Raw genomic sequence first — 53,044 nt, 5'->3', positions numbered from 1 at the left:
TCAGGTCCTACGGGCCGATGCGCTCCCAACTACGCATCGGACCCAACCCCGCCGATGCCAACCGCGATACCGTCGTCCTCGCGATGATCGAGACACCTCAGGGCCTGGCCAACGTCGAAGAGATCTGTGCCGTCCCTGGTCTGGACGGCGTCTACGTAGGGCCATCGGACCTACGCCTGGCCGTCGGAGGGTCCTCGCCGAGCGACCCATCAGTGGACGAAGAATTCGATGCCGCTATCGTCCGAGTCCAGAAGGCCGCCGCGGCAGCGGGCATCACCGCCGGAATTCATACCGCATCGGGAAGCATTGCTGCGCAACGACTTGCCCAGGGCTACACGTTGGCCACCGTTGCATCCGACCTGACGCACCTCAAAGCCGTGTCGGCCGAGCACCTAGCGGCGGCGCGGGGATAGGCCCACGCTTCTTACGCGAATCGACCCGATACGCCAGATAGAGATACAGAAAGCCGGTGACGGTGCCGACGAGGCATCCTGCTGCGATATCGAGGGCGGTGGATCCTGAGTTCACCAGTAGCTGCATGAGAAGGAACCCGACGCCGACTGCAGGAGTGAGTGCCAGAGCGTTGATGTAATCGGCCCGGGTTGCGCCGCACTTCTTGCTCAACGCGCCGGTCATGACCCACTCGCGAAATGGCTTCTGCATCTCAGGCTCCTCGTATGGGTCTGATTTGTCCCGTTCGGCCAGGATACCGGAGAGTTGGTTTAGGTAGGGTTCGAGTTATGCGCGCTGTTGTCTTCCTCGCTGTGCTCGCGATCATCTACAAGTGGCCGGTGTTCGGAGACAGCCCTGGCCACTGGTCGGCCCTGAGTCAGGGAATCATGTTCGGCGCGATCATCAGCACCGTCGCTACTCCTGCGGGATGGAAGGCTATCCGCCGCATAGACGGACGGATGCGGTCTTAGGTCGATGCCCGTGGGGCGGCGTTGGTCCGGATTGCGCCGCAAACGCGAGCGCATTCGTCAGGTGCGTGCGGATTCGTCTCTGATTTCGACCGCCAGAGAGGGCCATTCGACAAAAGCGCGCGCGTTTGCGGCGGGGTTCAGTCCCGTTTCGTGACTCGGCCGGAGCAGTTCGGCGTGGGCACCCGTTGCCTCCCAATCCACCTGAATCGGGTGCAGCTAGCCGCGCTCACCAGCGCGGTCAGCTGCACCCGATTCGAGGGTGGTGAGGCCATGTGTTTGGGTGAGTCCCATGAACTGGGTCGGCAGAGAGCTGTGTGTGGCCGCCGGAAGTGGGGCAGTCACGTCTGCGGCACTCATCGCACCGGTCATCGATGGCAAGTGGTTGGATCTGACTCTCCCTGCCGTACTCGGCGCAATCGTTGGACTGCTGGTGGGATTCGCGGCGGTGGTCGGCGGCAAGTACGCACTGAAGACGGCGGTGCCGTGGCCACCGAGCGGTCGAAAACAATGGCGACACCGATTCGCCCTGTGCACTGCGGCAGTGGTGACACTGTCCGTTGCCGGGCTCTTGGCATGGGCGAGCGCTTCCTCGGCGATGGTCGCGTCGGGCAGCGCGGAGCCGCCGATACAGCTAATGGTGACAATTGCGTTGACTGCAATCAGTTACGTGTTCGCGTACTTCCTTGCGCCCGAGGTCAACTGACTCCGGCTGGAGCGGTTCAGTTCGATTCAGTGAGCGAGCCGCAGGTCAGCCTCATTTGCAGGCCTCGTGATCGTCGAACGCGCCCACGAATCTGCAGGCAACATCACGCGGAACTCTCCACTGATTGTCGTATCGCACGAATGACATCGGTCCGACGGGGTAACCCTCCATACTTCGGACCATCCCGACACCCATGGCCTCGACCGAATCGGGACCGGTCGAAGCGACGGTTGTGAACTCGATGTGTTGCGGATCCGGCTGAGCGCCCCAGGCGCGTGCGAGCCGCACGTTGTTCTCGGCCGGCCCGTCGAACAATCGAGCTCGATCTTCTTCGCGAATGGAGTAGTCCACGCTCGCCGCAAACAGAGCCGTCAACTGGGCTGCGGTAGGTAGATCATCGGTGATGGGCGGTGGCGGAGAGGCGAATTGCGTCGGGCTGATCGATGCGACCGGCGACGTCGGCACGTCCACTTCGACGGGGGAGCAGGCGCAGGCGAGCAACACCACAGCGACCGCGCTCACTCCAACAAGTTTCACCGGCCCAGTATGAACCGAAACAGCATGGTGGGTAGGTGAATCGGGTTCAGATACCCGACGTCGTCAGGCGCCGGTTGTGTTGGGCGGTGATCACCAATACCGGTATGGCGATCGGCAGGATCAAGGCCGCCGCTGGAAGAACGAGGGCAGCAGGAGCAGTCGTCAGGTTGTAGACCGCTACAGCCACTATCCATGCACCCACGGCCGCGATGGCCTGCGCACCCACTCGGAGGGCCGTCACTGTCCACGGTGAACGAACTGCGAATTTGCCTATGGTCATCGGCAGATAGTGGCCCTCGTTCACCTGTGACAGCTGCAGCGTAGCGACAGTCATCATGGCCGCGCTGATGGCGGCGATCACGAGGCCGAGAAACAACATGCTCAGTACGCTACGCAAACTTGTGGCCCTAGGCTGCTGGTATGACTGCCGCTGCGAATTCCGATGCGACCCGTCGTCGGGTGCCGTCCTGGTTACGAGAGTTGACGGTTCTGGTCGTGGTCGCACTGTTGCTGAGTGTGCTGCTGCAAACTTTTGTCGGCCGTGTCTATCTCATCCCGTCGCAGTCCATGGAGCCCACGCTGCACGGCTGTCCCGGTTGTACCGGTGATCGAATCGTGGTGGACAAGATGACGTTTCGATTCGGCGATCCGCAGCCGGGTGATGTGGTGGTGTTCAAGGCTCCGACGGAGTCGTGGAACAGGGGATACAGCTCGAGCCGATCGAGCAACGCGGGAGTGAAGGCGTTGCAGGACGCGGGATCGTGGGCCGGACTCGTCGCGCCCGACGAGAACGACCTCGTGAAACGGGTGATCGCAACAGGCGGGCAAACCGTCCAGTGTTGCGATGTGCAAGGAAGAGTCGAGGTCGACGGGCAGCCGCTCGACGAGCCCTACATCGCGTTCGACTTCCCCTACGACGCGGACACACTCAACTGCGCAACAGTTCCGCAGTCCGGTCGCTGTTTCGGGCCGGTGACCGTACCGTCCGGCAATCTGTGGATGATGGGCGACAATCGAAGCGGCTCAGCAGATTCGAGGGCACACTCCCGTGACGAACTGGGCGGAACGGTCCCCATCGAGAATGTGATCGGCAAGGCCAGATTCATCGTGCTGCCACCGTCGAGATGGGGTGTCATCGACTCGCCTGCGATACAGCGCTGATCGACTACGCATTCCCACGATCCTGTCGAGTAGCAGCGTCTTAGAACCCGAGATCGCGCTTACGACGCTCGCGTTCGATGCGTCGCTGTTCCTCGGCGCGTTCGCGGCATTGCCGGAGGAATTCGGCGTCCGCATCCGGATTCTGGGCGGCCTGACGGCCCGGCCGCGTCTCGTACTCGGGGTACGCGGAGTTGCTCGCGCGACCGTAACCGGACCCGCCGGCACCTCCCCAGATCCCGGCACCGACGGGCCGGCCCGCCACCAGCCAGGCCAACGACCCAGCGAACGGGAGGAAGACGATGAGCAGAATCCAGACGATCTTGGGCAGATAGCGGATGCCACCCTCGTCTGCGGTGATCGCGTCTATCAGACAGAACACCCACAGCAGCATGACCAGCAAACCGAAATACGGCATTGTGTCCCTCCATGTCCAAGACCGCTCGGTCCGTTGTATCGAAGATCGTAGCGCTGTCCTCGCGATTTCGACAGACGAGTCGGTTTGGAAATCTGGGTGGGGCTCGGACGCGGTCGGATGTCGCGTCAATGTCCTGGGCAGTAGATGTACAGAGATGATCGCTGCCCATCCCTGGTGAGCAGGACGGTCACCGGATCTGTCGTGCTCTTCGGCTCGGCAGAGGTGGTCATCATCTCCGACTCACACGTGAAGTCCACCCCCGCCCAGCTTCCCGGGGGCACCGTCTGGCACGCGAAAGGATGAAGCGGAGGATAAGACGGGTTGGCCGCCGACAGCGTGAGTCCGTCACCGAGTTCGTCCGGTGCATCGAATCGAGCCGACCAGGCGGGCTGACCCGAGAACTCCGTATCTGTCGCACCCTGCGCGAACTCGAAGCCATCCGGAACTGTGAACGCTATGCGTTGCAGATTGTGCGTTACTTCATCGCTGTCCATGGACCTGGGCGTGCCGATCTCGCTGGCGCACGAGGCCGTGAGGAGAACAAGAATTGCCGACGCGCAGAGGGCCTTCCGCGAATTGGTCATGGACGCAGCGAGATCGGGCGGACGCGTGTGCGCCTATTGGCGAGCATCGTCATGGCCCGCAGTGGGCCTGATCCTCGAGCCGACGAGAACAACGACAAGGGTCGCCAGAAACGCCGCGGGATAGGTGAATTGGACGGCGAACTCGAAGGCGGGGGAGCCCTCGAACATGAAGATACCGATGGCCTTGATGCCGCGGTAGTCGGTGAAGTACCAGGCAATCATCGGCGTGGTCACGGCGATCGGGGCCAGCCAACTCCACCAGGTTCGGTGTCGGTTGGCGTAGTCGAGAGCGAGGACGGTCAGCGGAATGCACCACACCCAGTGATGACCCCACGCGAAAGGCGAGACCATCGGCGTCGCCATTCCACATATCGTCAGGGCCAGCAACGTCTTTCCGGCTGCTTGTGCGCGTGCCGCCACCCACAGCGCCAGGGCGGCGACGACGAGGGCGAGCACCAGCCACACGGCGAAGGGGGGTGTGTTGCCCGGCCACAGTCGAGCCAACGCGCCATGGATCGACTGGTTGGCGGGTGAGGCCAGTGCGCCGATTCGTTCCGAGTCGATCATCGTCGACGTCCAGAATCTCCACGAATCCGCAGGAATGACGATCAGTCCGGCAAGAACAGTCACTGTGAACGCAGCGATCGCCGTGACGGCTGCTCGCCACTGTCTCTGTGCCAGTAGATGAAGCACGAAGAATGCGGGCGTCAGTTTCAGTCCTGCAGCGATGCCGACCCCCACACCGCGGAGCCGACTGCCCTCGCCGCGGGTGAGATCGAGCAGGACGAGAACCAGTAGAAGCACATTGATCTGGCCGAGCCAGATGGTCATGCGAACCGGCTCGAGCCACGTCAGTGCCACTGCCAATCCGACACTGACGAGATACATTGATGCGCTTCGATATCCGAGCGCGCGCCAGCTCGCGACCACGGCCACGTAGATCAGCAACAGATTGATCGCCTGGACCACCGTCACAGCGCTCGTGACCGAGAGGAGGGCGAGCGGGGCGAAGGCCAACGCCGCGAAGGGCGGGTAGGTGAACGGTAGGCCGATGTCGAACAATGCGAACTCGTAGAGCGGCTCGCCATGCTGAACGACGTACGCACCGTGTCGATAGACGATGGTGTCGATTCCGTTGCCGAACAGACCGAAGGGGGTTGTCCATCCCAAGAAGTAGGCGTGCGCAACGATCGCGACGCACGCGGCGAGCGCAGACGCGAGGAACCAGCGCCAACCGAGCCGGCCGACGCCCGTCGCGTGCACTTCCGGCTGCGTCTCCCGGATGGCCGTCTCCTGGTCGTTCTCTGCGTGCACGTCCGAGTCCGACCGCGCGTAGAGCGGCCGAATACTGGACGTCGTCATGGCCTACACGATAGATCGTTGTACCTGATACAGGGAACTCGACACGGACAGACCGGTACGTTTTTGTCAGCGTCTGGCTCGGACTCCTCTCCATCCTCCCGCTGTCCGTACTACTGATCTACGAACTCGCGACGCGATAGTTCGACGAAAATCCCGGGCCGCAACTCGACCCGGGATTTTCGCTGTCCCGATCGGCACCGGATAGGTTGGTGTCCATGGATATCCGGGTGGCCGACCTTCGTCGACCTGCACTCATCGTCGTCGACGTGCAGGCCGGTTTCGAAAATTCGGAATTCTGGGGTCCGCGGGACAACTCGCAGTGCGAGAGCAATATTGTCGATCTCGTTGAGTTCTGGCGGTCCAGGGCTTGGCCGGTGGTATTCGTTCAGCATGATTCCGACAATCCACAGTCGCCGTTGTCGCCGACGCAGGACGGGCATCGCTTCAAGGACATGCTCGACGGGATTCCGGATCTGCTCGTCCACAAACGCGTCAATTCGAGCTTCTACGGCACTCCCGATCTGGACGCATGGCTGCGCGGCGAGGACATCGACCAGGTGGTCATCTGCGGAATCACCACCAACCACTGCTGCGAGACCACCGCGAGGATGGCTGGGAACCTCGGCTACGACACCTACTTCGTCATTGACGCGACGCACACCTTCGATCGCGTCGCGCCCGACGGGACTGTCGTACCCGCCGCAACACTGTCGGCCATCACGGCCACCAACCTGCACGGCGAGTTCGCGACGGTGATCGAAACGAAAGACATAACTTTCCACTGACGTCGCCCAATTTGATACCGTTCGGTATGGCCGATCGGGGAGCAGTAGCAGGGCTCGCGGGACCCATTGTGCTGCTGTATCTGGGGTACTTCGCGTCGATCCCGACTCTCTCGTCGCTGGTCCACGGGGTCTTCGACCCTCGAATAGATTGGGCCGACGCGGGTTTCGGTGAAGTGTTGCTGTTCTCGTTCCTGGTCGTGGGCGGTCTCGCCGCGTGTGTTGCGGCAGTTCGCACACTGGCCGACTCACCGAAGTTCCCCGGAATCGTCGTCACACCGGGGTCGTCGATCGGGCGGAAAGTCGACGCGGTGGTGGTGACACTGATCGCGTACGCCGTCGTTGTTCTGGTGTTCGCGACCGCTACCGCATCAGCCGGATTCCTGGTGCCGCTCATTGCGGCGTGGGCTTGCTCCAACACGATTCGGAACTATCGCGAACTGAAGAGTCGACGTCGAGCGTCCGCAACATAGCCCATGAACACCGTGCTGATACTGATGCTGATGCTCTGGTTCGTCGCGTTTGCGTACGCGGCATCCGTCGGATTCCGTTGCAGGGCAACGCATCCCGACTACTACCGTGCACGAGTGTCGGACACGGTGAAATCGACACCCCGACTGCGTGCACGAGCCAATCGATCGGTCGGGATCTGGTGCACGGTCAGTTCCATGATGGCTGTGGTGCCAATCGTATGGATCGGCTCCGAGTTCCACCGTGAAAGAACGACTTGGGAGCTGGCCGGTCTGGCTGTTTACGTCGTCGTCGTCGTGGTGGTGGGGGGGTTACCCGCTGGAGAAGATCAAGAAGTCGTGACGTTCGGAAGGTCCAACAACGCGAATGCGGCCTTCAATTGTGCTCGGGCTGCGTCGACTTCGGAGGTGTTGCCCGCAAGATGGCGGAGCAAGGCGCGTTGGAAGATCCCGTCGAGCAGGATGTAGGCGGAGGGGCGGTCGAGGGCCGATTCGGTGCCGCGTAGTTCGCAGTACTTCGTCACCACGCGCCGGATCATGTCTTCTCGACGTTGCTCGATGTCCGGGACGTCGAGTGACGCTGTTCCTCGCCTCGGACCGCGCAACATGGATCACGGGCAGTCACTACATTCTGGACGGCGGCCTCTCGGCGTCCCTGGTGTAGAGCTCGGAGCTCCCCGTCAGCCGAGGGCGACGGGGAGCAGGCCGGGTCGCGTCCGAGATGCGATGTCGGCCAACGCACCCTCCAGCGTCGGGTATCGGAAGTCGAACCCACTGTCGGTCAACACCTGCGGCTCGACCCACCGACTCTTGAGGACCAGCTCGGGTTCGGTTCGGATCACCCGTGCGCCCAGCTTCAGCAGCCATGCCGGCGTCGCCAGTCCGTGATCGCGACCGAGAGCAGACCGAACCTGGTGCATCAGAACCTCGTTGGTCACCGGGAACGGTGTCGCCACGTTGACAGGTCCGGCGATGTTCGAAGTGGCGTACAGGTGGTCGAGAGTCCGAGCGACATCATCGACGTGCACCCAGCTGAACATCTGGCCACCATCGCCCATGCGGCCACCCAATCCCACTCGCGCTAGATCGATGATCGGATTGATCGCCCCACCGCCCGCGCCCAACACGATCGACAACCGCAGTGCCACTCTGCGGATCGACACATCGGCGTCGAACAGTTCGCGTTCCCACGATCTGGCCACCTCGACCGAGAAGCCCGATCCCAGTTCGCCGTCCCGTTCGCTCATCGACCTGTCGCGGGCATCGCGATAGATGGTTCCGGTGCTCGCGTTGACCCACAGCGCCGGCGGATTCTGCGCTTGTGCCAAGGCACGCCCGAGCTGGGCTGTCGTCTGAATTCGCGACGACATGATCGCGTCGGCGTTGGCCTTGTTGTAGCGACAGCTTACCGAGCGGCCGGCGAGGTTGACCACCAGATCGGACCCGTTCAGGACCTCGACGAGGCCGCGATGGTCGGACCATGGTGCATCGCTGGACGATCCGCGTCCGACCGTCCTGACGCCGATGCCGCGGTCCTCGTAATAGCTACGCAGATACCCGCCGATGTAGCCGGAGGCACCGCACAGGACGACGGTCGATGGTGAATCGGTCATCGACTCAACCCTTCTGGTGAGGTCATTCGTTTCAGGAGACCGGCGACATCGGCTACCAGGCCGCGCGCTACCGGGAGTCGGGCGAGACGAACCGCCTTGGATACGACGGGCACGAGCCCGTCGACCAGAGTGCGGGTGCGAGCCTGGTTGTCGGACGAATCGGTGACCCAGTGCAGCGTGACGCCCATGTAGATCATCCAGAGCAGCAGCGGGAGTGCATCGTTCAGCGACGCGGGTACCTTCTGCTTCGATGCATCCAACGTGGTGCGCATCAGATCGATGGCCATGGCTCTGGCGTCGGAGGATTCCTCGGAGAACGGACTGGAGCTGGACCTCGTGGGCAGCGCCAGCTGGAGGAATGCGCCGCCGAACGCGTGATACGGCGTCAGGACGTCCAAGCCGGAATGCAGAACCGCGGCCAGGTTCTCCGACAGCGACCCGCCCTGGGTGATGACCTGCTCCGCACGTACGCGGTGATCGCGCTGGATCACCACGTACAACTCGTTGACCAGTTCGTCCTTGCCCGCGAAGTAGTAGTACGCATTGCCGAGCGACACGCCGGCCTCGTCGGCTATCCGGCGCATGGTGGTGGCCTGGAACCCCTCTTCGCGAAACAGCCGAAGAGCCACTTCGACCAGCTTGTCGCGCGTCTCGGATGTGCGGGCCATGCGGTCACCTCGTTTTCTGAACGTGTTCAAAAAGGACGGTAGACCCATTTTTGAACATGTTCAAGCGCAACGGCCGGGGACCGACCTGGATACTCGACGCATGCTCAGACGAATGGGAACCTCGCTGATCGGAGGCAAGGGGGCTCAATGGGTACAAGCGCTCAACGCGAGGCATCCGTGGAGTCACAACGACTACTTCCACAGCTGGATTCTCGCCAACCTGCCGAGCCGACGACGCGAGGCACTCGACGTGGGTTGTGGCCGTGGCGGTCTCGTGCACTCTCTCGCACCGTATTTCGATCACGTCACCGGAGTCGACATCGACTCCGACATGCGCCGCCGCACAGGTCTTGCGTGCTCCGACGTCACCAATGTGACCGTCACCGAACGCCAACTCGACTCGTGGGCGGACGAATCCGTCGATCTGATCACGATGATCGCCGTTCTCCACCACCTCGGCATCGACGACACGCTTCGCCACGTCGAGCGTGTTCTCGCGCCGAACGGCCGGCTGCTCGTCGTGGGAATGGCTGCGCCACGAAGTCCCCGGGATCTGCTGTGGGACGCCGTATCCATCGTGACCAACCCGCTGATCGGCTTCGTCGGCCATCCCTGGCCGAGCCCAGCGGGAAAGCAGCCGGCACCCTTCCCGGTCAAGGACCCGGTGCTCAGTTTCGACGAAGTGAAGCGGTCGGTCGACGCGATACTGCCCGGGGCAACGATGCGACATCGCGTCGGATTCAGGCACACCATCGAATGGACGAAGCCCGGATGACCGGAAGGTTCTCTGCTCTGAGCAGAATCGCCGACCCTCCATGGAATCGAGGCTTAGGCTCCGATCATGGGCGAGGTCATACGAATCGATGAGCGCCGAGCAGCACGCGCAGTGGAACCGCTGTGGCGTGAGGTGGTCGGACGCCGGCTGCGCGAGCGCAGACACTCCCGCGGCGACACACTCGCGGACACGGCGGCGCGCGCGGGCATTGCACCGCAGTATCTTTCGGAGCTCGAACGCGGCCGCAAGGACCCGTCGAGTGAGATCCTTGCGGCCGTCGTCGGGGCACTCGGCACGTCGATGGCCGAAATTTCAGGTCTGGCGCATCACGACCTGTCCCGCGGCAATGCGACGTTGATGGCTGCCTGACGTCGTCCCTCGAGCACCTGGTCGACCAGGCCGTACCGCAGCGCCGACGGAGCCGTCAACACCAGGTCACGGTCGGTATCGTGCCGAATCTTCGCGGCATCGCGTCCGGTGTGTTTCGCCAGGATCATCTCCATCTCGGCACGCACCCGGACGATCTCGTCGGCAGCGAGAATGAGATCGGGAATGGTGCCTCGCCCCTGCCCCGCAGGCTGATGCAACACCACCCGGCTGTGCGTCAACGCCGAACGTCGACCCGGCGCACCTGCGGCGAGCAGCACCGCGCCGGCCGCCACTGCCTGCCCCACACATGTTGTGGCGACAGGGGATCCGATGAACTGCATCGTGTCGTAGATCGCCAGCATGGCCGCAGTATCGCCGCCCTCGCAGTTGATGTACATGGAGATTTCCTGATCGGGGGAGTCGGCCTCGAGATGGAGCAGCTGCGCGATCATCGCATTCGCAACACCGGCATCCAGTGCAGTACCGAGGTACACGATGCGTTCGCTGAGCAGATGCGAATACACGTCGACGACGCGTTCGCCGCGCGAATCACGGGTGACAACATTGGGAATGGTGTACGTACTCATCGGGCCATCTCCATCCCGAACGACACGCGACGCGCAGGCATGACCTGATCGAACGAACTGACGATGGCGTCGACGAACCCGTAGTCACGCGCGGCGTCTGCGGTGAACCAACGATCGTGCAAGGAGTCGTCGAATATTTGCTCTCGTGTCTGCCCGGTGTCGTCGGCGATGAGGCCGAGCACCGTATCGCGGGTATGACGAAGATCGTTGGCCTGCACCTCCACTTCGACAGCAGAACCACCGATACCGGACGAGCCCTGGTGCATCAGAATCCGCGAATGCGGTAGCGCGTAGCGCTTTCCGTGTGTTCCCGACGACAGCAGGAATTGACCGGCGCTGCAGGCCAATCCGAGTGCCAACGTCGAGACGTCGCAGGGAATCAGGTGCATCACGTCACGGATCGCGAGCATGGCAGGCACCGATCCGCCAGGGGAGTGAATCCACAGGGCGATATCGGCCGACGGATTCTCGGCCGCCATCGTCAACAGGTGGGTGGTGAGGACGGTGCCGTTGTCGTCGTCGAGTGGGCCGTCGAGCACGAGGATTCGATGACGCAGCAGTCGGTCACGCAGTTCGGGTGGGAACATTCGGGGTGTCTCGCTCATGATTCGAGTGTGATCACGAATAGCGCTGCATGCCAACGATTCTGCTGTCGGCAGCGACGCTGCTCAGAGCTGCGCGACGCTCGAGGGACAATGGAGGCATGACCACACTCGAATTCTCCGATTCCGTCGTCGTCGCCGCATCCACCGAGGATGTCTATGCCGTCGTATCGGACGTCACCCGAACAGGTGAATGGAGCCCGATCTGCCAGGCGTGCTGGTGGAACGAACCCGACGGCGGCGGTGTGGGATCGACGTTCACCGGACGCAACGTCACTCCCGACCGCACCTGGGAAACGGTCTCGGCCGTCGCTGTGGCCGAGCCCGGACGCGAATTCGCGTGGGTCGTCGGCGACAACTTCGTGCGCTGGGGATACACACTCGAAGCGGTGGACGGCGGCACCCGGCTGACCGAGAACTGGAACTTCCTGCCCGACGGCATCGCTCTCTTCCACCGCAAATTCGGAGACTCCGCGCAGGAGCAGATCGACACCCGCAGCAAGGCTGCACTCGACGGGATTCCGCGCACCCTGGCGGCGATCAAGCGCATCATCGAATCGGAGTCCTGACAGGCAGGTGCGCTGGCTGTCCACTTTTGCCGTCGTGCGCGGGATTGATTCCGCCTGCCGACGCGAATTGTGGACACTCAGCCCTGTAGTCGCGCCTATTCTGTGCCGATGACGTCCACGGTTCTTCAACTGACCACGGTCCTCGAGCCTCGCGGCCCAGCGGCTGCGATCGTGCTGACCGACGCCCAGGTCGCGTCACTCGGCAGCACCAAGACGCCGCCGGTGCGGTTCACGATCGGTGCGCAGACGGTGGCAGGACGCATCGGGCGCATGGGCGGGGAGAACCTGCTGGGCCTGAACAAGAGTGTGCGCACCTCGCTCGGAGTCGAAGCCGGCGACACCGTCGACGTGACCATCGAACTCGACGACGAACCGCGCACCGTCGAGCTACCGGCCGAGCTCGCCACTGCCCTCGACGCCGACCCCGCGGTGCGCGCCGCATTCGACGCACTGTCTCCATCGAAGAGAAAAGAACACGCACGATCGGTCGCCGACGCCAAGCGCGCCGACACCCGTGACCGTCGCATCGCGTCGATCGTCGAGGCTCTTCGGCACTGACGTACTACCCGGCTTGAGGGCGCGGGTGCCCGCGTCGATCAGACCACGGTCGCGGGCCTGTTCGATGGGACGACCTCCGTCGACCTGTCCGCCGCAGACAGGCGCGCGAGAATATCCACAGCCGAGGTGATGTCGGGAAGTGAACGAGTGAAGGGAATTCGTTGACGGTCGTCGAAGGCATATCCCGTCCCGAATCGTAGTCCGGGTGCCAGCAGCACGCCGTGCGACTGAGCTTCGGCGACAAGGACACTGGATCGAAGACCGTCGGGCAGGGAACACCACAATGCCAGCCCGCCGTCCGGAACGCGAAAGTGCCAATCAGGCAGCCGATCTCGCATCAGAGCAACGGTGTGATCACGTGCGACTCTCGATATGTCGGCGCGCACTCGGCGTACCTCGTCGTATTTGCCCATCAACTCGACCGCAGCGAGTTGATCGAGAATGGACGTCGAGAGTTGGCGTCGCGCATAGGTGGCGGCAATTCTCGCCAGTAGCCCTGCCTCGGCGCGAACCCACCCGACTCGCAGCCCACCCCACACCGTCTTGCTCGTCGACCCGATCGTTACCGTCGCTATGTCCGGCGTTGCCGCCCCGAAGGGTTCGATGTCGGGCGACCCGTCGAGGGACAGGTCCGCCGCTACTTCGTCGACGATGGTCAGTACTGCGTGGCGGTGCATCGTTGCGGACAGCTGTCGGCGGGTGACGAGGGGGAGTCGAGCTCCCGATGGATTGGAGAAGTCGGGCATGAAATAGGCCAGGGTCGGTGCGCTTTGACGTGCGGCCCGGTCTGCGGCCGGCACGAACGCCTCGGTCTCGTCCGGGTCGATGGGCACCGGGATGCATCGGCCGCCGAGTGAGTGGACGAGTTCGACGACACCCGGATACGTCGGGTGCTCGACCAACACGCGGGCGCCCGGCTCGGTGAATGTCGCCAACACCGCATGGATGGCGTCGGTGGCACCGGAGGTGACGAGGATGTTCTCGGCTGTGGTCGACACTCCGCGCCCCCGGTAGTAGGCGGCGATCGATTCGCGGAGCTCGAACAGCCCGAGTGGGGCATAGCCGCCGGACGCGAATCGACCCTGAATTCTTTCGGCCGCGGTTCTGTACGCATCGGCCAGCAGGGGAGAAGCCGACGGTGACGCGTTGACCAATTCCACTGTCGCACTGTCACGGTCGCCGGCGAGGGAACTCCACGCCGGCATCGACCCCGTCGGGGAAACATATGTGCCCGAGCCTCGTTGGGCGCTGATCCAGCCACCTTCACGGAGGTGGCGGTAGGCCGACGCCACCGTGACCCGACTGACGTCCAGACTGATCGAGAGTGCCCGCTCGGCGGGTAGCCGCGTCTGAGCCGACACCTCGCCGTTCTCGATCAACCGCCGCAACTCGTCGGCGATCTCGAGGTAGAGCGGACCACCGGATCTGTTGCGCAGCGTCGACGGGCCGATGCGTGCTGCCAACTCCGGGGCCGAGATCGCGGTGGCGTCGAACGAGTCCATGCAGTCCACTGTCGCACACTGGACTGAACTATTCACGGTAAAACCAGTCCATTGTTGTCGCATGATCGCAATCGGAGCTGTATTGGCCTTGTCATTGGTCGGCGCGGGATGGACCGTGGTGGCACTGAGGGAGGGAGGGAGAAGCGCGCCTACTGGTCCGCCGCGCAGTCGTGTGAACGTCGACTGATGTGGCTGAGCTGCAGCAAACGCGCGCGCATTCGTCAGACGCGTCCGAGTTTGCTACCGATTCGGGGCCTATTTCGCTCGCACCTGGCAAACGCGCGCGCGTTTGCGAGATCAGCGGGGGTGGTGCGAGAACTGGGGGTGGGTGCGAACTATGGGCGCTGAGGTCAGTTGCCGTCGGCGATGGAGTCGATGAACGGCGTCAGCAGCAGGGCGAGATCGTCTGCGGCAGAGGCGACATCGTCGGGCGGCTCGGGAATGTAGCTCAGGGCCAGGCGCACGATGGACTTGCTGATGACGTCGGCCTGTCGTGGACTTGCGCCCACCCATCCACGCTGAAATGTCTCCGCCAGACGCTCGCCCGCACGGTCGATCAGCACCTCACTGTCGGTGGTGATCAGGCGCAGAAGATCCTCCGGCGCGTCGCCGCTGTGCAGAGATCGGACGAGTGGATCCAGACCGCTCAGCTCGAAGAACGACGAAAAGCCCTGTCTCAGAGCGGCCGACGCATCGTTCTCGTGTTGGTACAGCGCGGTCTCGCACATCGCGACGAACGCGTCCGTCAATCTGATCGCATACCCCTGTGCAACGCCGCGTCGCGAACCGAACTCGTTGTACAGACTCTGCCTGCTCAACCCCGCGGCCTTGGCGATGTGGCTCATCGTGACGTTGCGCCAGTTGCGCTCGTGCAACAACTCGCGCAGCGCATCGAGCGCCACATCGCGCGCCAGAGTGGACGCGGCTTCACGGTATCGACCGGGAGTCGACGTCTGTTCGGCGGCGGGCATGAACACGACTCTATCGAACGACCGCATGTGGCCTGTCCAGCCAACCTTCTTCGAGACTGTTCCGATCTACGGGGTCCGCGCTCGCGATGAGGGTGCGGACCTGCCGGATGTCCTTGGGATGACCTACCCCGATTGCCCCGACGAGCCTGTTGCCGCGCACCGCGCAGACCGTGAACCGACGGCTTTCGATGGAGCCGCGAACGACGAAATACTCGTCGCGTGCATCGGTCCACCCCGCGAATTGCAGGTTGACGCCGTGCTGCATGGACCATCCCCACGGAACATCGAGAGCACCGACGTCGAGACCGAGGATGGATCGCGCCGCCCGGGTCGCCTGATCGACGGCTCCGTTCCAGTGCTCACTCCGATACGTCCCGCCGAGTACCGAGTTGGGAACTTCGGCGACGTCGCCCGCGGCGTAGACGTTCGGTCGCGACGTACGCATGCCGGCGTCCACCAGGATTCCCGACGCGGTCTCGAGGCCCAGGTCTGCCCCGAGCTCGGTGTTCGCGACCGAGCCGACGGACATCAGCACGGTGCCGGCGGACCATGAACGACCGTCCTCGGAGGTTGCGAGAACGGTGCCGTCGGCCAGCTTCTCCAGGCCGGTCACGGCGACGTCGGTGTGCATCGTGACACCGTTGTCGGCATGTAGGTCTCGGTACATCTGCGAGATCGCGGCCGGTGCGATCCGATTCAGTGGAGCCGATGCCGCCTCCAACACCGTGACCTCGGCACCGAGCGATCGTGCCGCTGCCGCCGCCTCGCACCCGATCAGGCCGCCGCCGATCACCAACAGTGATCTCGTTCGGACGATCTCGGCCTGCAGCGGGGCGACATCGGCTGCGGTGCGAAGGGTGAACACGTGCGCGGCACCCGGTAAGTCGAGTTGTCGTGCACGAGAACCCGTTGCCAGCAGCAGGGCGTCGTACGGGACCGGAGCTCCCTCGTCCAGGTGCACCTCGGAATCGGTGACGGCGGTAGCCGTGACGCCTGTGCGTACATCGACCCCGTCGATGGCTGCACCGAGCTGAACCTGATCGACCGATTTCGTACCCAGCAGCAGTTCCTTGGAGACAGTCGGTCGGCGGTACGTGGTCCCCGGTTCGCTACCGACGATCGTGATGGATCCGGTGAACCCCTCGGCGCGAAGCACTTTGGCGGCGGTGTATCCGGCGGCCCCGGTGCCGACGATCACGACGTTGCCGGGTTGGCGAGCGGTCACCCGCGCTCGACCTCGACCATCTCGAAATCGGCCTTGGCCGCACCGCAGTCGGGGCACGACCAGTCGTCGGGAATGTCGTCCCAGCGTGTGCCGGGCTCGATGCCGTCCTCGGGCCAGCCGAGCTCTTCGTCGTACTCGAATCCGCACTGCACACAGCGGTAAAGCTTCATTGCTTGCTCCTGAAGTCGATTTTCTCTCGGACGCCGCAGTCGGGGCACGGCCACTCGTCGGGTACCTCGGACCACGGAGTTCCGGCCGGGAAGCCCTCGCGCGGTGCGCCCGCGGTCTCGTCGTAGACGAACTCGCACACCGGGCACTCGTAGACAGCCATCACTTCGCTCCGTAGGCAGCGAGGATCTTCTCCCGCTTGGACGGCTGGATGTTGACGCGAGTGATGTCGCCGTCGTAGTGATCGAGAACGCGGTGATCCATCACCTTGCGCCACACGGGCGGGAAGTAGGCCAACGAGATCATGCTTGCGTAACCGCTCGGCAGGTTGGGTGCTCCGTCCATGCTGCGCAGAGTCTGGTAGCGCCGGGTGGGGTTGGCATGGTGATCACTGTGTCGCTGAAGGTGATACAGGAAGATGTTGGTCACGATGTGATCGGAGTTCCAGCTGTGCTCGGGGGTGCATCGCTCGTAACGGCCGTTGTCCTTCTTCTGGCGCTGCAGGCCGTAGTGCTCGAGGTAGTTGACCGTTTCGAGCAGCGAAAAGCCGTAGATTGCCTGAACGACCAAGAACGGCAACACGATCGGGCCGAACGCAACGGCAAGGACCGTGTAGAGGACGACGGACATCAGCCACGCGTTGAGTACGTCGTTGTGAATACTCCACGTGCTCTTGCCCAGTCGCTCCATGCGAGTCTTCTCGAGTTCCCAGGACGACCGCAGGCTTCCCCACACGCTGCGGGGGAGGAAGGCCCAGAAGCTCTCACCGAACTTGGAGCTCGCCGGATCCTCGGGAGTCGCGACGCGCACGTGGTGACCGCGGTTGTGTTCGATGTAGAAGTGGCCGTAGAACGTCTGTGCCAGTGTGATTTTCGACAGCCAGCGTTCGAGGTCGTCCTTCTTGTGACCGAGCTCGTGCGCGGTGTTGATGCCCACGCCGCCCATGACACCGATGCTGATGGCCAGGCCGATCTTCGAGAGCAGCCCCAGACCGCCGTCGATGCCGAGCCACGAGAGGTTGTCAGCGGACCAGAGGTAGCAGGCGAACACCAGGCTGGCGAGCTGGAACGGAATGTAGGCGTACGTGCAGTAGCGGTAGTACTTGTCTTCCTCGAGCGCCTTCATCACCTCGTCGGGCGGGTTGTCGCCGTCCGGCCCGAAGAACCGATCGAGGATCGGGAGCAACCCGTAGACGAGCAGCGCGCCGATCCACCACCAGACCGGCGCCACGGCGTTCCAGCCGAGCTGGTTGAAAGCCCACACCAGGCCGGTTGCCAGAAACACCGCCGTCGGCGGGATCAGGCCCATGAGCCAGAGGTATCGCTTGCGGTCGTGCCACTCGTCGACGGGCGCCTGTGCCTGATCGTCGACATTCGATGCCGTCATCGTCACTCCTCGTGTAGGGCGGATCACTGTGCTGTGGACAATACGCGCAATTTGTATCCTGCGTGTACAAATCAAGATATTTGTACATCAGGCGGATGGATTGTTGCGGCAGTCACAGCGTCACCGATTGGACGAATCGGCCTGCTACCTTCCGACTCGTTGTGATCGGTCACGAATGGTCACGGCACTCGCAGGTCCGTCTGTATCCCGTCGGGGGTACTTCACATCAGGAGTAGTTATGGACGCATTCATCGCCAAGATCATCGTCGACGTCATCCTCGGGCTCATCGGCAGCGGAAGTGCCGAGAGCGGCAGCACCGCAGTGAGCGCAATCCTCGGATCCTGACCCGAAAGGGCTGCGTCGGCGAGAATGCCGGCGCAGCCCGCGGAGCGTCAGTGGCGAAGCGGCAGGAGTGAACGCGGGGCATCGCCGCACGCGCTCGATGGCGAACGGCTAGAAGCGGCCCTCGGCGATGGCGAGTACGACGAGAGCGATCGCCGCGATAATGAGTATTGCTAAGAGTGCCAATTGGATTGGGCTGGTCGAGCCTGGCGGCCGAACGCCGTTCGGACCCCTTTTCTGGAGCATGGCACAGACTGTAGGTCACTTCTCGGGTTTGTGCACAAGTTGGATGGTACAAACCGTCCAATGTGCCGATATGATTCGCACACCTGTTCGATCGGGAGTAGAGTTCGAGTCGGTGGAGCGAGGAGGGAAGCCTTGCTCCACCGCTCCTACATATGACACCCGAGCGAGTGGACGGTGACGGCGATGGACGACGTGTTGCGCAAGGTGGCGGAGCTCAAAGCACTGGTCGCCGAGCTCGAGGCCCTCGACCGCCAACGCGTCGGGATGGGTGACCGGCTGGTCGATCTCGAACACTACTTTCGCCGAGCGGGTTGCCCTGAGTTGTCGCAGCAGGCACTCGACGCGTTCGTCGGCACCTATGCCGGCCGAGTGCTCGAATTGGCGGACGGCATGCGCGGCTGACGCCTGCTGAAGACATCTGCCGTTCGCGTACCAGGCGGTATCTTCTGTGGTTCACTGGTTCATCCAAGTCGGGACACGAGGAAAGCCGCTCGAGATACGTGAACAGTCTGCGCGAATGGTGGGCACTTCCAGTCGACTACGGATGGAACGTTGCCTTCGCGCGCTCGCAGCAGGCGCTCGAGATCACGAAGATCCTCATCGGCCTCTGGTGTTGGCTGTTCGGCGCGGCGGCGGCCATCGGGTTGGTGGTGCCGGGCCTCGCCGAAGGCACTTTGGGTACGGCTGCACTGTGGTTCACCGTCGCTACGACAATCCCGGTCGGGGTCGCCTGGTGGGTCGGTGGCTGGCCGAGCTGGCAGATGTCGATCGCCTTCGTCTTCTACGCCGACGTCGTCCTCGCGGCCGTGGTGCTCACCATCGGTGTTCCTACGACGGTTCTGCCGACCGCCGCCCTGTTCACCGTCATCGGCAGTTACGTCGTCGGGTTCCACGGTCCCAAGCTGCTCACTGCCCACTACGGTTTCGCCTTGGTCACGACCGCGGTGCTGTACGGCTCGGCCTTGGTGGCCGAACCCGAACTACGGTTACTGGCCACGGTCTACCTGGTGATCTTGATACTGGTGATGTTCTCGGCGCCGCTGATCGTGCACACGTTCATGATGATGCTGCGACGCGATGCCACCGGCGCGTTCTACGACCCCCTCACCGGATTGCAGAACAGGCGGGGATTCGACGCTGCGATCGGGAACCTACGACTACGGCCGGGATCAGCAACCGGAATGACGGCCGTGGTGATGGACATCGACAACTTCAAGGCCGTCAACGACCGAGACGGCCATCTGCAGGGAGACGCCGTGATCCGGCTGGCGGCGTCCCGCATCCTCGACGTGTTTCCGGCACCCGCCATCACCGTTCGGCTCGGCGGCGAAGAGTTCGCCATCATTGCCCTCGACGACCGTGACTCGGTTGTCGCCAGCGCTGAGGTACTACGAATCCGACTGTGCAACGCCACCGATCGCTCCCCACTGACCGCCTCGATAGGCATCGCGCATGCGGTTGTCGACACGCGAGAGATCGGCACCGCAGTGGAAGAGTTGCTGGGTCGCGCGGACCGTGCGATGTACCGGGCCAAGGGGCTCGGCGGCGACCGCGTCGCCCTGTCGGAGGGCGAGCCTCGATCGCCGCGGCCGGCCGGCGAGCCGCACTGACGAACGACGGCGTCGACCGATCCCACTTCCGGAACCGGTCGACGCCGTCAACGGAGTCGAAATATGTTGCTACGGAGCAACCTTGGCCGCGATGGCCTGCTGCGTTCCGACGTCGAAGACCGGGTTGGTCAGGTGCACGTCGAGGGTGTTGTTGGGGCCGGCGATGAGACCGTTGAGCAACGAGGTGTACGTGCCGCAGTTCTGGAACTGCGGAATCGTGTACGTGCCCTTCACATGGGTGTCGGCCTCGTTGTTCTGAATCAGATCGATCGCGTCGAGGGCACCGGTCAGATTGGCGGTGGTCTCGCTGGTGACGCAGTTGCTCCCCGGGGGAATCAGGTCGAGTGCCGCCGACCCGGACGATCCGGTGCCGCCGATGCCGAGGGGCTTGACGGAGTCGATGCGAATCTTGAAGCTCTGCGCGACATTCAGCTCCAGTTGCGGTGCCTCGGCGGGACCGCCGGCTGCAATGGTGCCGGAGACCGGAGTGGCGTCGACGATGGAGATGGTGAAGTTGGCGAGCGTCGCCGGGCCCAGCTTCAGATCGGCCGATGCCTGCGGCAAGGCAAGAGTGCCGGTCACCGTTCCGCCGACGAGGTCGACGTCGGTGGCCAGAGCGGTGGTCGGGAAGACCACCGGCTGGCCGGTCTTGGCGATCACGGTCGTGGTGTCGGCCTGGAACGTGATGGGAAGGGTGTCGGCAGCGTTGGCCGGGCCGGCGACCAAGGTCGCCAGAGCGACACTCGACGCCAAGGCCGTCGCGGTGACGACGGCTTTGTTACGGATCTTCACGTGCTCTCCTGAATATTGTTGTTGTGCTGGAAAGGAATTGGCGATCAGGACAAGGTGAATGCCGGGTTCGGCTGCACCGACAGGCTGTTCACCGTGCAGTTGCCCGACATCGGCTGGTTGCTCGACGTCAGAGTGTTGGTCATATTGTCGAACGAACCTGCAAGCGTTGCGGGCCCGCAGTTGTAGCCCAGAAGCGAGAAGCCGACGTTCGAGACCTCACCGGTGGTGGAGCTGGTGGGAGTGAGGGTCCAGGGCAGGTTCTTCAGCTGCGGCAGGCCGCAGAGGCGGTTCGATCCGCTGATCTTCGCGTCTGTGATCGACGCCGACGAGCCGTCCGCGCTGGTGGATCCGGACAGGGTGATCGAGCAGCTGACGGGAACCCCGAACGAGGCCGGTGTGGTGACGACGATCGTGCCGGGTGCGGTGAAGGCGGTATTCGCCGGTGAGATGGTGGCGGCAGCGGCACTTCCGGCACCGAGGGTGGCCCCGGCAATCGCGACTGCAGCAGCGACAGTGGTGAACGTTCGGGTACGGGACGGCAGGTTGAGCGTCATCGATCCTCCAAGTCCGAGCAGCTTCCGGCTCCCAGACGGGCATCCGGTGGCTCCGGTGCTCCGGCAGCCGAAACGAACATTAGGACGACGAAATGGATGTCGGATATGTTCTTTTGCAAGACAGTGACAAGTCACAATCCGGTCGGTATGTTTGTTGTAAGTCTTGGTATTGATTTCGGTCGGCACCTCGGAAGGTATGTGCTTCATGGGTTTTCGGCCCGTTTTTTCTGGGGGAGTCGGCATGACGGGCGCGTCGGACACCCATCTGTGGCGTTATCGAACCGTTATGGTTCGTTACCGAAACGAGACGCGCCGTATTGCTTCGGCGACACCTGAGTCGTTCAAGCTGGCGTCAGCGAGAAAAGACGACCCGAAGAGGTTTGAAACAGATAGCAACCCCTGCGTGACGGGGGTGGCTTTTTCATGTCAAACTGTGGTGTGACGTTCGCGCTGGCCGAAGTAGGTTCAACAGTCGACACGGACACGGGAGAGTTGACGGTGCAGCCGTATTTCGCCCCGGTCTGTCGACTGGACAACGGTGCGCTCGCGGCAATCGAAGTACAACTGCGCGGCCCGAAGGACGGTCCACTCGCCTCCGCCGATGCACTCAAGCGCGCCGCTCGCGCCATGGATGCCAAGCGTGAACTCGATGTTCTCGCGTGGGGAGTCGCCCGGCTCGAAAGCGCCGTTCGGCTACCGATGCTGGTCTCGATGGATGTCGACTCGCTCGCAGCACTCGACGAAGCCACCGAAGAACAGTTGCGTCGCGACATCGTCGTCGTCACCGAGGCGGCACTCGTGGACAGCCCGGCGCGCACTCTGGCCGCGATCGACAAGGCACGTCGCGACGGAAAAGTGGTTGCCGTCGACGACGTCGGTCGCCGACCGCAATCCCTGACGCTGCTGCCGCTCATCGAACCCGATGTCATCATTCTGTCTTCCTCCATGGTCTCCACCCGGCCCGATCTGGCCACCGCCCGTACGGCGCACGCGGTGTCGGCTCAGGTGGAGCGAACCGGTGCCGTGGTCGTGGCCAGCGGAGTCGACACCGCTGTGCACCGCAGCCGGGCACTCGGTCTCGGTGCCACCTACGGAGTGGGCGAGCTGTACCCGGCTGCTCAGACGACCGAAGAGTTGCCGGCCGACGCCGCGGAGATCATGCCGCCGTTCCCCACCTGGAGCACCCCCGCCACCGCGCTCGAGTCGCCGTACGCGATTGCCGCTGCAGGCAAGGTCGCGACGCGGAGCACCAAGCGTCTGTTGGTCGCCATGAGCACGTCTCTGGAGATGCAGGCGTCGGCGTCGGGCCCGGAAACATTGGTACTCGGCACCTTTCAGCGGGCCGAGCATTTCACACCGACCAGCCGTGCGCGGTGGGTGTCGATGGCGGAGCAGATCTCGTACGCCGGTGTCTACGGGGTGGGGATGGGCTACGTGCAAGAAGGCGGCATCGTGCACGCCCCGCTCGACCCGACGGACTCACTCGTCGAGGAGTGGAACGTGGTAGTTCTCGGCCCGCATTTCTGCGGAGTGCTCGCCGCCATCGACCTTCACCGGGGCGAAGCCGACGCGGATCGTGAATTCGACTATGTGATGTCGTACGACCGCGCCACCGTAGTCCGTTGCGCCCGTGCAATTCTCGCGCGCTTCTGAACCGTCGAGCCGGTGGTGTGCGTACTGGATGTTTCGGGCAGCCACGGCAGGGCATACGGCACAACAGGTGATGAAGTAGTCCGGACTGCCACATTGCTCAGACCCCGTACGTTGAAAACACAGCGTGCGGGGTCGACTTGTCGGTCAGGGCAACTCGGCCATCTCGTGCACGAACTCCAGAGCGATGTCGTGCACTTTGCGATTGGCACGTTGCGACCTCTCGACCAACAAAGCGAACGCCTCGTCGGCAGTGATGCGGTGCACCGCCATCAGGATTCCCTTTGCCTGTTCGATAGGCGCGCGACGCGCCAACGCGTCCTGGAGATCGAGCGGGCCCTCGATCCTCGTCACGTGCGCTGTGCTCATGCAGTCATTGTTGCGCACCTGACGTCCATGCAGGTCAGAGACCGAAAGACACGCGGTGAAAGCGACAGACCGTGCCGTAGCCGTTACCGGTGACGTAGCGTTCCGTAACCGCCTCGTTATCAGGCAGCCGGGTTGGCCAGAGGTCTCCCGATCAGAAGTTCGAGGGTGCGGTAGGCATCCGTTCGCCGACCGTTGCTGGCATTGTCGTGGTACGCCGCGCCGGCGACGACCACGCCGACCGGAATTCGACCCGACTCGATATCGCGAGCCGTTTGCTCGGCGCAGTTCCGCAACACCGGGCAGTCGGCGCACAGCCGCCATGCCTTCTCTGCGCGTTTGCGTCCGTGCCGAGGAAGTTGTTGCGAGTCGTATGCATCCATGTCTTCGATGCACGCACCCTTGAGGCGCCAGACCTGGTCATCCGTCATCGTCGTGATCCGTTTCGCGTCGTGCCGATCGTTCCACAACGCTTATTCCCCATCCCTGGAGACTCGAAACAACCAAATGCCTTGCGGCGCCGAACACCCGCCGTTGGGCCCAGCAGTTCTGGCCCACCGCTCAGGCAGGACGACGAGCAGCAGACCGAGATATGACGGCCGCCGCCGCGATGGTCACCAGTGCGCCGAGCACGATGGCGGGGCCTTCACCGGGTGCCAGAACGCTGCTCTGCTCCCCGAGAGTCACGGCCGAAACCGGAACGCCCAGTTGGGCGGCCGCGAGTATCCCAAGCCCGACGGGCTGGCCTGTCGCGCGCATCGCACCGTGCACCGCGATTGCACCCAGACCCAACACGAGCCCCAGCACGATCATGCTCGGGTGGCCACCCAGCGCACGCAGGTCGAGTGACGCGCCGAGCCAGACGAAGTACAGCGGACCCAGGAAACCTTCGGTGATGGCGAACAGCTGTTTCGCCAGACGTCGCGGTTCTCCGATCGCAGCGATGGCCAGTCCGAAGCCGAAGCCGGCCAGCATCACCGACGCATGAGTGTGGACCGCGAGGGCCGCGAGGCCGAACAGCAGAACCAGGTTGAGTCGCAATTCGAGAGCGAACTTACGCTGGGCAGACACATGGTGGATTCGACGGCGCAGTCCGGTGAGGTCGAAGTGTCGCAGTATGTGGCCGTCTTGCTGGATTCGACTATCGGCATGATGACCGCGGCCGAGGACGATGCCATCAACACCGCGTAGAGACCGGGGTGCGGTGGATCGAACGCAGTGGAGACGGCCCAGCCGAGTGCGGTAGCCAGCAGCCCGATGGCCACAGCCCGCGCAGCGCCCACCCGGAGGCCGACCCGCAGTCGAGGATCGCGAATCGGTACCTGTACGACCCCGCCGACGTCAGGCAGAGTTCAGCGTCGGGTGCATGTTCGGCGGCAGCGCCGACGCAACGAGATCACCAGGGTGCAGCACGCCTTGCTCGGCCATCATCAGTCTCATCAGCTGCTCGACAACACGCAGCTGCGCCGCCAGAGGGCTGCGCATGAGTTTGCGGTCGTAGTCGATGCGGGCGGACCGATATTCGGTGTCGAGATCGCTCATGTCATCGTCTCCTCGAACGGTGGATGCTCGACGGCTCTACCGCGAGGGGTGGTTTCGCGCCTGCAGGAAGTCTTTCCAGTCGCTGTCCCAACGCCGCATGCGAACTCGATCACCGGCCACGGTGGTGAGATAGACCAGGAATCCGACCACGACCGCGCCGAGAACCCACACGAACACGGCTGTAGAGGCCCCGTTGACGACGGCACCGACTTCGCTGACGGGCGCACGCGCGAGGGTTCCGTTCGCGTCGCACCAAATCGGAGTGGTCTCACCGATGTGGACGTCCGAGGGAACCTCGGTCGATTCCGAGCGAATCGACCCGTCCGGTGCACTCCATTGCACCGTTGCGACACCGGTGGCGAGCGTGGTGCTGTCGCTGCCGGTACTCGTGGACTGCACGGTGTCGATCACTCGGGCGTCGACCTGAACGTATTGTGCCCGTTGCTGACGCGACCGCGTCGACAGGTCGCTGTAGGTCACCGAACCGATCGTCGCGGCGACGGGTATCAGCAACAGAAGGACCGCGACACCGACGACGTACGCCGTTCGTTCGATCCTGTCGGGCAGTCGCATCAGCGGATTGGAACACCAAGGAGTTCGGCGCCACCACCGGTGCGCGAGTTCTGCGAGCATGCGGTCACCTACCCCTCACCGCCGTGTGTTCGGCGTCGATTACGAGTCTCCGACGCCGTGCACTCGTAAGTAAGGGCACAAGGTCCCGATACGGCGAGGGCGGTGGCCCGTGAATGCGACCGTGGGTAGCGCGCAAGCGCGTGATGTTCGGGCGTGGTTTCATCGCGAAGTGGAGAGAAGTCCTCGTGGCGGCGGACCTTGTGCCCTAGCTCCCGGATTGTTCGGCAGCCACGCTGAGCTCATGATGTCGACAACACGAGCACTCACCACGAGGGACCGACGATGGCCGTGGCTGGGCGCAGTGTGCGCCGGAATTTCCATCAACGCCTTCGGTGGCGCGATCGGGTTGGCCTCGGGTGCCATCGATCTGGGCACCGAGGCGCACGCACGCCTGCCGCTGTCGAATACGGCGCTCGCCGGCCTCGCGTTGGTTCTGGTCGTCGGAGTGCCGATGGGACTGGCGGCGGCATCGGCTCTGGCGGGTGGCGGCAAGACCGGCCCCATCGCCCACACGGCGGGCGTACTGCTCGCTGCCTGGATAGTGGTCCAACCGCTTGTGATCGGCGAAACGAGTTGGCTGCAGGGCATGTTCGGCGTACTGGGAGTTCTCGTGGCCCTCCGAGGGTGGCGGATCACGGCGTACACGAACCGCCTCGCAAGTCGCACCGCATGAGAATCCTGGTCTCGACCGCCGGACGGCACGGAGCGACGAACTCGCTCGGGCAGGAGATGGCCCGCGTGTTCCGGCACGGGGGAGCCGAGGTCGATGTCTGCGCTCCGGATTCCGTCGTCGACATCAGTGGCTACGACGCCCTGGTCATCGGAAGTGCTGTCTATTCCGATCGGTGGGTCCCCACCGCCAAGCGGCTCGTCGAGCGGGTCTCCGGGTCTGCGCACCCACCCGTGTGGCTGTTCTCCTGCGGGCCATTGCATTCGAGCGACCGACCGGTCAACGACACCGCCGACGCCGCACGCGCGGTATCGATGTTGGATGCGTCCTCGCATCGAACATTTCCCGGTCGGCTCGACGCGGAACGGCTCTCGGTGGGCGAACGTCAGATCTTCGACAACTCCGGCGCGGTTGCCGGAGACTTCCGAGACTGGGTTCGTGTGTGCAATTGGGCCCGAGAGATCCTTGCCTGTCTCACGGCTGGGACACCGGGCTCGTAACCTTCGTGAACGTGCCTGCACCGACGCGCCGAGCGGACGGGCAGACGTGCTCGTGAATCTCTGCCGCCAACTGTGCCACCGATTCGGTCAAGACGGTATTCGCTTCGATCATGTCCTGCAGCAGTGCGGTATTCGAAAGTGTATGTACGGCAACCTCACTGCTCACCGAGTCCGCGCGCTTGGCCGAGATCAGCAGAATGGCACCCTGCAGTCCTGCCATCATCGACAGGAACAGGTTGAGCAGGATGAAAGGGTACGGATCGAACCCGTCGTTCTGGTTGTACGCGGCCCACAGCGCCATCACGCCCAGGAACAGGAAGACGAACGGCCAGGAGCCCATTCCGTTTCGGACGTAATCCGCCGCACGCTCACCCGTGGTCAGTGCATCACCGGTTCGGACGCCCGGATGTCTTCTCCACAGGTTCATCGTTCGCAAGTCTTCGAATCGGAGGGTGCAGAAGTGTCCATGGTGCCTAGAGTGGCCCCTGATCGCCAGAGTCACCAGGGACGAAAGTCCATGACTGCTGTGCCTTTTGCCTCCCCACGCGCACCTCGGGAGACGTCCCGACCGGTCGATGACTTCCGGCCCTACGCGCCGACCGCCGCAGCGCCGATCATCGACGGTGTGCATTGCTCGACGGTCGAGAACGGCACCGGTTTCTGATGTTGGAGGAAGTTCACGATGAAAGCAGCTGTTGTCACCGAGTTCGGCGGGCCCCTAATAGTCAAGGACATCCCGATACCGCAGCCCGCGCCCGAACAGGTGCTGGTGAAGATGGAGACGTGCGGTGTGTGTCACACCGATATCCATGCTGCGCAGGGGGATTGGCCGGCCAAGCCGACCTTGCCCTTCGTCCCCGGGCACGAGGGCATCGGAGTGATCGAGGCGGTCGGGTCGCAGGTGTCGAAGGACAGAATCGGTGAGCGAGTCGCCATCGCGTGGCTCGGTTCGGCATGTGGCGAATGCGATCACTGTGTCTCGGGTTGGGAGACGCTGTGCGAGACGCAACAGAACAGCGGCTACTCGATCGACGGTGCGTACGCCGAATACGCTGTCGCCCATGCGAAGTATGTCGTCCATGTTCCCGACGGGATCTCCTCGTTCGACGCTGCCCCACTGACCTGTGCCGGCGTGACCACGTACAAGGCTGTCAAGGTCGGTGGCGTCACCCCGGCGCAGCGCGTGGCCATCTTCGGTGTCGGCGGGCTCGGTCATATGGCGGTGCAGTACGCCAAGATCGCCGGCGGCTTCGTCACCGCGGTCGATATCGAGGACGAAAAACTCGACCTCGCACAAGAACTCGGCGCAGACCACACCGTCAACTCGGCGACGACCGATCCGGTGGAGGCAATTCAGGCGCTCGGTGGAGCCGATGTCGCGATCGTCCTGGCCGTCATCCCGAGTGTGTTCGATCAGGCCTTCCGGTCGCTACGCCGCGGTGGACGTCTGGTGTGCGTGTCGATGCCGGCGCACGGCGTGTTCCCGATCCCGATCTTCGAGACGGTGGTCGGCGGAATCTCGGTACTCGGCTCGATCGTCGGCACCAGGACAGATCTGCGTGAAGTGTTCGCACTGCACGAGGCCGGACGAACGACGGTATCGGCGGTGTCGCGCAAACTCGACGAGGTCAACGACTGCTTCGACGACCTGATGGCCGGACGCGTCACCGCTCGTCAGGTTTTCGAGTTCTGAGGGGCTCTCCGATCTCGACGAGTGTTCCCCATGGGCTCGATTCGCCGTAGGGTTGCTCGAGGGCAGACACGCGCTGGACCAGCGCGTGTGCTCACAAGGAATCGAGCAGTGATGAATGCAGCGATTCAGGTGCAGAATGCGCGCCGCCACTGACGTCGCGTAGACCGACCAGCTTCAGTACGTCGATGATGCGTGTGACCGGGATACGTTGAGTCTGAGCCAGATACAACAAGTGGTCGTATGCGGTCCGGCCCGGGTGGACGGCCTCGGAATCCAGCAAGGTGCCGACCGTGAGTAGTGGGCGGTACAGCTGCGCGTACTCGACGCCCCCGATCAGTGCGGTGCCCGCGCTGGGGCGATCCAATCCGACGATCAATCGCATCGTGGTGGACTTACCCGATCCGTTGGGGCCGAGAAAGCCTGTGACAGTGCCGGGTTCGACGACGAACGACAGGTCGTCGATGACGAGCTTCCCGCCGTAGCTCTTGCTCAGTGCGCGTACTTCGATGGCGTAGCTCATCGTGATCGACTCCCGCGCACGAGTCGGTAGACGATCCACTCGAACCACGACAGGTTCGAGCGGTCGAACTTCCCCACCAATGTGGTCGGTGTCGTCTTCATGAGGTCCTCGGGTATCGAGCGTGTTGCGCGAACAGAGGCGTTGTTGTTCGGTCGGCTCATGGACACAGCGTGCTCGGCTCGGCTCGGCCGTCGTAGGGCATTAGGACCCTCGTAGGTCGACGAACGGCATTGTCCGGTCGGGGACAGTCACATGCTGGGCCGGTGGGTGACAGCGGCGAGGCGAGCGGGCGACGGCACGACGGTGACCGGGCAGTGCGCTCGCGTCAGCACCGACCGGCTGGTCGAGCCGAGCATCATCTCCGCGTAGCCGCCGCGTCCGTGACTACCGATCACCACCAGCTGAGCACCTTGGGCGTGATCGAGAAGTGCCTGCACCGGTTTGTCCTTGACCACCACGGACCGCACCGACACCGTCGGATGGAGTCGAGTGTGCGGCTCGAGCAGCCGCGCCAAGTGATCTGCAGCCGCGCGTCGGTTGTCCGGCCACTCCATTCCTCGAATCGGGAAGCCGATCGACAGATCCGTGTCCGACCAGGAGTGCACCGCAGTCAGTGGTGCCGATCGAACATCCGCCTCCTCGAACGCCGACGTCATTGCGGCAGCGCTCGCCTTGGTGCCGTCCACGCCCACGACCACCGGTTGGATCGCGTGGTCGAGACCGCCGTCGGTCCAGCCACGCACCACGGTGACCGGGCAGCGAGCATGAGTGGTGACGGCGAACCCGATCGAGCCCAACGACCGCTGCTCGGTGCCACCGAGCCCCCGCGTGGCAATGACCACCATGCGGGCCGTCTCGGACAGTTCGAGCAATGTGGACACCGCAGAGGCTTCGGACGAGACGGTATCGACGGTGACTGTCGCCGTCCCACGAGTCGCAGTCTCCCGGGCCTCGCTGAGAATTCGGTCGGTTTCCGATCTGGCCTGGTGCACCACGGTATCGGGGAGGACGCCCAACCCGGTCAAGACCTTGGGCAGCGACGTCGCCGAGACGACAAGCAGATCGGACAGGTGCAATCGTGCGTCGAGAACGGCCCAACGCACCGCGTCCAGAGCCGCCGCCGAACCGTCGACCCCGACGATGGTCGGAAGTGGACCCATCGATTTCCTCCTCGGTCGTGGTGTCGAAATATCCATCAGACGCCCCGCACAGACTCGGGCGCGGCAGGACAACAACACCTGGACCGAGGACTTTGGTCCTCTGTTTCGGTGACGAAAGGTCGGACCACCGCCGCCCGTCCCCCGTAGGCTCACAGGTCGAGGCGTCCGACATGGACGCAGGTAGAGGGGTGTCGACGTGGTCACGGTGTTCTTGGTGGACGATCACGAAATCGTGCGGCGCGGTCTGATCGACCTCATCGACTCCGATCCCGATCTCGAGGTCATCGGCGAGGCAGGCAGTTGCGCGCAAGCGCTGGCCCGAATTCCGGCCCTGCAGCCCGACGTCGCGGTGCTCGACGTGCGGCTACCCGACGGCAACGGCATCGAACTGTGCCGTGAGCTTCTCGATCGACTGCCGAACCTCAAGACCATGATGCTGACCTCGTTCACCGAGGACCAGGCCATGCTCGACGCGATACTCGCGGGCGCGAGCGGCTATGTCGTCAAGGACATCACCGGCATGGAACTGACCCGCGCGATCAAGGACGTCGGTTCCGGCCGGTCGCTGCTCGACAACCGTGCAGCCGCGGCGTTGATGGACAAATTGCGAGCCGGGACGGCGTCATCGGGCCCTATCGATCACCTCACGCCCCAGGAGCGCACCCTGCTGGATCTGCTGGGAGAGGGCCTGACCAACAGACAGATCGCGGCCAGGATGTTCCTGGCGGAGAAGACGGTGAAGAACTACGTGTCTCGGCTGCTCGCCAAGCTCGGGATGGAACGCCGCACCCAAGCTGCGGTGTATGCGTCGAAGCTCGCCGACGGCGATCCGCCTGCTCATCGGAAACCGGGGTCCCGGGATGGATGACCAGCACGGGGAAACCCGGTCTTCGCTACCGCAACTCCGGCTCGGGGAGCTGCTTGCCGAGGTGCAGGATCGTATCGGTCGCATCGCCGATGCGAGGATTCAAGCCGACGGTCTGCTCGACGCGATGCTCGTCATCACCTCGGGACTCGATTTGGAGGTGACGCTGCGTTCGATCGTGGAATCGGCCGTCAAGCTCGTCGACGCCCAGTACGGTGCGCTCGGCGTGCGCGGAGAAGGCCACGGATTGAGTGCGTTCATCAACTACGGCATGGACGAGGACACCCGGGTGGCCATCGGCCCGCTCCCCACCGGCCGCGGGGTACTCGGACTGTTGATCGACCAACCGAAAGTGCTACGTCTGGACGATCTGACATCGCACCCGGAATCGGTGGGTTTCCCGCCCAACCATCCCCCGATGAAAACCTTTCTCGGAGTGCCGATTCGGGTTCGCGACGAGATCTTCGGCAATCTCTATCTCACCGAGAAGAAGGGCGGCAAGCAGTTCGCCGAGGACGACGAAGTCGTCACCAAGGCGTTGGCGTCCGCCGCCGGCATCGCCATCGACAACTCGAGGCTGTACGAGGACTCGCGGGTGCGTCAGGCGTGGATGGAGGCAACGCGGGACATCGGCACCGAGCTCCTTTCCGGGACGGACATCGACGAAGTGCTGCAGATGGTGGCGCGTAAGTCGTTGCACCTGACCGGGTCCGATGCGGCGTTCATCGCGGTACCCGAGGACGCAGACCAAGCCTTCGGGGATGTCACGCAACTCGTCGTCACGGTCAGCGAGGGACTCGGGGCCGATCGAATGATCGGGGCAGTCGTTCCGATCGAGGGCTCGAGCTCGGGAGTAGCCTTTCGGCGTCGAACTGCGTTGCGGAAGGAGCGACTCGACTACGGGGTCAAGGAACTGGGCTCTGCTTTCGGACCCGCAATGATTTCACCCTTCCGCGTGGCAGAGGGCGTCAGTGGAGTCCTGGTGGTTCTGCGCGCCGCGGGGCGGGGACCGTTCGACGAGACCCAACTCGAATTGGTCTCGAACTTCGCCAACCAGGCCGCGCTGGTGATGCAGATCGCGGACGCCAGCCGGCGAATGCATCAACTCGACGTGTTGTCCGACCGGGATCGTATTGCCCGTGACCTGCACGATCACGTGATTCAGAGGATCTTCGCTGCAGGATTGGCGCTGCAGAGCACCTTGCAGCGCACCGAGTCCCCGGACCTACGGCAGCGTCTGTCCAGAACGATCGACGACCTGCAGGACACGGTGCAGGACATCAGGACGACCATTTTCGACCTGCAGAGCACATCCCACTCCGCAACACGGTTGCGGCAACGTATCAACAGCGCAGTACTCGAACTTACCGAGAACGTCGATATCCGTGCCGTCGTGCGGATGTTCGGACCACTGTCGGTCGTCGACACCAAACTCGCAGATCATGCCGTTGCCGTTGTCCGCGAGACTGTCAGCAACGTCGTTCATCACGCCCAGGGCGACACTGTGACCGTTACTCTGTCGGTGGGGAACGAGCTCGAAATCGTGGTGTCCGACAACGGAATCGGTATGCCCGACAACACCACCACCAGTGGGTTGTCCAACCTGGGGACCCGCGCGGCCGAGTGCGGCGGAACCATGACCGTCTGCCCCGGTGCCTCCGGCAGCGGCACCGATGTGACGTGGGCGGTACCGCTGCCCTGACGGCTCCAGTCGTTGGTCACCTCTTTCGATGACCTCCGGCCGTTACCGCGAGTGGCGATGAGCTCGTAGCGTTTTCGGTGACGGTGCCGATCCTGCGTCGCACCACCGAGAGGAACCCGATGAACATCTCACACACCACCGGACCCGTTCTGGTCGGAATCGACGGATCGACGGCCGCGCTCGATGCAGTGCGCTTCGCTGTGCGTGAGGCGCGAGGCCGAGGAACATCACTGCGACTGGTACATGTGATCGAACCCCAGATGCAGCGTGAAACGGTATACGGGGCACCCGACGTGGACGGTGACTATGCGCGCACCGTCTTGGACCAGGCCGCGATCATAGCGCGGACGAGCGACCCGACCGTCATCGCGGAAGCTGTTGTTCTACAGGGTGTCCCGGAAACGGTGATGCTGTCCGAAGCAGCGTCTGCGTGCCTGATCGTATTGGGTGCCAAGACCGAGAATTCGATCGCTGCACGGGTTCTCGGATCCATGGTGCGCACGGTGGTCGAATGCTCACCGAACCCCGTGGCCGTTGTGCACACCTTCGATTCCGAGCGCGACGGCGCGGTCGTCGCCGCTCTGGGAGAAGCGAAGGTTTCGGCATCGGATCTCGTTGTGGCGCAGGCATTCCACGAAGCGTCGATGCGCGGGGCCACCGTGTTGGCCGTGCACACCCAGACTGTCTCGACCATTCTGGCCAGCGCCAGCGCCATCGGTGGTCCGGTCGACCATCTGCACCCCGAGTCGGCAATGGACGTCCGGTTGGAACCCTTCAGCGCCGACTATCCTTCGGTGCGGGTCGCGTCGGTCTACGCCGAGGCCGATGCGGGATCGGAACTCGTCGCGGTGTCCGACACTGCACAGCTGCTGGTGGTGGGGCACGAGCGCGATCGCGTGCCGGGAAGCACGTTGACGAAAGTCCTGCGGCACGCCGAATGCCCCGTCCTCGTTGTGCCGCACGCATGAGTACCGTGAACGCGAGGGCGATCGTCGTCGGCGTCGACGGATCCGGTTCGTCACTCGACGCGGTCGGCTGGGCCGCACGCGAAGCCGAATTACGCGGAGCACCGTTGAAGCTGGTGTCCGCGTACCAAATCAGGGCCCTCTACACCAGTTTCGTCGCACTCCCGTCGCACCTCGGCTCCGAGGAGAATGCACGTGCGGAGTCTATTCTGACGTCGGCATCCCTCGTCGCGCGGCGGTCGGTCGAGAAACCCGACGCGCTGACGATCATGATCGAACCGATTGTCGGACCGACTGTTCAGGCGCTGATCGACGAGTCCGCCACCGCGTCGATGATGGTGGTCGGCTCACGCGGCAACGGCGAGTACTTCGCCGAGCTGCTCGGCTCTGTGAGCACGGCAGTGGCTGTGCAGGCGCGCTGTCCGGTAGTCATCGTGCCGCGCAGCGTGGAATTACATTCGGCACGGGGACCGGTCGTCCTCGGAGTCGACGCCTCGGCGCACAACCAGGAGGCCGTCCGGCTGGCCTTCGAGGAGGCCTCGCTTCGGGGCACTGGCCTCGTTGCAGTCCACGTGTCGACGGACCGACTCGTCTCGGCACCCGACGCGTCGACGTCGGACAAGTCCGAGGCGATCGTGTCCAACGGCCGAACCGTGTTGGCCGAAAACCTGTCCGGGTGGAGCGAGCTGTATCCCGACGTGGTGGTGAAGCAGACAGTGCTGCGCGGCGACGTCGTCGAACGCATCCTCGGCGCGGCGGTGCGCGCAGAGGCCGTGGTGGTCGGTTCGAGCGGACGCACGGGTTTCAGTGGCCAGCTGCTCGGATCCACCGTTCGGTCACTGGCCCACCGCGTCGACTGTCCGCTGATCATCGCTCGCGGATAGCACTCGATCCGTCACGACCACCGCCATTCGCGAATCTCGGGTAGATCCTCGAAATGTTTCCGGATGTAGGCGTCGTGCCGGGTCAGTTGGTCCCGGCAGTGCTGCCGCAGTTCCTCGGCACCGGCCGGCGCCGTGTGTGCTCGGTCGAGTGCTTCGATCGCCAGGTGGTAGCGACTGATCTTGTTGAGCACCACCATGTCGAACGGTGTTGTCGTAGTGCCTTGTTCGATGAAGCCGCGGACGTGGAATCTCTGCGCGTTCGGACGGCCGTGCAGCAGCTGGTGCACCGCCCGGGGGTAGCCGCGGAAAGCGAAGACGACATCGACCGAGTCGGTGAACAGATCGGCGAACTGATCCTCCGAGAACCCGTGTGGATGATCGGCGACGGGTAGCAGCGCCATCAGATCGATGACGTTGACCACGCGCACCTTCAGCTCGGGTGTCCAGTTACGCAACAGGTCCGCTGCAGCGAGAGTCTCCTCGGTCGGAACGTCGCCGGCGCAGGCCAGCACGATCTCAGGATCGCGCGGAGTAGCGGTGTTCTCGGTACCGGCCCAGTCCCACCGCGAGGCACCGGCTGCTGCGTGTGCGCGAGCCTCGGTGAGCGTCAGATACTGGGGATGGCTCTGTTTGTCGACCACCAGCACGTTGACGTGTCCGCGGCTGCGAAAGCAGTGGTCGGCAACGGCGAGAAGAGTATTGGAGTCCGGTGGCAGCCACACGCGCACCACATCCGGTGCCAGAGGAATCACCGCGTCGATCAGTCCGGGCCCCTGATGACTGAACCCGTTGTGGTCGTTGCGCCAGCACGTGCTGGTGAGCAGCACGTTCAACGAGGCGACGGGTGCTCGCCAGGCCAGAGTGGCCGCATGCTGCAGCCACTTGGTGTGCTGGATCAGCATCGACACGCTCACCATCGCGAACGCCTCGTAGCTCGCAAACAATCCGTGTCGGCCCGACAACAGGTACGCCTCGAGCCAGCCCTCACACAGATGCTCACTGAGCACCTCCATGACGCGGCCGTCGGCGGCCAGGTTGTCGTCGAACTCGGTGGTCGGCAGCTGCCAGCATCGGTCGGTGGCCTCGAACACGGCCTGCAGACGGTTGCTGGCGGTCTCGTCGGGGCAGAACAGGCGGAAAGTGCCACCGCCGTCGGGTCGTGCGTTGTCGAGGTAGATATCCCGCATCATCTCCCCGAGTACGGTGGTCGTCTCGTGTGAGACGCGTCCCGGGGAGTCGATCGTAAGAGCGTAGTTCTCGAGCTCACGAATGACCAAGGGCTGCAACAGCACACCGCCGTTGGCGTGGGGAGTGGCCCCGAGCCTCTTATCGCCCGTCGGAGTGAGTTCACGGATGTGCGCCGCGGGTACGCCGTTGTCGTCGAAGAGTGATCCTGGATCGTAGGAGAGCAACCACTGCTCGAGCTGCGCCAGATGCGACGGGTTCTCACGGACGCCGGACAGCGGGACCTGGTGGGCCCAGTGCGTTCCCTCGATCAGCTTGCCGTCCACCTCGTGTGGCCCGGTCCAGCCCTTCGGGGTGCGCAAGACGATTGCAGGCCATGCACTTCCGTGGTGCGACTCGCCGCCGCGGGCCGCACGCTGGATTCTCCGAATATCGTCGTGGGCGCGGGCGAGAGCGAACTGCAAGGCCGGGAACACCTCTCGCGGATCGTCGCCCTCGACGAAGATCGGTGCCCAACCCTGACCGCCGAGGTAGTCGGCAACCACTTGATCGGTGCTGCGCCCGAGCACTGTCGGGCCGGAGATCTTGGCGTCGTTGAGATGCAGAATGGGCAGCACTGCGCCGTCACGAACCGGATTCAGGAACGCCGGGATCTTCCACGAACCCGACAGCGGACCGGTTTCGGCCTCCCCGTCGCCGACGACACAGGCGACCACCAGATCGGGGTTGTCGAACGCCGCGCCCGCTGCGTGGATCAGGGCATACCCCAGCTCGCCACCCTCGTGGATACTGCCGGGGGTCTGCACGCTCACATGGCTCGGAATGCCACCGGGAGTGGAGAATTGGCGACACAGACGACGCACACCGTCGCTGTCGAGCGAGATGTCGGGATAGATCTCGCTGTACGTGCCTTCGAGATAGGTGTTCGTGACCAACGCCGGGCCACCATGACCGGGACCGGTGACATACAGCCAATCCGAACCGGTTCGGCAGATGAGGCGATTGAGCAGCGTGTAGATCATCGACAGACCGGGGCTGGTGCCCCAGTGCCCGAGCAGTCGGGGCTTGATGTGTTCCACCGTCAGTGGTTGCCGTAGCAATACATTGTCCTGCAGGTAGATCTGGGCGACCGTCAGGTAGTTCGCGGCAGCCCAGTAGCGCAGATCGGCGTCGAGTTCATCGGAGCTGTAGGTGGTCTCGGTGGTGGACGCGGTCATCGGTTCGTGGGTACGACAACGACGGGAACATCGACCGAATGCAGCACTGCGCGGGAGGTCGATCCGAGCAGCATCGAGGCGAAGCCGCCCCGGCCGCGGCTCCCGACCACGATCAGCTGCGCGCTCTCGGAGGCGCGGACCAGTTCGCGAACGGGTCTGTCCTGAACCACCACCCGGCGGATGGTGACGTCGGGGTAGTCCTCCGACCATCCGGCCAGGCTCTCGGCCAGCGAAGTCTTCTCTGCCAGTTCGGAGTCGGCCCACGGACCTTCTTCGTCGCGGGTCAGCACGCTCCCGAGCTCGAGATCGCTCCACGCGTGTACGGCAACGAGGTCGACACCTCGCATCGACGCCTCGCGCAACGCGAATCCGATGGCCGGCTGGCTGTTGGACGTGCAATCCACACCCACGACCACCGGCCCGTCGCTGACCGTGTTCGACTTGATCACTGCAACAGGGCACTTGGCGTGTGACACGACGGCGGTACTGACCGACCCGACCAATCCGCCGGTGAACTCACCGAGGCCTCTCGAACCGACGACAATCAAGGCAGGCGCGACGTCGAAGTGCGTCAGATTGCGTGCAGCCGAGCCATGTTCGAGACGAGTGTCGAGAATCAGCGAATTGCCTGCCGCGGTCTTGTGCGCAACGTCGACCGCAGCGGTCAGGACCCGCTTGGCCTCGACGTCCGGATCTGCGAACGCGCCGATCCGGAGGCTGATGGCATCGCCGTAGGTTCCCGGCGCGAACAGTGACGACGTGACCAACTCGAGCGGGGCGTGGCGTCGTATCGCCTCGCGCGTTGCCCAACGGACCGCGTCGAGCGATGTGGCAGATCCGTCGACTCCGACGACGACCCGACTCGATGCATTCATGTTGTATTCCCGTCCGTTGACTGTCGTGTTCAGGTACACCTCGAGCATGGCCGGTTCGCTGGAGCGCAGACAGAGTCGGAAGTCCCTCGGCTCGAGCCGGAATGCCCTGACCGCTACCCCTGGGGGGTATGTCTTGCTATCGTCGGTGACATGCATGCAGTGATCCGACGCCGTCGCCCGGGCTTTGCCTCGGCGACCGGATTGCTGATCGCGCTGACGATCCTCGGGGTACTGCTGATGCATTCGGTGACGCCGACCATGTCGGCACAAAGCGAGCATGCGGCCATGGCGTCGGCGACGCACCACGAGGACCCGGTTCAGGTGGCAGTCGGTGAGCACGACTGCCCGTCGGCACATCAGATGATGCATCCGTGCGTGGGAACCACCGTGTCGTGGGCTGCGCTGTCGGTCCCGGCGACGAGCGTCGATGTCGCCCACCCGATCATGTCGGAGGACGGGATCGGTGGGCGCGTCCATTCCATATCGGAGCGTGCGCCGCCGTGGACTCTGTGGGAGTTGGACAGATCGGTGACCTTGCGAGTGTGACAGGGAGCCCGGTGGACGCACGACCACCGGCGGATCGGCATACCTAGAGCCCTCTATTACACACTCGTTCAAGGAGATTCACATGCGTACAGCACTCGTCGCTTCGGTGGCTGCCGCCACCGTGAGCGCATTCCTCGTCGCCGGCTGCAGCAACGACACCACGTCGGATTCGTCGACGACGACTACCTCATCGGCTTCCGTTCAGGATTCGGCATCGGCATCGGCGGAGTTCAACGACGCCGACGTCATGTTCGCGCGGATGATGTACCCGCACCACGCGCAGGCCGTCGACATGGCTGAAATGGTTCAAGGTCGCACCGGCAATCCGGACGTCGTGGCACTGGCGTCGGCGATCCAAGCCGCGCAGCAACCGGAAATGGACCGGATGACGGCCTGGCTCGCCGAATGGGGTCAGCCCGCACCCCAGTCGGACATGGGTGAGATGAGCGGAATGGACCACAGCTCGGGTATGGGCATGATGTCCCAGCAGGACATGGACGCCCTGACCGGTCTGTCGGGCCCGGAGTTCGACCGTCAGTGGCTGACGATGATGATCGAGCATCACGAGGGCGCGATCGAGATGGCGAACAACGAGATTGCGGACGGCTCGAACCCCGACGCGCAGGAGATGGCCCGCACGATCGTGGCAACTCAGCAGCAGGAAATCGACAAAATGCGGACGTTGCTCGGCTGATCTGAATCCACACGAAGGCCGCACCCTTTCATCGGGGGTGCGGCCTTCGTCCGTGCTTCGGGACTTCGACGTCGTCGATGGTTCAGTCCACAGGTCTGCCGGTCACCGCGTCGGGGGAGAGGTCGAGTCGACGGAGTAGTTGCGCGTTGGCCGCGACGACGATCGTCGACAGTGACATCAGGACAGCACCGACCGACATGGGGAGCACGAACCCGACCGGTGCCAGCACTCCTGCCGCGAGCGGAACCGATATCAGGTTGTATCCCGCTGCCCACCAGAGGTTTTGCTTCATCTTGCGGTACGAGGCGCGGGAGAGTTCGATCACCGACAGCACGGATCGGGGATCGTCGCTGGCGAGGATCACTCCTGCTGAGGCGATCGCGACGTCGGTACCGGCTCCGATCGCGATACCGACATCGGCCTGCGCCAGGGCAGGTGCGTCGTTGACCCCGTCGCCGACCATCGCGACGGTGCGTCCCTCCTGTTGCAGGGTCGCGACGGTGTGCGACTTGTCCGCCGGCTTCACTCCGGCGAAGTATCGGTCCACACCGAGTTCGGTGGCAACGGACTTCGCGACGGCGTCGGCGTCGCCGGTGATCATCACCACCGTGATGTCTCGGGCGTGCAACGCGTCGATCGCAGTGCGTGATTCGGGTCGAATCTCGTCGGCGAGGGCGAGCGCTCCGATGACGGTGTCGCCGGTGAGGACATGCAAGATGATCGCCCCGCCTTCGCGCCATCGATCGGCGACCCCGAGTTCGGCCGCGTGTGCCTGCTCGAGCAGAGCGGGCCCGCCGACTTGGATGCGGTGCCCGTCGACCTCGCCGGACACCCCGATCGCCGGTGACGATCGAAAGTCCGTGGCCGCCGGGACGGTGAGCTTTCGGTGCCTCGCAGCGGCCACGATGGCGCGCGCCAACGGGTGCTCGGAATCAGCTTCTGCGGCAGCGGCCAGAGCGAGGACTTCGTCGGCGCTGCGGCCGGCGGTCACCTCGATGGCGGTGACAGTGGGTTCGCCCATCGTGAGGGTGCCGGTCTTGTCGAACAGCACAGTGTCCACGACCCTCATGGTTTCGAGTGCGAGCCGGTCCTTGACGAGGACACCGCCGCGGGCGGCTCGTTCGGTTGCGATGGAGACGACCAGCGGTATCGCCAAACCGAGTGCGTGCGGGCAGGCGATGACCAGCACCGTGATCGTGCGGACGATGGCGTCGTCGGGCATCCCGAACAATGTCCACACGAGTGCGGTGATGCCTGCCGATCCGAGCGCGAACCAGAACAACCACCCCGCAGCGGTGTCGGCAATGCGCTGAGCCCGCGAGGTCGAGTTCTGGGCGTCGGCAACCAACCGGCCGATTCCGGCGAGGGTGGTGTCTTCCCCGACGGCGGTCACCTGAACGCGAAGACCGGAATCGGTGGCCACTGTCCCCGCAACGACCTGATCGCCGTCGCCGCGACGGACAGTCCGTGATTCACCAGTGATCATCGATTCGTCCATGCTGGCCGATCCGGCGACGACGGTGCCGTCGGCAGGTACCCGCCCTCCGGGGCGGACGACGACGACATCGCCGAGCCGGAGCTGGTCCGGGGGTACCGGCACGACATCGTCGTTCTCGACGCGTTCAGCGGTGTCGGGTAGCAGTGCTGCCAGTGAATCCAGCGCGGATGTGGTGTGCGCGAGCGATCGCATTTCGATCCAGTGTCCGAGCAGCATGATCACGATCAGCAGGGCCAGCTCCCACCAGAAGTCGAGCTGATGATCGAGGATGCCCAGACTTGCCCCCATCGACGCGCCGAACGCTACGGTGATCGCCAGCGCGATGAGGAGCATCATGCCCGGAGCTCGCAAACGGACTTCGCTGATCGCCCCGGTGAGGAACGGAGAACCGCCCCAGACGAACATCACGGTGCCCAGCACCGGGGAGATCCAGCGGATCCAAAGCTCGTCGGGCAGTGAGTATCCGACGAGCATCGCGAACATGTCGGACGCGAGGACGACGGGGACAGCAAGCACGACCATGATGGTGAACAGGCGTCGGAACATCCCGACGTGATCGCCGTGCCCCGCATGGTCGCTGTGTCCTTGGTGGCCTTCGTGTCCCGAATGTGTCGAGTGCTCCGTGTGCGTGTGAGTCATCGTGCTGGTCCTGTCGAGTTCCGCGGTTACGAATGGTGTGAAGTGGAGAGACCCGCGATCGCCGAGTAGCCGGCCTGTCGGACCGCGGCGATGACGTCTGTCTGTTGGAGCGCCCGTGTACCGATCACGGTCAGCGTGCCCTCGGCGGCGGACGCGAACACGGACTCCACCTCGGTGAGCTCGCCGACCTCTTCGGTGATCGACGCCTCGCAGTGGCCGCAGGTCATGCCGGTGACTCGATAGATGCTGGTGAACAGTTCCATTTCTCCGCCTTTGGTTTCATACCCCCTGGGGGTATAAGGATGACAGCTCGAACATACCCCCTATGGGTATAAGTGGGAAGGGGTGAGTCGAATCGAACCCGGCTCGAGTAGGCTGAAATATCGGAGAGTCCTTCTCCACGGGTCGGTCCGAGGGAGAACGTTCACATGGCACGTCCACGGGTTTTGGTGCTCGGCGGTGGATTCGGCGGGCTTCATGCCGCGCGACGCCTCCGCAACGAGGACGTCGATGTGACCGTGCTCGAGCGCGGTACCTCCCACGTCTTTCAGCCGTTGCTCTACCAGTGCGCCACCGGTCTGGTGTCCGAGGGCTCGATCGCCAGCCCTCTACGACACCTGCTGCGCAAACAGAAGAACGTCTATGTGGCACTGGGCGAAGCGACGTCGGTCACCGCCGTCGGCGACGGCGGAGTGGTGACGGCCAGCCGATTCGACGGTTCGACCTTCGAGCTGCCCTACGACTATCTCGTCGTCGCGGTCGGAATGCAGCAGGCCTATCACGGCCACGACGAATACGTGCAGTGGGCACCGGGCATGAAGACCCTCGACGACGCCCTCGCAATCAGGCGAAAACTGATCTCGGCATTCGAGATGGCAGAGTCCCTGCCCACCCCCGAAGAGCGTCGCCCCTGGCTCACCTTCGCCGTCGCCGGTGGAGGGCCCACCGGAGTCGAATTGGCCGGGCAGATACGGGAACTCGCCACCCGGGCGCTGGCGAAGGAATTCGATTCGATCCACCCGTCCGAAGCGCGCGTTCTGCTGTTCCACGGCGGTGACCGAGTGCTCGAATCGTTCCCCGACTCCCTGACGAAGAAGGCCCAGCGCACCCTCGACACGGTCGGAGTCGAAACGCATCTCGGCGTTCACGTCACCGACGTCACGGCCACCGATGTCGAGGTGACGGCCAAGGCCGAACCGAAGACCGTCACGCGCCACGACACTCGCACCGTGCTGTGGACCGCAGGCGTCGAAGCGGTTCCGTTCGTGAAGAATCTGGCCGACGCCCTGGGCGTCGAACAGGACAGGTCCGGACGGATCGCCGTGCAGCCCGACCTGTCCGTACCGGGTCACCGCAACGTGTTCGTCGTCGGCGACATCATGGCGTTGAACGGTCTGGCCGGTGTCGCCGAAGTGGCGATGCAGGGTGGACGTGCAGCGGGCGCAGCAATCGCAGCAGATGTATCCGGTTCTGCGCGTTCGGATTTCAAGTATCGAGACCTGGGCACTGCCGCCTACATCGCCCGCGGCCACGCGCTGGTACAGGCCGGGCCGCTGAAGATGTCGGGATTCCTGGGCTGGGTGTCGTGGGGCGTCATCCACATCGCATTCCTGGCCGGTAAACGCAACCGAGCTGGAACGCTGATCAACTGGGGCGCAACACTTCTCAGTGGAACGCGACGTGAACGGGCAATCACCTACGGCGACCCGGAAACGGCGCGCAAGCCGTACAACTGACCTGAGCGCCCACTATTGTCACCCTCGTACGAAATCCCGCTTACCAGGGCGAATTGTGGACACTCAGATCAGTTGCCGGCGGTGTCGACAGGGTCAGCCGATGCCGGGGATGTAGCCGGGATAGACGAAGTGCCGTGGACCGCCGCCGGGGAGCAAGTGGCCAGTCGAACCCGGGTAGTCCATACTCAGCGGAATGAGCTTGTGCGGGTTGCCGTTCGAGTCGGCCTGCCAGCACTCCAGCAGTACGCCATGGAATCCGGTGCACACGATGCGAGTGCTGTTGCCGTACGGGGACGTCAGTCGATTCTCGCTGACGAAGGGATTCCAGTAGTCCGGGTCCTGAGGGGTGAGGAACACTCCGGTGACGTCCTGCGGAGCAGTCGGGCTCGGGTACGGCGGCGCGACGGGCCATTCGTCGGCGTCGGCGGTACCGACTCCGAGTGCGGCGGCACCTGCGACGACAGCAACCGTGACGGCGATACGACGAAACATGGCGCACTCCTGACGTTGGGTTCGCGTCGAATAGACCACACATGGCCGTCGATTGGGAAGCCCTCTACATTGAACGCGTGATTGCAGCGGATCGCGTATTGCCCGTAGTGGCCACGGCCATCGGCGGATTCGTGGCCGGATATTCGATTCGTGAATCCCTCGGCCAGGATGTGTTCCACATCGAGTCGACGGGGAAGTGGTACGGAGCGTTCGTCACCGCGCAATGGGCTGGCTCTATCACTGTTTTGATGGCGGTGCTCGTGCTCGTGGCGGTCCATCGCCGTCGCCCCCGGATATCGGCTGCCGTAGCAACCGTTCTCGGCTCGCTGCTGGTGGCGCTGCCGTCCTTCGTACCGATCGCGGCCAACCAAGCGGTGACGACCAATGCGCTCGGTGCCGGCGCTCTGGTCGGCATCTGCGGATTCATCGCCGGTGGACGCAGGCTCCCGTCGGGCGGCCTTGCAGGAGGACTGCTGGGCTCGATGTTGTTCTACAGCGCGATCTCCCGGCTACGCGGACCGCGTGAGGGTCGGTGGATGGACGGGCTGGGGCCGTATCTGGTGGAATCCACGGTCCCGCTACTCCTCCTTCTCGCAACCACTGTCGTGCTGCTCGTGGCCGTCCGGCGGGCATCCGTGGGCCGACTCGAAACCTCCGACGCAGTAGCCGCTCTCGTGCTGGGATTCGTCTGTCTCGTGGTCTACATCTATCTGGGCAATACGACGTCGACGGCGGCCACGTGGATGTTCGCCGTCGCCATCGTCGTCTTGGTGGCATACGGTGTTGCGTTCGACCTCGGTGGCCTCGACGGCCGATACGTGATGTCGGGCTTGGCGATAGCGGCATCAGGAGTCAATGCGCTCGGGTGGGGCGACGCGTCGTGGTGGGTACTCGTCGTGGCCGCGGTGTTGTTCGTCGGAGCGGTGGGAGTGGGCCTGCGACGCGATCTCACCACCGCCGCGTGTGCACTGCTGACCGTTGTGACGGCCACCGGTCTACTGCCCATCGGAGACGACTCGATCAATACCGTTGGGACTGTGTGCTATTGCGTGCTGCATCCCATCGCTGTCGGATTGCTCGTCGGATCGGCACGAGCGACGCGCACGGTGGCGTCGACCATCGGTCCGCTCGTACCGTTCGCACTGACGCTGTTCTCGGTGTCGGCACCGGTGCCGCCGCGGGTGTTCGGTTGGACGGATGGGACATCCGACGACTATGTGCCGCCCATTGTCTGGCTGTATTCGCCACTTCCCGTCGGTGTTGTCGTGGCGATGATCGTCATCCTGGTGTGTCTCGTCCTCGGTTCGAGGGTCGAGCGCGAGCATCACGATCGCGTCTCGGATTCGTCCGGTCCATAACGCTCGGGACGTTTGCTCGAGGTAACGTCACCTCATCTTCGGCCGATGTAGAAACTCGACCGGTGTAACTCGACGAAAAGGTGAAACAGCGTGCCACGATCTCGACGACACGGCTTCCAGCGATTCGGTTCGGCTGCGGCCGTCGCCCTCGCAGTGGCGATTCTTCCGACCGCGCTGATGACGCCCGTCGCGTCCGCGGACGAACTGCCCGCGGCAACGACTCAGTCGAGCAACGGCTCGCGAATCGAATCGGTGAACACCCTCGACGGCCGCCAGGTTCAGCTCCAGGTGTACTCCGCGTCGATGAACCGCACCATTCCGGTCACGGTGCAGCGTCCCGCCGACGAGAGCGTGTCGCGTCCGGTGCTGTACCTGCTCAACGGTGCAGGTGGCGGCGAGGATGCCGCATCGTGGCAGTCGCAGACCGACGCCGAGGCCTTCCTGTCGGACAAGAACGCCTACATCGTGACTCCGCAGAAGGGCAAGTGGTCTTACTACACCGACTGGCTGCAGGACGATCCGAAGCTCGGCAGCAACAAGTGGAGCACCTTCCTCGGTGAAGAACTGCCTCCGCTGATCGACGCCCAGTTCGACACCAACGGTCGCCAGTCGCTGGCAGCGTTGTCCATGACGGGCACGTCGGTTCTCAACATCGCAATCAAGTACCCCGGCAAGTTCACCGGTGTCGCGGCATACAGCGGTTGCGCGCAGACCTCGGACCCGATCGGGCAGCAGTTCGTCAAGCTCGTCGTCGAGACGTACGGCGGCGGAAACGTCGAGAACATGTGGGGCCCGCTCGACGGCCCCGTGTGGCGCGAGAACGATCCGCTGCTCAACGCCGAGAAGCTGCGCGGCACCCAGATCTACATGAGCACCGGCAGCGGACTGCCCGGCATCCCGAACGACACCTTCGCCAACCCGCGACTGAAGAACGACCCGGCGACGCTCGCCAACCAGGTCATCGTCGGCGGCGGCATCGAGCTGGCCACCAACTTCTGCACGTCCAACCTGGCCAAGCGTCTCGACCAGCTGGGAATCCCGGCAACTGTCGACTTCCGTCCGGTCGGCAACCACTCCTGGGGCTACTGGCAGGACGACCTGCACAAGTCCTGGCCGTTCCTGGCAGGATCGCTCGGCATCTGATTCATCCTGATCGAAGACGGCCACCCGCACCTCGTGTGCGGGTGGCCGTTTCTCGTTGCGGGGACAGGTATGACTGCGTCCGAATCGAACGTATGATCGAACGATGGCACGACGCGCTCAACCTCGACCCGCGTCTGCCGTGCGTCCGTTCAAGATGCTCAGACCACCACTCAAGGTGTGGATCGATCTGAACGTCCTCTACCCGCTACCGCCACATCACGCGTCGAAGTTCAATCCGGAAGGCTTCGATGTTCGACGCGTGGTCCCGGGGGATCTGGTCGAATGGTCCATCACCGTCGACGGCGATTGGTTGGGTCGCGTCACCTACGAACTGATGTCGCGAGACCGGAGCGAAACCGTCACACACTGGGTGCCCAGCCGGGCGCTGAAACCGCTGTAGAACGAGCGAAAGCCCCGCCTGAAAACGAGGCGGGGCTTTCCGGGTGATCACCTTCAGAAGCTGTGCTTACGTGCCTTCTTGGCGAGCTTGCGGGTGGTGCGCTTCGACGGAACGAACAAATGTGCGGCGCTGCGGCGACGGTTGCGTCGACGGATCAGCACGAATGCGACGGCACCGGCGGCGGCTGCGATGGCGGCGATGATCGGAGTGCCGACCTTCGCGGCCTCGGCCACATCCTCGCTGTCGATGTTGCGGACCGTGGTCTTCACGTCGTCGGCGACGGCGGAAGCCTTCTCGGCTGCCTTGTCGGCGACCTGGGAGGCCTTCTCCTTCACGTCGTCGACGTCGACGTTCTCGACCTTGTCCTGGACGGTGCTCTTGACGTCTGCGGCGGTCTCGGCTGCCTTTTCGGCTACGTCTGCAGCTGCGTGCTTGGCCTGCTTGGCAGCGCCGGCCGCGGAGTCGGCAACGCTCTCTGCGGCGTCGGAAACCTTGTCTGCAGCCTGCTGAGTGTTGGCCTTGGCCTGGTCGGTGGCCCCTTCGGCGCGAAGGCTGTCGTCACCGGTGGCCTCACCGGCCTTCTCCTTCGCAGTCCCGGCCAGTTCTTCTGCCTTGTGCTGAGCCTTGTCGATGAAGTCGGCCATCGGTATCCCTCTTTCGTGTAGGTCGTCTCCGGAAACCGGAGCGGTGACGTCGCGGACGACGCCGGTAAGTATGAGTCGAACTCGACGGTCCGAAACATACGTCCGACTACGGTGTTTCGGGTCACTACGACGAGTAGCCGTATTTGTGCTGCTCGGCGGGCTGCGACTACTTCGTCGAACGCGGCCACCACGTTCTACGGCGTGCGCGCGCCGCACGCGCTGAGTAGGCCGTCGACAACGAGCGCCGGTCGAAGTCCAGTCCCGATCCTCTCGACGTGAGCAGGATCAGCGCGATGACTCCCGCAGCCCCGACCGCCACGGGAGTCATCGGCTACTGGTTCCGGTTGCGTTGGGTGTACACCCAGCGAAGAGAGTGCGGTCCATGACAGCTCCTGTCTGTGTTGTCACGAAGGCTGCCATTGACACCGCCACCAGTCAATGGCACATTATGTGATGTTAGTCGCGGTGTCGCTGCTCGGTCGGCGTCCGGGCGATGGTGTTCGGTGAGACAGCGAGGCGCGTCGATGAATGCAGATACCTGGCCCGAGGTCGACGGTTCGACCCACGACAACTTCAGGGACGTGCTCATCATCGGTGCGGGAATCTCGGGAGTCGGAGCCGCGTATCGACTGCAGGAGATGGCACCGGAGCTCAGCTACGCGATCCTCGAAGGGCGCGAGCGAGCAGGCGGTACCTGGGACCTGTTCCGGTACCCGGGAATTCGTTCGGACAGCGATATCTTCACGTTCTCGTTTCCGCACACGCCTTGGCAGGGAAACACTCTGCTTGCCCATGGCGAAGACATTCGTAACTACATCGTCGATACCGCTCACACCAACGGCATAGACGAGCGCACGCACTTCTCTACCTCCGTCGTTGCGGCGAACTGGGATTCGTCGACCGACCTATGGACCGTCGACACGCTGTCCGACGGCGTGCCGCGGACGTATCGAAGTCGATTCGTGTTCTTGTGTACCGGCTACTTCGACTACTCGGGTGGGTACACCCCGGATCTTCCCGGGATGGAGAAGTTCACCGGGCAGGTGGTGCATCCCCAGCAGTGGCCGGAAGGTCTCGACCACACCGGTAAGCGGGTCGTTGTCATCGGAAGTGGCGCGACCGCAATCACTTTGGTGCCTTCGCTCGCGGTCGATGCTGCGTCGGTGACGATGCTGCAGCGCTCGCCGACCTACATCGCGTCGTTGCCGATGACCGATCCGTTCACCACCCTCACTCAGCGTGTGCTGCCGGACTCCCTCGCGCACAGTGCACTGCGGTGGCGCAATGCACTGTTGATGGTCGGCTCGTATCAGCTGTGTCGACGTGCGCCGAAGACGGCCCGCAGGGTGTTCCGGGCGATGACGAAGGCGCAGCTTCCGCGTGGATACGACGTCGACAAGCACTTCAAGCCGACGTATGCCCCGTGGGACCAGCGGCTGTGCGTCGTGCCGGACGGCGATCTCTTCAAGGCCATTCGCTCCGGCCGCGCGACCGTGGTGACCGACCGGATAGCCGAGATCACCGCCGACGGGATCCGGTTGGAATCTGGTGACGAGATCCCCGCCGACATCATCGTCACCGCAACCGGATTGAAGCTCCAGGCGTTCGGGGGTATCGAATTGTCTCTGGACGGTGAGCGGCTCGAGGTGCACGACAAGTTCGTCTACAAGGGTCACATGCTCGAGGACGTACCCAACGTTGCATGGTCCATCGGGTACACGAATGCATCGTGGACGCTCAAGGCCGACATGACGGCGCAGGCAGTAGCCAAACTGTTGGTGTACATGCGGTCTCACGGCTACACCCATGCGATCCCGGACCGACAGGGCAAGGCCGTGGACTCTCGTCCGGTCGTCGACCTCGCCTCCGGATACGTCACGCGTTCCTTGAACGAGCTACCCAAATCGGGGACCGAACGTCCCTGGTCGGTGCGGCAGAACTACATTCTCGACAGGATCGACGCACGATTCGACGATCTGACGGAATCGATGACGTTCGGCCGAGCGGACAACGCCCGTGTGGCGGGGGCGGACATCGCGCCCGTATACCGCATCTGGCCGAGAAAGGTCGGCACGCAGTGACTTCCGACATCGACGGTCTGACCCTCGCGCACACCATCCGGGGTGAGGGCCCTACATTGGTGCTCATTCACGGCATCGTGCACAGACAACATGCGTGGGACAGTGTCGTCGACATACTGGCGCGGCATCGACGAGTGGTGACGGTGGACCTGCCCGGCCACGGCGCGTCACCGGACTTGCCCACCGAGGAATTCGATCTGGGGCCGTGGATCGTGGCCGAGTTGGAGCGATTCCTCGAGCACGTGGCGGTGGACGGCGAGAAGCCGCACGTGGCCGGAAATTCGCTGGGCGGTTACTTTGCGCTCGAACTGGCTGCCCGCGGGTCGGTCGCCTCGGCGACCGCCCTGTCACCGGCCGGATTCTTTCGCGGACACTGGGATCAGACCCGGGCGCTCCTCGTGTTCCGACTGTTGCGAGCGTTGTCTCGAGTGATCAGCCCGATCGCACCTACCGTCATGCGTTCGGTCGTCGGCCGCACGATCGCCAACGGCGTGTTCTACGCCAAGCCGTGGCGAGTTCCCGCAGCGACGGCCACGATCGACGCACTCAGCATCACCACCAACCGTGCGATCGACGCAGCCGGAAATGCAGTGCCGCGCTTCAGCATTCCGGTCGACGAGACCGTTCCCGTCACCGTCGCGTGGGGCCGTCGTGACTTGGTTCTGCCGGTCTATCAGGCACCGCTCGTGCGTCGAACCTTTCCGCAGGCCGAAGTGACGACGTACCCGGGTCTCGGGCACGTTCCGATGTCGGACGATCCGGAGCTGGTGGCGTCGATTCTGCTGAGGGGATCACGAGCGGTACCGCAGTCGGCATGAGCGCGGTGGTCAAGGTGGACGGGCGAAGCGACCGGTGGCGCGACCACAGAATCACCCGGCGACGTGAACTGCTCGATCGAACACTGGCAGCGATTCGTGAGCATGGACACGACGTGGGTATGGATGCCATCGCCGCCGCGAACGGTGTCTCGAAAACCGTTCTGTACAAACACTTCGCGGACAAAAAGGGTCTCGCCGACGCTGCGATGGCTCGATACGTCGAGACTGCACTGGTGCCGCGGATCCAGGACGCGATGTCCGAGGACCTCGATGAGTATCACCTCACTCGCGCAGTGATTTCCGCCTACGTCACGACGGTTGCCACAGATCCCGAAATCTACATCTACGTCCATTCCAACAATGCAGTCAGCGGCAACCAGGACATCATCACCGTGTCCGAGGGACTGATCGCGGAGTTACTGTCCTCCGTCATCGCCGACCGATTCCGAGAGCGGGAGTTCTCCACGGGCGGTTCGATGCCCATCGCCTTTGCCATGATCGGCGCGGTGCGGTTGGCGTCGCACTGGTGGATGTTCGACCGGACCATGACGGTCGACGAACTCATCGACTACCTCACCATGATGGTCTGGGGCGGTATCGCGGGCATAGCGCGCGCTGCGGGATCGGCCGCTATCTTCACCTCGGAGCCGCACACGTTGACGCTCGATAGCTGAGCGCCCTCCTCGACATCAGCGGTCGAACACCGCACGAACGCTTGTGGAATCGGGCACGGACTGGCAGGCCAATCGGACACCGTGCTGCAGTTCGTACTCGTCGAGAGTTTCGTTCGCGAGCATGGTCACGGTGCCCTCGGTGAGTGTGTAAGCGCAACCGCCACATGTTCCTTCGCGGCACACGTACGGCGGGTCGAGACCCAGCTCGAGAAGTCGGTCGAGCAGCTTCGTGTCTGCATTCCAGGTGAACTCGGTCTCCATTCCGTCGATCTCGACCTGAGCGGCCACGGAGTTCGCGCCGGGTTCGTCGGAAATCGACGCGCCCCTGGCCTGAAACGGATTCGAGTCGAATGAGGAGAACACCTCGCGGTGTGTTCTGTGCGCCGTCGTACCGGTGCGAGCGAGCCACTCCTCGGCGACGTTCATGTATTGCGTCGGTCCACAGAGGAAGGCCTCGCAGTCGGACGGAGTCGTCACGTTCATCGAGGCCAGTCCGGCAGCGGTGGGTAACCCCGATTCCGAGGTGTACCAGTGGTGAACGTCGAGTCGTTCGGGGAAGCGCGACTGCAGTTCGGTCAGGTGCTCTGCGAAGATCACCGAGTCGCGGTTCTGGTTGGCGTAGACCAGGGTGATTCGATTCTTGTGCTGCAACAGAGCAGTTTTGAGGATCGACATCATCGGGGTGATGCCGCTGCCGGCGGCGATGAGGACGAAATCCACGTCCCAGCCCTCGGGTCCGAACATGCCCGACGGTTTCAGCGCTTTGAGTCGCATCCCGCGAAAAGCGTTGTCGTGCAACCAGTGTGATGCCAGTCCGTCCTGGATTCGCTTGACGGTCACGGTGGGGTATCGGTCGCGTACCGGAGAGCTGGAGAAGGAGTAGCAGCGGGCCACCGTGCCGCCGTCGGTGCACGGAATCTCGAGGGTGAGGAATTGGCCCGGCTCGTACCGAAAGTGCGCTTCCCGGTGTTCGGGGACCGCAAAGCCGAGGGAGATCGCATCCTCGGTCTCGCGGGTCACCTCGGCGATCTCCAGCTCGAAGATTCTGTCCTCGGGACCGCCGATAGACACATCGATGGCCTCCGATGGCGCGCTCCTGAACATCGTCACGTGTGCTCGCTCCCTTGCGCTTTCGGTGTCGGCCCTCACTGTTGCATACTTCGCCACCAATTAATAGGCCATTGACAAATGGCGAATAGGAGGTGAAGGTGGCGTGGTGACTTCGACCACCTACGACTACTACCTGCCTCACGGTGCATCCAAGGTGGGGTCTCAGCGAACTCGACTGGCTGCCTTGATGACCCGGCTGACTCTGCGTCCGATGACGAACCGGCTTCCGACGTCCCGGCGTGGCATCGAGTTCTCCCGACGGCTCGTCGCCACCTCGATGAACCTGTTCGGTCCCGTCCCCAAGGGCACGAGAGTGGACCTCGTAGCCGGCGGCCCGGTACGCGGTGAATGGGTGCGAGCACCCGGCCTGACGCCCGGGCCACGCGTGATCCTCTACATCCACGGCAGTGCGTACGTCATCTGCTCGGCGCGAACACATCGTGGTCTGACCGCGCGATTGTCCGCCGCGACCGGCCTGCCGGTGTTCACGGTCGACTACCGGCTGGCCCCGGAACACCCGTTTCCCGCCGCAGCTGACGACCTCGAGGCCGCGTACCGCTGGCTGCTCGGCCAGGGCTATTCCGCAGCGAACGTCGTCATCGCCGGGGACTCGGCCGGCGGTCACCTCGCTGCCGATCTGATCATCGAGAACGACCGAACCGGTACACCGCAACCGGGAGCGATGGTGCTGTTCTCGCCGCTGATCGACCTCGACTTCGAGCTGTCGGAACGGATGGAACGCACCCGCAAGGACCCGATGATCTCGGCGAAGGCAGCGCGAGGACTGGTCTCGCTGTACACCGACGGCCACGATGCGAGTCTCCCGCGTCTCCGGCTCGATCTCGGACGTGTGCGGGAGCTGCCACCGACGCTGATCCAGGTCGGGGGAGCCGAGATGCTTCGGGGCGACGCACGACACCTGCACGCCATGATCGACTCGGCCGGCGGACGAAGCGAACTCGAGATCTGGCCCGATCAGATGCACGTGTTCCACGCTCTCCCACGGCTGATCCCTGAGGCTGCCCAGGCGCTCGAGCATGCGGCCGCTTTCATTGCTGATGCGCTCGAAAGCCGAGTTGTACAGAATGATTCGAAAGAACAGGTGAGCTGATGAGAACCAAGGCCGGAAGACCCTCGTACGGGTCGAGAGCGGTAGTGACCGGTGCAGGCAGCGGCATCGGCCGGGCGTTCGCACTGGAACTGGCTCGACGTGGAGGAGCCGTCATGTGCGCCGACATCTCGTTGCCGCGAGCGCAGGAGACCGTCGCGATGGTGAACGCCCTCGGCGGCACCGGATACGCCGTCGAGT

Annotated in this window: 68 protein-coding genes (2 of these 68 only partly in view); 32 read left to right on the top strand and 36 right to left on the bottom strand. The window is 63.8% G+C overall.

From position 1 onward, the window contains the following. A protein-coding gene (locus tag CH266_RS17085; protein ID WP_032371821.1) for an HpcH/HpaI aldolase family protein crosses the window boundary here: on the top strand, positions 1 to 413 show its 3' portion. Its footprint begins 349 nt before the window's first position; 413 of the gene's 762 nt are visible here — the last part of the coding sequence; its start codon lies off the left edge, out of view; it ends in the stop codon at positions 411 to 413. Here CH266_RS17085 and CH266_RS17080 read toward each other — a convergent pair. Further along, the gene (locus CH266_RS17080) at positions 370 to 663 is read right to left on the bottom strand and encodes a hypothetical protein (RefSeq protein WP_094715774.1); all 294 of its coding nucleotides are present in this window, start codon (positions 661 to 663) and stop codon (positions 370 to 372) included. The two genes, CH266_RS17085 and CH266_RS17080, sit on opposite strands and share 44 nt — an antisense overlap. A 77-nt stretch (positions 664 to 740) precedes the next feature. On the opposite strand from CH266_RS17080, the gene CH266_RS17075 reads away from it, so the two are divergent. Then, entirely contained in the window at positions 741 to 923 is a 183-nt protein-coding gene (locus CH266_RS17075) for a hypothetical protein (RefSeq protein ID WP_032406152.1), read from the top strand. 289 nt (positions 924 to 1,212) lie between these two features. After that, positions 1,213 to 1,626: a hypothetical protein gene (locus CH266_RS17070; RefSeq protein WP_094715773.1), complete on the top strand. Its 414-nt coding sequence runs from the start codon at positions 1,213 to 1,215 to the stop codon at positions 1,624 to 1,626. Positions 1,627 to 1,677: 51 nt separating this feature from the next. On the opposite strand, the gene CH266_RS17065 is transcribed toward CH266_RS17070, so the two are convergent. After that, on the bottom strand, positions 1,678 to 2,163 hold the full coding sequence (locus CH266_RS17065) for a hypothetical protein (protein ID WP_094715772.1): 486 nt from the start codon (positions 2,161 to 2,163) through the stop codon (positions 1,678 to 1,680). A gap of 46 nt (positions 2,164 to 2,209) precedes the next feature. Next, positions 2,210 to 2,542 carry a hypothetical protein gene (locus CH266_RS17060; protein ID WP_032392217.1) on the bottom strand — a complete coding sequence of 111 codons (333 nt, stop codon included), beginning with the start codon at positions 2,540 to 2,542 and terminating at the stop codon, positions 2,210 to 2,212. 41 nt (positions 2,543 to 2,583) lie between these two features. On the opposite strand from CH266_RS17060, the gene lepB reads away from it, so the two are divergent. Further along, on the top strand, positions 2,584 to 3,324 hold the full coding sequence (lepB, locus tag CH266_RS17055; RefSeq protein ID WP_094715771.1) for a signal peptidase I: 741 nt from the start codon (positions 2,584 to 2,586) through the stop codon (positions 3,322 to 3,324). A 40-nt stretch (positions 3,325 to 3,364) separates the two neighbouring features. On the opposite strand, the gene CH266_RS17050 is transcribed toward lepB, so the two are convergent. From CH266_RS17050 to CH266_RS17040, 3 genes are all read right to left on the bottom strand, one after another. Continuing rightward, the gene (locus tag CH266_RS17050) at positions 3,365 to 3,739 is read right to left on the bottom strand and encodes a PLD nuclease N-terminal domain-containing protein (protein WP_027495537.1); all 375 of its coding nucleotides are present in this window, start codon (positions 3,737 to 3,739) and stop codon (positions 3,365 to 3,367) included. A 125-nt stretch (positions 3,740 to 3,864) separates the two neighbouring features. Next, the gene (locus tag CH266_RS17045) at positions 3,865 to 4,323 is read right to left on the bottom strand and encodes a hypothetical protein (RefSeq protein ID WP_094715770.1); all 459 of its coding nucleotides are present in this window, start codon (positions 4,321 to 4,323) and stop codon (positions 3,865 to 3,867) included. Positions 4,324 to 4,356: 33 nt separating this feature from the next. Continuing rightward, positions 4,357 to 5,685 carry a glycosyltransferase 87 family protein gene (locus tag CH266_RS17040; RefSeq protein WP_094715769.1) on the bottom strand — a complete coding sequence of 443 codons (1,329 nt, stop codon included), beginning with the start codon at positions 5,683 to 5,685 and terminating at the stop codon, positions 4,357 to 4,359. A gap of 215 nt (positions 5,686 to 5,900) precedes the next feature. Here CH266_RS17040 and CH266_RS17035 point away from each other — a divergent pair, with 215 nt between their 5' ends. Both CH266_RS17035 and CH266_RS17030 read left to right on the top strand, forming a co-directional pair. After that, complete coding sequence (locus CH266_RS17035; protein ID WP_032371826.1) at positions 5,901 to 6,470, top strand: cysteine hydrolase family protein; 570 nt, start codon at positions 5,901 to 5,903, stop codon at positions 6,468 to 6,470. 26 nt (positions 6,471 to 6,496) lie between these two features. Next, the gene (locus CH266_RS17030; RefSeq protein WP_032389767.1) at positions 6,497 to 6,940 is read left to right on the top strand and encodes a hypothetical protein; all 444 of its coding nucleotides are present in this window, start codon (positions 6,497 to 6,499) and stop codon (positions 6,938 to 6,940) included. 326 nt (positions 6,941 to 7,266) lie between these two features. Here the strand turns inward: CH266_RS17030 and CH266_RS17025 are convergent, their stop codons facing one another. The 3 genes from CH266_RS17025 to CH266_RS17015 form a co-directional block, all read right to left on the bottom strand. Then, a complete protein-coding gene (locus tag CH266_RS17025; protein ID WP_052060420.1) occupies positions 7,267 to 7,476 on the bottom strand; it encodes a hypothetical protein in 210 nt (69 codons plus the stop codon). A 141-nt stretch (positions 7,477 to 7,617) separates the two neighbouring features. Next, positions 7,618 to 8,550, bottom strand: a complete 933-nt coding sequence (locus CH266_RS17020; protein WP_032389768.1) for a TIGR01777 family oxidoreductase — start codon at positions 8,548 to 8,550, stop codon at positions 7,618 to 7,620. Next, on the bottom strand, positions 8,547 to 9,218 hold the full coding sequence (locus CH266_RS17015; protein ID WP_094715768.1) for a TetR/AcrR family transcriptional regulator: 672 nt from the start codon (positions 9,216 to 9,218) through the stop codon (positions 8,547 to 8,549). The genes CH266_RS17020 and CH266_RS17015 overlap by 4 nt, the downstream gene beginning before the upstream one ends. A gap of 100 nt (positions 9,219 to 9,318) precedes the next feature. Between CH266_RS17015 and CH266_RS17010 the strand changes: the two genes are divergently transcribed. Both CH266_RS17010 and CH266_RS17005 read left to right on the top strand, forming a co-directional pair. Further along, positions 9,319 to 9,993 carry a class I SAM-dependent methyltransferase gene (locus CH266_RS17010; protein ID WP_217901006.1) on the top strand — a complete coding sequence of 225 codons (675 nt, stop codon included), beginning with the start codon at positions 9,319 to 9,321 and terminating at the stop codon, positions 9,991 to 9,993. A gap of 66 nt (positions 9,994 to 10,059) precedes the next feature. After that, positions 10,060 to 10,362 (top strand): helix-turn-helix domain-containing protein, encoded by a 303-nt coding sequence (locus CH266_RS17005; RefSeq protein ID WP_045841141.1) that lies wholly within the window; start codon positions 10,060 to 10,062, stop codon positions 10,360 to 10,362. On the opposite strand, the gene CH266_RS17000 is transcribed toward CH266_RS17005, so the two are convergent. Then, on the bottom strand, positions 10,320 to 10,949 hold the full coding sequence (locus tag CH266_RS17000; RefSeq protein WP_032366938.1) for a ClpP family protease: 630 nt from the start codon (positions 10,947 to 10,949) through the stop codon (positions 10,320 to 10,322). The genes CH266_RS17005 and CH266_RS17000 overlap by 43 nt on opposite strands. After that, the gene (locus CH266_RS16995) at positions 10,946 to 11,554 is read right to left on the bottom strand and encodes a ClpP family protease (RefSeq protein ID WP_032383042.1); all 609 of its coding nucleotides are present in this window, start codon (positions 11,552 to 11,554) and stop codon (positions 10,946 to 10,948) included. The genes CH266_RS17000 and CH266_RS16995 overlap by 4 nt, the downstream gene beginning before the upstream one ends. Positions 11,555 to 11,652: 98 nt before the next feature. Between CH266_RS16995 and CH266_RS16990 the strand changes: the two genes are divergently transcribed. Together CH266_RS16990 and CH266_RS16985 are read left to right on the top strand one after the other, a co-directional pair. Then, a complete protein-coding gene (locus CH266_RS16990) occupies positions 11,653 to 12,120 on the top strand; it encodes an SRPBCC family protein (protein WP_094715807.1) in 468 nt (155 codons plus the stop codon). A 108-nt stretch (positions 12,121 to 12,228) separates the two neighbouring features. Then, positions 12,229 to 12,678: a YdeI/OmpD-associated family protein gene (locus CH266_RS16985; RefSeq protein ID WP_094715766.1), complete on the top strand. Its 450-nt coding sequence runs from the start codon at positions 12,229 to 12,231 to the stop codon at positions 12,676 to 12,678. A gap of 38 nt (positions 12,679 to 12,716) precedes the next feature. On the opposite strand, the gene yczR is transcribed toward CH266_RS16985, so the two are convergent. The 6 genes from yczR to CH266_RS16955 form a co-directional block, all read right to left on the bottom strand. After that, positions 12,717 to 14,180, bottom strand: coding sequence for a MocR-like transcription factor YczR (gene yczR, locus CH266_RS16980; RefSeq protein ID WP_094715765.1), 1,464 nt, complete (start codon positions 14,178 to 14,180; stop codon positions 12,717 to 12,719). Positions 14,181 to 14,530: 350 nt separating this feature from the next. After that, positions 14,531 to 15,151, bottom strand: coding sequence for a TetR/AcrR family transcriptional regulator (locus CH266_RS16975; protein ID WP_032375138.1), 621 nt, complete (start codon positions 15,149 to 15,151; stop codon positions 14,531 to 14,533). 10 nt (positions 15,152 to 15,161) lie between these two features. Continuing rightward, positions 15,162 to 16,376 (bottom strand): NAD(P)/FAD-dependent oxidoreductase, encoded by a 1,215-nt coding sequence (locus CH266_RS16970; RefSeq protein ID WP_094715764.1) that lies wholly within the window; start codon positions 16,374 to 16,376, stop codon positions 15,162 to 15,164. Then, entirely contained in the window at positions 16,373 to 16,546 is a 174-nt protein-coding gene (locus CH266_RS16965; protein WP_027495558.1) for a rubredoxin, read from the bottom strand. Before CH266_RS16965 ends, CH266_RS16970 begins: the two co-directional genes overlap by 4 nt. Beyond that, positions 16,543 to 16,707 carry a rubredoxin gene (locus CH266_RS16960; RefSeq protein WP_027495559.1) on the bottom strand — a complete coding sequence of 55 codons (165 nt, stop codon included), beginning with the start codon at positions 16,705 to 16,707 and terminating at the stop codon, positions 16,543 to 16,545. The genes CH266_RS16965 and CH266_RS16960 overlap by 4 nt, the downstream gene beginning before the upstream one ends. Beyond that, positions 16,707 to 17,930 (bottom strand): alkane 1-monooxygenase, encoded by a 1,224-nt coding sequence (locus tag CH266_RS16955; RefSeq protein WP_032375140.1) that lies wholly within the window; start codon positions 17,928 to 17,930, stop codon positions 16,707 to 16,709. Before CH266_RS16955 ends, CH266_RS16960 begins: the two co-directional genes overlap by 1 nt. 772 nt (positions 17,931 to 18,702) lie before the next feature. Here CH266_RS16955 and CH266_RS16950 point away from each other — a divergent pair. Then, entirely contained in the window at positions 18,703 to 18,921 is a 219-nt protein-coding gene (locus CH266_RS16950; protein ID WP_027495561.1) for a hypothetical protein, read from the top strand. A gap of 98 nt (positions 18,922 to 19,019) precedes the next feature. Beyond that, complete coding sequence (locus tag CH266_RS16945; protein ID WP_094715763.1) at positions 19,020 to 20,129, top strand: GGDEF domain-containing protein; 1,110 nt, start codon at positions 19,020 to 19,022, stop codon at positions 20,127 to 20,129. 69 nt (positions 20,130 to 20,198) lie between these two features. Here the strand turns inward: CH266_RS16945 and CH266_RS16940 are convergent, their stop codons facing one another. Together CH266_RS16940 and praA are read right to left on the bottom strand one after the other, a co-directional pair. Then, on the bottom strand, positions 20,199 to 20,921 hold the full coding sequence (locus CH266_RS16940; RefSeq protein WP_027495562.1) for a hypothetical protein: 723 nt from the start codon (positions 20,919 to 20,921) through the stop codon (positions 20,199 to 20,201). Positions 20,922 to 20,965: 44 nt separating this feature from the next. After that, positions 20,966 to 21,475, bottom strand: coding sequence for an alkane oxidation protein activator PraA (praA, locus tag CH266_RS16935; RefSeq protein ID WP_032366927.1), 510 nt, complete (start codon positions 21,473 to 21,475; stop codon positions 20,966 to 20,968). 423 nt (positions 21,476 to 21,898) lie between these two features. Between praA and CH266_RS16930 the strand changes: the two genes are divergently transcribed. Further along, positions 21,899 to 23,128: an EAL domain-containing protein gene (locus tag CH266_RS16930; protein ID WP_081371299.1), complete on the top strand. Its 1,230-nt coding sequence runs from the start codon at positions 21,899 to 21,901 to the stop codon at positions 23,126 to 23,128. Positions 23,129 to 23,272: 144 nt separating this feature from the next. Here the strand turns inward: CH266_RS16930 and CH266_RS25910 are convergent, their stop codons facing one another. The 5 genes from CH266_RS25910 to CH266_RS16905 all read right to left on the bottom strand — a co-directional run bounded on the left by CH266_RS25910 (position 23,273) and on the right by CH266_RS16905 (position 25,666). Further along, positions 23,273 to 23,494, bottom strand: coding sequence for an ANTAR domain-containing protein (locus CH266_RS25910; RefSeq protein WP_230593455.1), 222 nt, complete (start codon positions 23,492 to 23,494; stop codon positions 23,273 to 23,275). Positions 23,495 to 23,613: 119 nt separating this feature from the next. After that, complete coding sequence (locus CH266_RS25905; RefSeq protein ID WP_135043299.1) at positions 23,614 to 23,922, bottom strand: WhiB family transcriptional regulator; 309 nt, start codon at positions 23,920 to 23,922, stop codon at positions 23,614 to 23,616. Between the two features lie 130 nt (positions 23,923 to 24,052). Beyond that, positions 24,053 to 24,562, bottom strand: coding sequence for a cation:proton antiporter domain-containing protein (locus CH266_RS25900; RefSeq protein ID WP_094715762.1), 510 nt, complete (start codon positions 24,560 to 24,562; stop codon positions 24,053 to 24,055). 270 nt (positions 24,563 to 24,832) lie between these two features. Next, entirely contained in the window at positions 24,833 to 25,033 is a 201-nt protein-coding gene (locus CH266_RS16910) for a hypothetical protein (RefSeq protein ID WP_094715761.1), read from the bottom strand. A 36-nt stretch (positions 25,034 to 25,069) separates the two neighbouring features. Next, positions 25,070 to 25,666, bottom strand: coding sequence for an Rv1733c family protein (locus CH266_RS16905; protein ID WP_094715760.1), 597 nt, complete (start codon positions 25,664 to 25,666; stop codon positions 25,070 to 25,072). A 241-nt stretch (positions 25,667 to 25,907) separates the two neighbouring features. Between CH266_RS16905 and CH266_RS25450 the strand changes: the two genes are divergently transcribed. Both CH266_RS25450 and CH266_RS25445 read left to right on the top strand, forming a co-directional pair. After that, the gene (locus CH266_RS25450) at positions 25,908 to 26,339 is read left to right on the top strand and encodes a hypothetical protein (RefSeq protein WP_176457125.1); all 432 of its coding nucleotides are present in this window, start codon (positions 25,908 to 25,910) and stop codon (positions 26,337 to 26,339) included. Further along, the gene (locus tag CH266_RS25445; RefSeq protein WP_176457124.1) at positions 26,336 to 26,836 is read left to right on the top strand and encodes a flavodoxin domain-containing protein; all 501 of its coding nucleotides are present in this window, start codon (positions 26,336 to 26,338) and stop codon (positions 26,834 to 26,836) included. Before CH266_RS25450 ends, CH266_RS25445 begins: the two co-directional genes overlap by 4 nt. Here the strand turns inward: CH266_RS25445 and CH266_RS16895 are convergent. Continuing rightward, positions 26,811 to 27,263: a DUF1003 domain-containing protein gene (locus tag CH266_RS16895; protein ID WP_094663388.1), complete on the bottom strand. Its 453-nt coding sequence runs from the start codon at positions 27,261 to 27,263 to the stop codon at positions 26,811 to 26,813. The two genes, CH266_RS25445 and CH266_RS16895, sit on opposite strands and share 26 nt — an antisense overlap. Positions 27,264 to 27,353: 90 nt before the next feature. Here CH266_RS16895 and CH266_RS25440 point away from each other — a divergent pair, with 90 nt between their 5' ends. Together CH266_RS25440 and adhP are read left to right on the top strand one after the other, a co-directional pair. Then, the gene (locus tag CH266_RS25440; RefSeq protein WP_155289616.1) at positions 27,354 to 27,500 is read left to right on the top strand and encodes a hypothetical protein; all 147 of its coding nucleotides are present in this window, start codon (positions 27,354 to 27,356) and stop codon (positions 27,498 to 27,500) included. Between the two features lie 18 nt (positions 27,501 to 27,518). Continuing rightward, on the top strand, positions 27,519 to 28,529 hold the full coding sequence (adhP, locus tag CH266_RS16890; RefSeq protein ID WP_032371845.1) for an alcohol dehydrogenase AdhP: 1,011 nt from the start codon (positions 27,519 to 27,521) through the stop codon (positions 28,527 to 28,529). A 91-nt stretch (positions 28,530 to 28,620) separates the two neighbouring features. Here adhP and CH266_RS16885 read toward each other — a convergent pair whose 3' ends face one another. The 3 genes from CH266_RS16885 to CH266_RS16880 form a co-directional block, all read right to left on the bottom strand. Then, on the bottom strand, positions 28,621 to 29,049 hold the full coding sequence (locus CH266_RS16885; protein WP_094715759.1) for an ATP-binding cassette domain-containing protein: 429 nt from the start codon (positions 29,047 to 29,049) through the stop codon (positions 28,621 to 28,623). Next, positions 29,046 to 29,210 (bottom strand): hypothetical protein, encoded by a 165-nt coding sequence (locus tag CH266_RS25435; RefSeq protein ID WP_176457123.1) that lies wholly within the window; start codon positions 29,208 to 29,210, stop codon positions 29,046 to 29,048. Before CH266_RS25435 ends, CH266_RS16885 begins: the two co-directional genes overlap by 4 nt. Before the next feature lie 87 nt (positions 29,211 to 29,297). Then, a complete protein-coding gene (locus CH266_RS16880; RefSeq protein WP_176457122.1) occupies positions 29,298 to 30,209 on the bottom strand; it encodes a universal stress protein in 912 nt (303 codons plus the stop codon). A gap of 196 nt (positions 30,210 to 30,405) precedes the next feature. Here CH266_RS16880 and CH266_RS16875 point away from each other — a divergent pair, with 196 nt between their 5' ends. The 4 genes from CH266_RS16875 (at position 30,406) to CH266_RS16860 (ending at position 34,625) form a co-directional block, all read left to right on the top strand. After that, a complete protein-coding gene (locus CH266_RS16875) occupies positions 30,406 to 31,077 on the top strand; it encodes a response regulator (protein ID WP_027495581.1) in 672 nt (223 codons plus the stop codon). Then, entirely contained in the window at positions 31,070 to 32,776 is a 1,707-nt protein-coding gene (locus CH266_RS16870; protein ID WP_094715757.1) for a GAF domain-containing sensor histidine kinase, read from the top strand. The genes CH266_RS16875 and CH266_RS16870 overlap by 8 nt, the downstream gene beginning before the upstream one ends. A gap of 119 nt (positions 32,777 to 32,895) precedes the next feature. Then, a complete protein-coding gene (locus CH266_RS16865; RefSeq protein ID WP_141214545.1) occupies positions 32,896 to 33,744 on the top strand; it encodes a universal stress protein in 849 nt (282 codons plus the stop codon). Beyond that, the gene (locus CH266_RS16860; protein WP_176457121.1) at positions 33,741 to 34,625 is read left to right on the top strand and encodes a universal stress protein; all 885 of its coding nucleotides are present in this window, start codon (positions 33,741 to 33,743) and stop codon (positions 34,623 to 34,625) included. The genes CH266_RS16865 and CH266_RS16860 overlap by 4 nt, the downstream gene beginning before the upstream one ends. 11 nt (positions 34,626 to 34,636) lie before the next feature. On the opposite strand, the gene CH266_RS16855 is transcribed toward CH266_RS16860, so the two are convergent. Both CH266_RS16855 and CH266_RS16850 read right to left on the bottom strand, forming a co-directional pair. Further along, positions 34,637 to 37,027, bottom strand: coding sequence for a phosphoketolase family protein (locus CH266_RS16855; RefSeq protein ID WP_094715754.1), 2,391 nt, complete (start codon positions 37,025 to 37,027; stop codon positions 34,637 to 34,639). After that, positions 37,024 to 37,902: a universal stress protein gene (locus CH266_RS16850; RefSeq protein WP_027495586.1), complete on the bottom strand. Its 879-nt coding sequence runs from the start codon at positions 37,900 to 37,902 to the stop codon at positions 37,024 to 37,026. Before CH266_RS16850 ends, CH266_RS16855 begins: the two co-directional genes overlap by 4 nt. A 150-nt stretch (positions 37,903 to 38,052) precedes the next feature. Between CH266_RS16850 and CH266_RS16845 the strand changes: the two genes are divergently transcribed. After that, on the top strand, positions 38,053 to 38,448 hold the full coding sequence (locus CH266_RS16845; RefSeq protein ID WP_032381429.1) for a DUF6153 family protein: 396 nt from the start codon (positions 38,053 to 38,055) through the stop codon (positions 38,446 to 38,448). 82 nt (positions 38,449 to 38,530) lie between these two features. Then, entirely contained in the window at positions 38,531 to 39,142 is a 612-nt protein-coding gene (locus CH266_RS16840) for a DUF305 domain-containing protein (RefSeq protein ID WP_094715753.1), read from the top strand. An 82-nt stretch (positions 39,143 to 39,224) separates the two neighbouring features. On the opposite strand, the gene CH266_RS16835 is transcribed toward CH266_RS16840, so the two are convergent. Beyond that, on the bottom strand, positions 39,225 to 41,279 hold the full coding sequence (locus CH266_RS16835) for a heavy metal translocating P-type ATPase (protein WP_094715752.1): 2,055 nt from the start codon (positions 41,277 to 41,279) through the stop codon (positions 39,225 to 39,227). 26 nt (positions 41,280 to 41,305) lie between these two features. Then, positions 41,306 to 41,542 (bottom strand): heavy-metal-associated domain-containing protein, encoded by a 237-nt coding sequence (locus CH266_RS16830; protein WP_346772479.1) that lies wholly within the window; start codon positions 41,540 to 41,542, stop codon positions 41,306 to 41,308. A 165-nt stretch (positions 41,543 to 41,707) separates the two neighbouring features. Between CH266_RS16830 and CH266_RS16825 the strand changes: the two genes are divergently transcribed. Continuing rightward, positions 41,708 to 43,015 (top strand): NAD(P)/FAD-dependent oxidoreductase, encoded by a 1,308-nt coding sequence (locus CH266_RS16825; RefSeq protein WP_094715751.1) that lies wholly within the window; start codon positions 41,708 to 41,710, stop codon positions 43,013 to 43,015. Between the two features lie 93 nt (positions 43,016 to 43,108). Here CH266_RS16825 and CH266_RS16820 read toward each other — a convergent pair whose 3' ends face one another. Continuing rightward, positions 43,109 to 43,507, bottom strand: coding sequence for a hypothetical protein (locus CH266_RS16820; protein ID WP_032400384.1), 399 nt, complete (start codon positions 43,505 to 43,507; stop codon positions 43,109 to 43,111). 77 nt (positions 43,508 to 43,584) lie between these two features. Here CH266_RS16820 and CH266_RS16815 point away from each other — a divergent pair, with 77 nt between their 5' ends. The 3 genes from CH266_RS16815 (at position 43,585) to CH266_RS16805 (ending at position 46,408) form a co-directional block, all read left to right on the top strand. Then, entirely contained in the window at positions 43,585 to 44,865 is a 1,281-nt protein-coding gene (locus CH266_RS16815) for a hypothetical protein (protein WP_141214544.1), read from the top strand. A 177-nt stretch (positions 44,866 to 45,042) separates the two neighbouring features. Continuing rightward, positions 45,043 to 46,008 carry an alpha/beta hydrolase gene (locus CH266_RS16810; RefSeq protein WP_205914390.1) on the top strand — a complete coding sequence of 322 codons (966 nt, stop codon included), beginning with the start codon at positions 45,043 to 45,045 and terminating at the stop codon, positions 46,006 to 46,008. A gap of 103 nt (positions 46,009 to 46,111) precedes the next feature. Continuing rightward, positions 46,112 to 46,408, top strand: coding sequence for a hypothetical protein (locus CH266_RS16805; RefSeq protein WP_027495602.1), 297 nt, complete (start codon positions 46,112 to 46,114; stop codon positions 46,406 to 46,408). 53 nt (positions 46,409 to 46,461) lie between these two features. Here CH266_RS16805 and CH266_RS26130 read toward each other — a convergent pair whose 3' ends face one another. After that, on the bottom strand, positions 46,462 to 47,052 hold the full coding sequence (locus CH266_RS26130) for a CsbD family protein (RefSeq protein ID WP_094715749.1): 591 nt from the start codon (positions 47,050 to 47,052) through the stop codon (positions 46,462 to 46,464). A gap of 166 nt (positions 47,053 to 47,218) precedes the next feature. After that, positions 47,219 to 47,380, bottom strand: a complete 162-nt coding sequence (locus tag CH266_RS25430) for a hypothetical protein (protein WP_155288534.1) — start codon at positions 47,378 to 47,380, stop codon at positions 47,219 to 47,221. A gap of 196 nt (positions 47,381 to 47,576) precedes the next feature. On the opposite strand from CH266_RS25430, the gene CH266_RS16795 reads away from it, so the two are divergent. Genes CH266_RS16795 through CH266_RS16785 form a run of 3 tightly spaced genes read left to right on the top strand, consistent with a single transcriptional unit; the run spans position 47,577 to position 50,625 of the window. Next, positions 47,577 to 49,133 (top strand): flavin-containing monooxygenase, encoded by a 1,557-nt coding sequence (locus CH266_RS16795; protein WP_094715748.1) that lies wholly within the window; start codon positions 47,577 to 47,579, stop codon positions 49,131 to 49,133. Positions 49,134 to 49,150: 17 nt separating this feature from the next. Continuing rightward, positions 49,151 to 49,951 (top strand): alpha/beta fold hydrolase, encoded by an 801-nt coding sequence (locus tag CH266_RS16790; protein WP_027495603.1) that lies wholly within the window; start codon positions 49,151 to 49,153, stop codon positions 49,949 to 49,951. Next, entirely contained in the window at positions 49,948 to 50,625 is a 678-nt protein-coding gene (locus CH266_RS16785; protein WP_051365015.1) for a TetR/AcrR family transcriptional regulator, read from the top strand. The genes CH266_RS16790 and CH266_RS16785 overlap by 4 nt, the downstream gene beginning before the upstream one ends. Before the next feature lie 15 nt (positions 50,626 to 50,640). Here CH266_RS16785 and CH266_RS16780 read toward each other — a convergent pair whose 3' ends face one another. Then, a complete protein-coding gene (locus CH266_RS16780; RefSeq protein WP_032381533.1) occupies positions 50,641 to 51,729 on the bottom strand; it encodes a ferredoxin--NADP reductase in 1,089 nt (362 codons plus the stop codon). Between the two features lie 112 nt (positions 51,730 to 51,841). On the opposite strand from CH266_RS16780, the gene CH266_RS16775 reads away from it, so the two are divergent. Continuing rightward, positions 51,842 to 52,846 carry an alpha/beta hydrolase gene (locus CH266_RS16775; RefSeq protein WP_303396116.1) on the top strand — a complete coding sequence of 335 codons (1,005 nt, stop codon included), beginning with the start codon at positions 51,842 to 51,844 and terminating at the stop codon, positions 52,844 to 52,846. Further along, positions 52,846 to 53,044: the start of an SDR family NAD(P)-dependent oxidoreductase gene (locus tag CH266_RS16770; protein WP_094715747.1), read on the top strand. 680 nt of this gene lie beyond the right edge of the window; 199 of the gene's 879 nt are visible here — the first part of the coding sequence; its start codon is at positions 52,846 to 52,848; the stop codon falls past the right edge of the window. The genes CH266_RS16775 and CH266_RS16770 overlap by 1 nt, the downstream gene beginning before the upstream one ends.

This window comes from Rhodococcus sp. 06-1474-1B (assembly GCF_002258885.1).
Taxonomy (GTDB): domain Bacteria; phylum Actinomycetota; class Actinomycetes; order Mycobacteriales; family Mycobacteriaceae; genus Rhodococcoides; species Rhodococcoides fascians.
This window is presented reverse-complemented; position numbering and strand designations above follow the sequence as displayed.

Coding starts and splice junctions, on each gene's coding strand:
- CH266_RS17080 (WP_094715774.1), bottom strand. CDS start 663: ATGCAGAAGCCATTTCGCGAGTGGGTCATGACCGGCGCGTTGAGCAAG.
- CH266_RS17075 (WP_032406152.1), top strand. CDS start 741: ATGCGCGCTGTTGTCTTCCTCGCTGTGCTCGCGATCATCTACAAGTGG.
- CH266_RS17070 (WP_094715773.1), top strand. CDS start 1,213: ATGAACTGGGTCGGCAGAGAGCTGTGTGTGGCCGCCGGAAGTGGGGCA.
- CH266_RS17060 (WP_032392217.1), bottom strand. CDS start 2,542: ATGTTGTTTCTCGGCCTCGTGATCGCCGCCATCAGCGCGGCCATGATG.
- lepB (WP_094715771.1), top strand. CDS start 2,584: ATGACTGCCGCTGCGAATTCCGATGCGACCCGTCGTCGGGTGCCGTCC.
- CH266_RS17050 (WP_027495537.1), bottom strand. CDS start 3,739: ATGCCGTATTTCGGTTTGCTGGTCATGCTGCTGTGGGTGTTCTGTCTG.
- CH266_RS17045 (WP_094715770.1), bottom strand. CDS start 4,323: ATGACCAATTCGCGGAAGGCCCTCTGCGCGTCGGCAATTCTTGTTCTC.
- CH266_RS17040 (WP_094715769.1), bottom strand. CDS start 5,685: ATGACGACGTCCAGTATTCGGCCGCTCTACGCGCGGTCGGACTCGGAC.
- CH266_RS17035 (WP_032371826.1), top strand. CDS start 5,901: ATGGATATCCGGGTGGCCGACCTTCGTCGACCTGCACTCATCGTCGTC.
- CH266_RS17030 (WP_032389767.1), top strand. CDS start 6,497: ATGGCCGATCGGGGAGCAGTAGCAGGGCTCGCGGGACCCATTGTGCTG.
- CH266_RS17025 (WP_052060420.1), bottom strand. CDS start 7,476: ATGATCCGGCGCGTGGTGACGAAGTACTGCGAACTACGCGGCACCGAA.
- CH266_RS17020 (WP_032389768.1), bottom strand. CDS start 8,550: ATGACCGATTCACCATCGACCGTCGTCCTGTGCGGTGCCTCCGGCTAC.
- CH266_RS17015 (WP_094715768.1), bottom strand. CDS start 9,218: ATGGCCCGCACATCCGAGACGCGCGACAAGCTGGTCGAAGTGGCTCTT.
- CH266_RS17010 (WP_217901006.1), top strand. CDS start 9,319: ATGCTCAGACGAATGGGAACCTCGCTGATCGGAGGCAAGGGGGCTCAA.
- CH266_RS17005 (WP_045841141.1), top strand. CDS start 10,060: ATGGGCGAGGTCATACGAATCGATGAGCGCCGAGCAGCACGCGCAGTG.
- CH266_RS17000 (WP_032366938.1), bottom strand. CDS start 10,949: ATGAGTACGTACACCATTCCCAATGTTGTCACCCGTGATTCGCGCGGC.
- CH266_RS16995 (WP_032383042.1), bottom strand. CDS start 11,554: ATGAGCGAGACACCCCGAATGTTCCCACCCGAACTGCGTGACCGACTG.
- CH266_RS16990 (WP_094715807.1), top strand. CDS start 11,653: ATGACCACACTCGAATTCTCCGATTCCGTCGTCGTCGCCGCATCCACC.
- CH266_RS16985 (WP_094715766.1), top strand. CDS start 12,229: ATGACGTCCACGGTTCTTCAACTGACCACGGTCCTCGAGCCTCGCGGC.
- yczR (WP_094715765.1), bottom strand. CDS start 14,180: ATGGACTCGTTCGACGCCACCGCGATCTCGGCCCCGGAGTTGGCAGCA.
- CH266_RS16975 (WP_032375138.1), bottom strand. CDS start 15,151: ATGCCCGCCGCCGAACAGACGTCGACTCCCGGTCGATACCGTGAAGCC.
- CH266_RS16965 (WP_027495558.1), bottom strand. CDS start 16,546: ATGAAGCTTTACCGCTGTGTGCAGTGCGGATTCGAGTACGACGAAGAG.
- CH266_RS16960 (WP_027495559.1), bottom strand. CDS start 16,707: ATGGCTGTCTACGAGTGCCCGGTGTGCGAGTTCGTCTACGACGAGACC.
- CH266_RS16955 (WP_032375140.1), bottom strand. CDS start 17,930: ATGACGGCATCGAATGTCGACGATCAGGCACAGGCGCCCGTCGACGAG.
- CH266_RS16950 (WP_027495561.1), top strand. CDS start 18,703: ATGGACGACGTGTTGCGCAAGGTGGCGGAGCTCAAAGCACTGGTCGCC.
- praA (WP_032366927.1), bottom strand. CDS start 21,475: ATGACGCTCAACCTGCCGTCCCGTACCCGAACGTTCACCACTGTCGCT.
- CH266_RS16930 (WP_081371299.1), top strand. CDS start 21,899: ATGTCAAACTGTGGTGTGACGTTCGCGCTGGCCGAAGTAGGTTCAACA.
- CH266_RS25910 (WP_230593455.1), bottom strand. CDS start 23,494: ATGAGCACAGCGCACGTGACGAGGATCGAGGGCCCGCTCGATCTCCAG.
- CH266_RS25905 (WP_135043299.1), bottom strand. CDS start 23,922: ATGACGGATGACCAGGTCTGGCGCCTCAAGGGTGCGTGCATCGAAGAC.
- CH266_RS16910 (WP_094715761.1), bottom strand. CDS start 25,033: ATGAGCGATCTCGACACCGAATATCGGTCCGCCCGCATCGACTACGAC.
- CH266_RS16905 (WP_094715760.1), bottom strand. CDS start 25,666: ATGCTCGCAGAACTCGCGCACCGGTGGTGGCGCCGAACTCCTTGGTGT.
- CH266_RS25450 (WP_176457125.1), top strand. CDS start 25,908: ATGATGTCGACAACACGAGCACTCACCACGAGGGACCGACGATGGCCG.
- CH266_RS25445 (WP_176457124.1), top strand. CDS start 26,336: ATGAGAATCCTGGTCTCGACCGCCGGACGGCACGGAGCGACGAACTCG.
- CH266_RS16895 (WP_094663388.1), bottom strand. CDS start 27,263: ATGAACCTGTGGAGAAGACATCCGGGCGTCCGAACCGGTGATGCACTG.
- CH266_RS25440 (WP_155289616.1), top strand. CDS start 27,354: ATGACTGCTGTGCCTTTTGCCTCCCCACGCGCACCTCGGGAGACGTCC.
- adhP (WP_032371845.1), top strand. CDS start 27,519: ATGAAAGCAGCTGTTGTCACCGAGTTCGGCGGGCCCCTAATAGTCAAG.
- CH266_RS16885 (WP_094715759.1), bottom strand. CDS start 29,049: ATGAGCTACGCCATCGAAGTACGCGCACTGAGCAAGAGCTACGGCGGG.
- CH266_RS25435 (WP_176457123.1), bottom strand. CDS start 29,210: ATGAGCCGACCGAACAACAACGCCTCTGTTCGCGCAACACGCTCGATA.
- CH266_RS16880 (WP_176457122.1), bottom strand. CDS start 30,209: ATGGGTCCACTTCCGACCATCGTCGGGGTCGACGGTTCGGCGGCGGCT.
- CH266_RS16870 (WP_094715757.1), top strand. CDS start 31,070: ATGGATGACCAGCACGGGGAAACCCGGTCTTCGCTACCGCAACTCCGG.
- CH266_RS16865 (WP_141214545.1), top strand. CDS start 32,896: ATGAACATCTCACACACCACCGGACCCGTTCTGGTCGGAATCGACGGA.
- CH266_RS16860 (WP_176457121.1), top strand. CDS start 33,741: ATGAGTACCGTGAACGCGAGGGCGATCGTCGTCGGCGTCGACGGATCC.
- CH266_RS16855 (WP_094715754.1), bottom strand. CDS start 37,027: ATGACCGCGTCCACCACCGAGACCACCTACAGCTCCGATGAACTCGAC.
- CH266_RS16850 (WP_027495586.1), bottom strand. CDS start 37,902: ATGAATGCATCGAGTCGGGTCGTCGTCGGAGTCGACGGATCTGCCACA.
- CH266_RS16845 (WP_032381429.1), top strand. CDS start 38,053: ATGCATGCAGTGATCCGACGCCGTCGCCCGGGCTTTGCCTCGGCGACC.
- CH266_RS16840 (WP_094715753.1), top strand. CDS start 38,531: ATGCGTACAGCACTCGTCGCTTCGGTGGCTGCCGCCACCGTGAGCGCA.
- CH266_RS16835 (WP_094715752.1), bottom strand. CDS start 41,279: ATGACTCACACGCACACGGAGCACTCGACACATTCGGGACACGAAGGC.
- CH266_RS16830 (WP_346772479.1), bottom strand. CDS start 41,542: ATGGAACTGTTCACCAGCATCTATCGAGTCACCGGCATGACCTGCGGC.
- CH266_RS16825 (WP_094715751.1), top strand. CDS start 41,708: ATGGCACGTCCACGGGTTTTGGTGCTCGGCGGTGGATTCGGCGGGCTT.
- CH266_RS16820 (WP_032400384.1), bottom strand. CDS start 43,507: ATGTTTCGTCGTATCGCCGTCACGGTTGCTGTCGTCGCAGGTGCCGCC.
- CH266_RS16810 (WP_205914390.1), top strand. CDS start 45,043: ATGACGCCCGTCGCGTCCGCGGACGAACTGCCCGCGGCAACGACTCAG.
- CH266_RS16805 (WP_027495602.1), top strand. CDS start 46,112: ATGGCACGACGCGCTCAACCTCGACCCGCGTCTGCCGTGCGTCCGTTC.
- CH266_RS26130 (WP_094715749.1), bottom strand. CDS start 47,052: ATGGCCGACTTCATCGACAAGGCTCAGCACAAGGCAGAAGAACTGGCC.
- CH266_RS25430 (WP_155288534.1), bottom strand. CDS start 47,380: ATGACTCCCGTGGCGGTCGGGGCTGCGGGAGTCATCGCGCTGATCCTG.
- CH266_RS16795 (WP_094715748.1), top strand. CDS start 47,577: ATGAATGCAGATACCTGGCCCGAGGTCGACGGTTCGACCCACGACAAC.
- CH266_RS16785 (WP_051365015.1), top strand. CDS start 49,948: ATGAGCGCGGTGGTCAAGGTGGACGGGCGAAGCGACCGGTGGCGCGAC.
- CH266_RS16780 (WP_032381533.1), bottom strand. CDS start 51,729: ATGTTCAGGAGCGCGCCATCGGAGGCCATCGATGTGTCTATCGGCGGT.